Below are 56,306 nucleotides of genomic sequence, written 5' to 3' on the forward strand. Positions count from 1 at the left end.
ATGCGCGAAAGACAAAAACAGACGCCGCTACGCGGCGCCTTTCAGCCATTCGGTGATAAAATCGGCAATGCTCTCCGGCTGGTTGAGATCCAGGGATCTTGTCTTGACCGCTATCGATTTATCGCTGGCAACGGCGATAACAAATTCATCCAACATATCTTCAAGCGGCCTGCCTATCTCTTCACGATAGAGAATAATTTTACTGATGGGCTCATGTTTAAACCCCTCGACTAAAATCATATCCACCTTGCTACGATCAAAACGACTGGCCAGATACTGAAGATCCAAAGGTTGCTGTTCCGGCGTTTCAGTCATTAAGGCCCAGCGACGATCGCTGGCGACCAAGGTTTGGTCGGCACCTGCTTTGCGCAGTTCATAACTGTCTTTGCCTGGTGTATCCACATCCATATCATGATGAGTATGTTTGATTAGCCCTACGCGAATTTCCCGCTGTTTTAATAAAGGAATTAATTGCTTAAGCAGCGTAGTTTTACCCGTTCCGCTATAGGCGGCAATCGCCAGCAAGGGGGGAAGAGCATTATGCATTGGTGAGTCCTTTTTCCTGCTGCCAGCGCAGGCAGTCTTCCCGGGTATTAAGATTATGGAATGCCGTCTGATGGCCACTGAATACGATCTGCCGTGCACCTGCCGCATCCAGGAACAACATCAGCTTGCGTTCCCCGCGGGCCAGATACTCTTTCAACTGAGGCGCCAGGCTGGTATGCAACAGTGCCAGAGTGGGGTGTGCCCGCTCCCCATCGCTGGCATAGGCGGCCAGAGAACTGCCTTTCTGTTGCCAGAGTTGATTAACCAGCGTGGCGGGAAAATCGGGGACGTCGCAGGGAACAAAAACGACCCATTCGGTGGTCGCTTGTTTCAATCCGGCCAGCATACCTGCTAGCGGGCCAGAAAAGTCTGGAGTCAGATCGCTGACGATTGGCAGACCGCTTTCGCCATAGCGCGCCTGATTGCGATTGGCACTGATGGCAATCTTTCCTACCTGCGGGCGTAACCGAGAAAGTACGTACTGATACAGCGGTATACCCGCAATCTGAATCAGGCCTTTATCTTCCCCACCCATACGTGTGGCGCGCCCACCGGCTAAAATAATGCCGGTAATCTCCTCATGCATATCCATCATCCCGAATTTATGGCTAACGCCCTGATTGTAGCGCTAAAGAGGGTGCGGCATCAGGATTTACCTTTATTGACAAGCTGCTTCTTTCACTGCGTTGTTAAGCCTGTTACTTTGTGTGTTTATTGATTCTATTGGATGATATTGCGATGAAAACGCACCGCGTAAACGAGCTGATTGAGCTGCTACAGTCGGCCTGGCAGGAAGATCCGGATCTCAACCTGATCCCGTTTTTGCAAAAACTGGCACAGGAAGCCGGTTTCCAGGGCAATCTGGCCGACCTGAGCGATGATATCCTGATCTACCACCTGAAAATGCGCGGTAGCGCCGGCACCGAACAGATCCCCGGCCTGAAAAAGGATTACGAAGAAGACTTCAAAACGGCATTGCTGCGTGCCCGTGGGGTGATAAAGGATTAGCATTCGTGCGGTAAGGTGAACCAGTTACTCGTGAAACCTGCCATTAATGCTACTATTTCTCATTCCCGGCACAGTGATGTCACCAAACGAAACCGAATGTTGTTATGAACAACTCAGCTTTTAATTTTCAGACCCTGTCGCCCGACCTGATTATGGACGCGTTGGAGGGTATTGGTCTGCGTGTAGATTCCGGGCTGACAGCGCTTAACAGCTATGAAAACCGCGTCTACCAGTTTATGGACGAAGATCGTAAGCGTTACGTGGTGAAGTTTTATCGGCCCGAACGCTGGAGCGCAGAGCAAATTGGTGAAGAACACCAGTTCTCTCATGATCTTGCCTTGGCGGAGATCCCGGCAGTTGCACCACTGGTCCTGCAGGGTCAAACGTTGCATACGCACAGCGGTTTCTTTTTTACTGTCTTTCCCAGCGTTGGCGGACGGCAGTATGAGATCGATAATCTCGATCAACTGGAGTGGGTGGGGCGTTTCCTGGGGCGTATTCATCAGGTAGGCAGTGAAAGCCTGTTTGTGGAACGTCCGACGATGGGTATTGAGGAGTATCTCACTGCGCCACGTCAGGTATTGGCTAGCTGTGAACTGTTACCGAAGGCCCAGCGCGAAAATTTCCTGAATGCGACCGACAGGTTGATCGAGGCGATTAAGCAACATTGGCATCTGGACTGGCAGCCGCGGCGTTTGCACGGTGATTGCCATCCGGGCAATATCCTGTGGCGTGATGGCCCGCTGTTTGTTGATCTGGATGACGCGCGAAATGGGCCGGCGATACAGGATCTGTGGATGCTGTTGCACGGTGAACGTCGTGATCGCCTGATGCAGTTAGATATTCTGCTGGAAGCTTACTCGGAGTTTGCTGAGTTTGATCAAAGTGAATTAGCGTTGATCGAGCCTCTGCGGGCCATGCGCATGGTGTACTACCTGGCATGGGTTGCTCGGCGTTGGCAAGATCCCGCATTTCCTAAAAGTTTTCCGTGGATGGCGGAGTCTGATTTTTGGTTATCTCAGACGGCGGCATTCACCGAGCAGGTTAAGCTGTTGCAGGAACCCCCTTTGCAGCTGATGCCAATGTATTGAAGCTTTAACACAATGGAGAGTTTAGTCTTATGAAGAAAATATGGTTGGCACTCGTTGGCATGGTAATGGCGTTCAGTGCCTCTGCTGCGCAATTTAGCGATGGTGCTCAGTACGTAACCCTGGATAAGCCGGTGACCGGTGAGCCTCAGGTCCTGGAGTTCTTTTCCTTCTATTGCCCGCACTGCTATCAGTTCGAGCAGGTGTATCACGTTTCCGAAAATGTGAAAAAAGCGCTGCCTGCGGGCACTAAAATGACCAAGTACCACGTTGAATTCCTGGGGCCGTTGGGTAAACAACTGACTCAGGCCTGGGCTGTGGCAATGGCGCTGGGTGTGGAAGATAAGGTTAGCCCGCTGATGTTTGAAGCGGTGCAGAAAACCCAGACCGTGCAAACTCCGGATGATATCCGCAACGTGTTTGTAAAGGCTGGCGTAAGCGCGGCTGATTATGATGGGGCCTTGAACAGCTTCGTGGTTAAATCCCTGGTGGTTCAACAGGAGAAAGCGGCAGAAGATCTGCAACTGCGTGGCGTGCCAGCGGTATTTGTTAACGGCAAATACATGGTTAAAAATGATGGCCTGGATACCAGCTCGATGGATGCTTACGTGAAGCAGTTCGCCGAAGTGGTTAAATTCCTCAGCCAGCAGAAGTAACCGAGATTTAAAGTAAAAAAGCCGGCTTAGCCGGCTTTTTTTTACCCTACAGCTGCTTCAACTTATCCAGCAGCCGGTCTTTATCCTGCCAGAGCGTATTCAACCAAAGCTGGAAGCGACGCTTAAACTGCTTATCGTTAAAGTAATCGCCATGCATGGTTTCATCGATTGGCAGCAGCTCAACTCTTACCACAACGCGTTTCAATCGTCCGCACAGCATATCCAGAAAAGGCCGCTCAGTATTTTCAGGATAAAGCAGAGTGACGTTTAACACTTTATCGAACTGCTTACCTAATGCACTGAGTGTAAAAGCAATACCGGCGGCTTTTGGGGCCAGTAAATTGCGGTAGGGGGAGTTGGTCTTAATTTTCTTGGCTTCAGTAAAGCGCGATCCCTCCACAAAATTGACGATGGTGGTAGGTCGTTTACGGAATTTTTCGCAAGAGCGGCGCGTGGTTTCGATGTCATTACCGCGTTTTTCTGGGTGTTTAAGCAAATAGGCTCGTGAATAACGTTTCATGAATGGCATATCCAGCGCCCAGCAGGCCAGCCCGACAAAGGGCACCCAGGCTAGCTGTTGCTTAAGAAAGTATTTATTCATTGGAATATGGTTACGGAACAACACGCACAGCACCACAATATCCGACCAGCTTTCGTGATTGCTGATCAGCAGATACCAGTTTTTTCGTTCCAGACCTTCCAACCCTTCAATATCCCAACGCAGTTGCCCGTTAATACGTAGTAGCAGTGCCAACCCAACGCACCAGCACCACATCATAAAATCGGCAAAGGCTGAGATACGCCGCCAAACTGCAGGAAAGGGCACCAGTAGCTTAATGATACCGGCCAGCGTGATGGGGACTGAACAGAGTACGGTCACCAAAATGGCGAGCAGGGCAGAAAGTATAAAAATAACAGGGGATAACAATCTTGGCATGGTTATGGGCTGACGGTTGATGGCAACAGCGTTACATGCCGGTATGCATGAACAAAAAAATATTTTAACAGAAACCAGAGAGGGAAAGCGCCCGTTAACAGTAACTGTTTTATAGAGGAAGAAATAGGCATTTGCTGCGTTTTCGTGCAACTTGCTCATCTTGTGCTATGGTAATTGAGGCGCCAAATTTGATAAATAGTGCTATTAAAATTGGGTGCAATATATATCCACAAATTGTGTAAAAGCCGATAATTACCCTCAGTTAAAATTACGCAATTTAACGCAGTGATTTCAATAGGAATTTTATTTCCACTTATAACGATAATCACATCGTTATAATTTGCTGTCTTTTCTATGCACAAAGTTATCCACAGGCAGGATCTTGCGGATCGCTTCGCAGGATCACATGATTTTTATCTTCAATGCACGCTAAGGTTCGTCTCAGGCGTCTAGCTATGGCATGCTTACCGCCATGTCCGGTCACGATAAAGATAAAGTAACGCTATGGCTCAAATTGCAGAAAACCCATTAATCCTGGTTGACGGTTCCTCTTACCTCTACCGCGCTTATCACGCCTTCCCTCCGCTGACCAACTCCGCGGGTGAACCGACCGGGGCAATGTACGGCGTGCTGAATATGCTGCGCAGCTTACTGCTGCAGTACCAGCCAAGCCACGTTGCGGTGGTGTTTGATGCCAAAGGAAAAACCTTCCGTGATGAGCTGTTCGCAGAATACAAATCACACCGGCCTCCGATGCCGGACGATCTGCGCGCGCAAATCGAGCCGTTGCACAAAATGGTCAAGGCCATGGGGTTGCCGCTGTTGGTCACGCCCGGCGTTGAAGCCGACGACGTCATAGGCACCCTGGCGCTGGAGGCGGAAAAGGCCGGTCATGCGGTGCTGATCAGCACCGGCGATAAAGACATGGCGCAGCTGGTCACACCGAACGTCACCCTGATCAATACCATGAACAACACCATTCTCGGCCCGCAGGAAGTGTGCGACAAGTACGGTATTCCACCGGAGCTGATTATCGACTTCCTGGCGCTGATGGGGGATGCCTCGGATAACATCCCAGGCGTACCAGGCGTGGGTGAGAAGACCGCGCAGGGGCTGTTACAGGGACTGGGTGGGTTGGATGTGCTCTATGCCAATCTGGACAGTATCGCCACGCTCAGCTTCCGTGGGGCCAAGACCATGGCGGCCAAACTGGAACAGAACAAAGAGATGGCATACCTCTCTTACAAGCTGGCCACCATCAAAACCGACGTCGAACTGGATCTGACCTGCGCCGATCTCGAAGTGTCTGCGCCGGACGTCGACGTATTGCAGCAGTTGTTCAAACAGTACGAATTTAAACGCTGGCTGGCCGATGTCGAAGCCGGCGTTTGGCTGGAAGGCAAGAAAGGTGCCGGTGTGAAAGCAACCAGCGCGGCGAAATCTTCTGCCAGTGCAGTGGCAGAAACCGGAAAAGCCCCGGCAGAAGCGACGCTGTCGCAAGAGGGTTACGTCACCATTCTGGATGAAGACACCTTCGCTGAATGGCTGGAAAAACTGAAAAAAGCCGAAGTGTTTGCGTTTGATACCGAAACTGACGGCCTGGATACCCTGACCGCTAACCTGATCGGCCTGTCATTTGCCATTGCGCCGGGTGAAGCCGCTTATCTGCCGGTGGCACATGACTATCTTGACGCGCCAACACAGTTGGATCGCGCTCATGTGTTGGCCACGCTGAAGCCGCTGCTGGAAGATGAGAAAGCGCTGAAGGTCGGGCAAAACCTGAAGTTTGATATGAGCCTGCTGGCGCGTTACGACATTACTCTACGTGGTATCGCCTTCGATACCATGCTGGAGTCCTATGTGCTGGACAGCGTGGGCGGCCGTCACGATATGGACAGCTTGTCCGATCGTTACCTTGGCCACAAAACCGTGACCTTCGAAGAGATTGCCGGCAAGGGTAAAAAGCAGCTCACCTTCAACCAGATTGCATTGGAGCAGGCAGCACCTTACGCCGCTGAAGATGCCGACGTGACGCTGCAATTGCATTTGGCGATGTGGCCGCAATTGAAGGAAAGCGCCGAGCTGTTGACGGTATTCAATCAGATTGAAATGCCACTGTTGCCGGTGTTGTCGCATATCGAGCGAACCGGGGTGTTGATTGACCAAAGCATTTTGGCCACCCACTCTATTGAATTGACCAAACGCCTGGCTGAGTTGGAAATTCAGGCCCATGAACTGGCGGAAGAGCCTTTCAACCTGGCGTCGACCAAACAGTTGCAGGCGATCCTGTACGAAAAGCAAAAGCTGCCAATACTGAAGAAAACTCCGGGCGGTGCGCCTTCGACCAACGAAGAAGTGCTGGCTGAGTTGGCACTGGATTACCCATTACCGAAGGTAATCCTGGAATACCGTGGCTTGGCGAAGCTGAAAACCACCTATACTGACAAGCTGCCGCTGATGATTAACCCGGTGAGTGGTCGGGTGCATACCTCTTATCATCAGGCGGTGACGGCTACTGGGCGTCTCTCTTCCAGCGATCCCAACCTGCAGAATATTCCGGTGCGCAACGACGAAGGGCGGCGTATCCGTCAGGCGTTTATTGCTCCTGAAGGCTACCGCATTGTTGCTGCCGACTATTCGCAAATTGAACTGCGTATTATGGCTCACCTGTCACAGGATGAGGGGTTGCTGAAAGCCTTTGCGGCTGGTGAGGATATTCACCGCGCCACGGCGGCCGAGGTGTTTGGCCTGCCGCTCGATAAAGTGACCAACGAGCAGCGCCGCAGCGCCAAGGCGATTAACTTCGGTCTGATTTATGGCATGAGCGCATTTGGTTTGGCACGTCAGTTAGGGATCCCACGAGGTGAAGCGCAGCGTTACATGGATCTTTACTTCGAACGTTATCCGGGCGTACTGGAGTATATGGAGCGCACCCGCCAGCAGGCCGCCAGTCAGGGCTATGTCAGCACGCTGGATGGCCGCCGTCTGTATCTGCCGGATGTCAGTTCCAGTAACGGCATGCGCCGTAAGGCGGCCGAGCGAGCGGCGATTAACGCCCCAATGCAGGGGACGGCAGCCGATATCATCAAACGTGCGATGATCGAAGTGGACGCCTGGTTGCAAGCTCAGGAGAAGCCACTGGTACGTATGATTATGCAGGTACACGATGAATTGGTGTTCGAGGTTCATGAGTCGGTGCTTGAGGAGTCCAACCAGCGTATTCGTGAGCTGATGGAAAACAGCATGGCGTTGGCCGTGCCGCTGAAAGTCGACGTTGGCGTGGGTGCCAATTGGGATGAAGCTCACTGATAATGCGGTAATTCGTCAGCCTGCTCCCCTGTGGGAGTGCTAACTGGCGATAACCTAAGCAGTTTTTGTAATTAAGCTACAAGATACGGCGATTGTTTCCGCAACCTCGCCGTTATTACGCACTAAACTGTGTAAGTAAACTACAAAAAATTCTTTTGCACTGCGAAAAAATCATGTAAAGTTACTCGCGTAGGGTACAGAGGTAAGATGTTCTATCTTTCAGACCTTTTACTTCACGTAATCGGATTTGGCTGAATATTTAGCCGCCCCAGTCAGTATTGACTGGGGCGTTTTTTATTGTAAAAACAAAGCTGAGCCATAAGTTTTCCCTATTCTCTCCGAAACACTTTTTCCTCGTTCGCTCCCCTGAATTTGCTCATCCGCCGGGTTCCCATCGTTAAATGGTCATAAGAATTTATGATGGATTTCAGTCAAAACTGTAATTAGATAACGAAAAAGGCCTGACTTTGCGGATCGCAGGCGTAAAAAAGCCGATGCGTTTCCACATCGGCTACTGCGGCACCTGGGGCGTTATTATTCGCCGGCGGTGTCGTCATCTTCCGGCAGCACTTCCGGTGGGATCTCGTTAAACCAGGTATTCAGTTTCTGGCTCAGCTTGTCGACGCCGATTTTTTTCGGGGAGGAGAAGGCTTCAACCTGGATATCACCCATAAACGGCACTACCGCTTCGCGCACCATATTGAGCTGCGCCTTGCGCGCGCCAGATGCCAGCTTGTCCGCTTTGGTCAGCAGGATCATGACCGGCGTACCGACATCTACGGCCCATTGAATCATCTGTTGGTCGAGATCTTTCAACGGATGGCGGATATCCATTAGCACCACCAGGCCTTTCAGGCAGTTACGCATTTGCAGGTATTCACCCAGCGCACGCTGCCATTTGCGTTTCATCTCTTCAGGAACTTCGGCGTAGCCATAACCTGGCAGGTCGACGAGGCGAATGCCTTCTTCCACTTCAAACAGGTTAATCAGCTGGGTACGGCCCGGCGTTTTACTGGTACGCGCCAGGCCTTTCTGGTTGGTCAGGGTATTTAACGCGCTGGACTTACCGGCATTAGAGCGACCGGCGAACGCAACTTCAATACCTTCATCCCCCGGAAGATGGCGAATATCGGGCGCACTGGTGACGAAATGGGTCACATGATAATTGTAATTCTTGCTGGTCAAAATTTTTCGTCTCCGCAAGGATGGCTAACTGGTTGGCGATTATAACTGCATCAGCGGTAAAAATGGTGTGTTTCTCTGTTTTTAAGCATCGGGCCAGCAGAGCATGGCAGCCAGACCCAAGCGAGCTTGTGAGACATTCGCCATTCGAATAGGGGGCAATGTCGCTTTATTCGAAAGCTGTTTTTATTCTTTGTCTTTAAAAACAGAATGTTAATTCTCCGTTGTGTTTTTTGTTATGCCAATTGCCCGGCAACTACCTTGAGCCTGATTCCCGATAGCGTAAAGTAGATTGCAGCACAAGGCTGTGCAGGATTAAGGAACATCCGGGAAGGGTGATAAATCTCACGGAGTGCACAGGAAGTGCTGGAGTGCCAGGATGAACCCAGAAGGAATTGACCTATTTGCATCTGAATATGCGAATAGCACAAGGATGGTGAAGTCACTGCAATTTGGATGCCCGCGGGAAGCGCGCTCAGGAAGAGTGGATGCGCATGGATTGTGCCATGGACGATTTTTCTTTCAGGATGAAGGACGTAGTGCGGCAGGGAATGCGTTTATAGCAAAAGGAAAAACCAGGATGTTGAGTGTGCGCACGGAGCGCGTAGCAGGAATATCCTTCGAAAGAAGGTGCAAATAGGCGGCGGGTTTAACCTGCCGCCTTTTTTCTTTGTCCGCTTTCTGCTAGATTCCGCCGCAATCGTATAGCATCTATCTCTATACTGAATCTACATACCTAAGAGCATACGCTATGAACCAGCCATCAAAAGCACCTCGCGCCCCACGCAGCAGCGCGGCGACGCCGAAAAACAAAAAGAAAAGCCGTGCGGAGCTCGATCAGGAAGCCCGTGAACACAAGCGTGCGAAAAAACGCCGTGGTCTCGCTTCCGGTTCTCGCACCCAGGTTGAGTCCGCTAATCAAAAAAATAAAGCGGCGGCTCAGGCCAAAGACCCGCGTATTGGCAGCAAAGTGCCGGTAGCGCTGGTGGTTGAAGATAAGCCAAAAGCCAAACCGCAACCCAAGCCGAAAGCGGAAGCCAAGCCTAAGCCACGTCTGACGCCGGAAGAAGAACTGGCCAAGCTGGAAAATGATGAGCGTCTGGACGCATTGCTGGATCGCATTGATGACGGCGAGACTCTGAGCGCCGAAGATCAGACTTATGTTGATCAGACTCTGGATCGTATCGATGCCCTGATGGAGCAATTGGGCATTGAATTGGGTGATGACGACGAAGAAGAAGAAGAGAAGCGGGAAGATATCCTGAAACTGCTGAAAGGCGGTAACCCAAAAGACGTAATTTAACGCGTCATGTGGCTGATCCTGACAATAGCCCTACTCTTGATGTGTTATCTGCTGTGGTTATTCGGTAAACTATGGCGGCTGTCTAAACGCAAAACGCGTTTTCGCAGCGCTTCCGCGGCCAGACAGCATAGACAACTGCCCATTTCCCGGCCCGGTAGGAAAAAATATCGGAAGGAGTGAGCATGTCAGAGCAGGCAATTGTCTGGGATCTGGCCCTGATCCAGAAATATAACTATTCAGGGCCGCGTTACACCTCATACCCCACAGCGCTGGAGTTCAACCAGGGCTATGACGAAGCGGCGTTTCAACGCGCCGCTGCGCGTTATCCAGAGCGTCCGCTGTCACTGTATGTGCATATCCCTTTCTGCCACAAACTCTGCTATTTCTGTGGTTGCAACAAGCTGGTGACGCGTCAGACGCACAAGGCCGATGAATATCTGGCGGTGCTGGCACAGGAGATAACCCAGCGTGCTCCCCTGTTTGCCGGGCGTAAAGTCGGTCAATTGCATTGGGGTGGCGGTACACCGACCTACCTGAGCAAGTCGCAAATCAGCAAGCTGGTGGCAATGCTGCGCCAACATTTTGATTTTCTCCCCGATTTGGAAATGTCGATCGAAGTCGATCCGCGCGAGATTGAGCTGGATGTGCTCGATCATTTACGCAGCGAAGGTTTTAATCGCCTGAGCATGGGGGTACAGGATTTCAATAAAGAAGTGCAGAGGCTGGTGAACCGTGAGCAGGATGAAACCTTTATCTTCGCTCTGATCGCCCGCGCCAAGGCTTTGGGCTTTAACTCCACCAATATCGATTTGATCTACGGGCTGCCAAAGCAGACGCCGGAGAGCTTCGCTTACACCCTGCAGCGGGTGGCGGAACTCAATCCGGATCGCCTCAGCGTATTCAACTATGCCCATATGCCGAATCTGTTTGCGGCCCAACGCAAAATCAAAGATGCGGATTTGCCGAGTGCGCAGCAGAAACTGGATATCCTGCAGCAGACCATCGCCTCCCTGACCGAGTCCGGCTATCAGTTTATCGGCATGGATCACTTTGCCCGCCCGGATGATGAACTGGCCGTGGCACAGCGCGAAGGAAAACTGCACCGTAACTTCCAGGGATACACCACTCAGGGGGACAGCGATTTGCTGGGGCTGGGCGTGTCCGCCATCAGCATGCTGGGGGACAGCTATGCCCAGAACCAGAAAGAGCTGAAGACCTATTACAGTAGCGTTGAGGCGCAGGGGAATGCCTTGTGGCGCGGCCTGGCGATGACGGAAGATGACTGCCTGCGGCGTGAGGTGATCAAAACGCTGATCTGCAATTTCAAACTGGACTATCTGGCGATAGAACAACAGTTCTCTATCGACTTCGCCGACTATTTTGCCGAAGACCTGCAACTGCTGGCACCGTTTGAATGCGATGGGCTGGTGGAGCGTGACGAGCAGGGTATCCGCGTCACGCCACGGGGTCGGTTGCTGATCCGCAATATCTGCATGTGTTTTGATATCTACCTGCGGCAACAGGCGCGCACTCAGCAATTCTCTCGGGTTATTTGATTGATAAAGAAACGGCCGCATTAGCGGCCATTTTTTCAATTAGCAATTCAACTGAAGAAATTAATCAGTGCTGCGCACAGCACCGCAGCAACGGCTGCCTGCGGCGTGTGGCTGGCGGCAGAGCCAAGCTCCGCGCCTTGGGAAATGAATGCGACCAATGAGTCCAGCATCGAGAGCCTCCAGAGTGTGCGCCCCGATCATACTGCCGCCAGAGCGGCTGTAAAGCCTGAAACAGTCGATTTTTTGTGCGCTTGATTGTGTTTTCTATAATCAACAACGCAAACTATTCCATTCCCAACTCTTTCAACTTGCGAGTTAACGTATTGCGGCCCCAACCCAGCAAGCGAGCGGCTTCCTGCTTATGCCCCTGGGTATGGCGCAGCGCGGTCGTGAGCAAAGTGCGCTCCATTTCCGGTTGCGCTTCCGACAGCAGGTTTTGATGACCGGAACGCAGTGCCCGGTCGGCCCACTGCGCCAGTAGCGTAGCCCAACTGTCCGGCAAGCTGTGGCCGGCCGTTTCCGGCGCAGCGGTTTCAAACAGCTCACTCGGCAGATCCTGAATCAGTACTTCCTGCCCGGCAGCCATCACGGTTAACCAGCGGCAGGTGTTTTCCAACTGACGAACGTTACCTGGCCACGGCAGGCGGGTCAGGGCGGTTTCTGTTTCCGGATGCAGATTCTTCGCCTCAACGCCCAGCTCTTTGGCCGCAACTTGCAGGAAGTAGCGTGCCAGACGCGGTATGTCCTCACGACGTTCACGCAACGGTGGCAGATGTACGCGAATGACGTTCAGGCGATGGAACAGATCTTCACGGAATTTGCCTTCCTGTACCCGCAGCTCCAGGTTCTGGTGGGTGGCGGCGATAATGCGCACGTCCACCTTCACCGGTGCATATCCACCGACCCGGTAGAATTGACCATCTGCCAGCACACGCAGTAAACGGGTTTGCACATCCAGCGGCATATCGCCGATTTCATCCAGGAACAGTGTCCCGCCATCAGCCTGCTCAAAGCGACCCTGACGGATCTGATTGGCGCCGGTAAAAGCCCCTTTCTCGTGGCCGAACAGCTCGGATTCGATCAGGTCTTTAGGGATCGCCGCCATATTCAACGCGATAAACGGAGATTTGGCTCGTGGGCTGTGGCGATGCAGGGCATGGGCCACCAGCTCTTTACCGGTGCCGGATTCACCGTTGATCAGCACGCTGATCGATGAACGCGACAGGCGGCCGATAATGCGGAACACGTCCTGCATCGCCGGGGCTTCGCCGATAATGTCCGCCACCGGATCGTTGGCCGGCTGGCTGCGTGCCGGTTGTTGCTGTTCCTGATAATGGCTGATGGCGCGCTCTACCAGCGCCACCGCCTCATCAATATCAAAGGGTTTTGGCAGGTAATCGAACGCCCCTTGCTGGTAGGCGCTGACCGCGGCGTCCAAATCCGAATGCGCCGTCATTATGATGACCGGAAGCATGGGGTGACGCTGCTTGATCTGCTTGAGCAACGCCAGACCATCCATACCCGGCATGCGGATGTCAGACAGCAACACGTCAGGAGTTTGCGTGGCCAGGGCTTCCAGTACCGCATTGCCACTTTCGAAGCTCACGCAGCTCACACCCGCTCCAGTGAGCGCGCGTTCAAGCACCCAGCGGATGGAGCTATCGTCATCGACGATCCAGACTATCCCTCGTTGCATAGAAAACCTCACTGGCGAATAGGCAGGTAAACCGAGAATTCGGTATGTCCTGGCCAACTGTTAAATTCAATTTTTCCGCAATGCTGATCGATAAGATTACGGGCGATGGATAAACCCAGGCCGGTTCCGCCTTCGCGGCCGCTGACCATTGGGTAAAACAGCGTGTCCTGCAACTGCGCCGGTACGCCGGGGCCGTCATCCTCAATATCGATACGTGCCGCTAACCGGTAGCGGGTGCCGTGCAGGGTGATCTGGAATGCGGTGCGGGTGCGCAGCGTGATGGTACCGCCGGCTTCACCCAGCGCCTGCAGCGCATTGCGAGTGATGTTCAGCAACACCTGTTCGATTTGATCCGGGTCGTGCGCCAACTCCGGTAGGCTCGGGTCGTAGTCGCGCACCAGCGTCACGTTATCCGGCTTCTCCAGCGACACCAGTTGGCAGACTCGCTCCGCCACCTGATGAATACTCTGAGTAATGTGCTGGCCCGGCCGTTGCGGGCCCAGCAGGCGATCGACCAGATTGCGCAGGCGGTCGGCCTGTTCAATGATCACCTTGGTGTATTCGGTCAGCGACGGATCGGGCAGTGCCTTGGCCAGCAACTGTGCCGCACCGCGCAGCCCGCCAAGCGGATTTTTAATCTCATGGGCCAGGCCACGAACCAGGTCGCGGGCGGCAACCTGCTGAGCGTGCTGCAGCTGTTCCTGGCTCAGGCGGCGTTGGTTATCCATCGGCGCCAGTTCGATCAGGATATAGCCTTCAGACAGCGTCTGGGCGGTCAGGGAGAGGATATGTGCACGCCCGTCAACCACCAGGGTTACTTCGCTATCGGTAAAGCCCTGGCCGGCGCGCAGGCTCTCACGCATCAGATCGACATTCAGCGAAAAATAGCCGAGCAGATCGGGTAACGGCGTACCGAAAAGTTTACGGGAACTTTGTGCCAACAGTTGTTGTGCCGCCGGATTGGCATAATGAACCGCCAGCGAGTCATCCAACAGCAGGATGCTGTTGATGAGAGAATTGAGGATCTGCCCAGCATCGGGCAGCTTGCCAGTTGCCATATAGCAGACTCCTGCACCTTTTTAGTGCATCTATCCTACTCCATCCGCCATGCGTGCGGTACGGAATAGTTTTGCAGAAAATACGGTGGAGAAAAAAACCCATCCGAAGATGGGCAGAAAGTTTCCACGGCAACAAAAAAAGACAACTAAATCTGAGCGCCGTCCGCAGACGGCGCGGTAAAACTTAAACGCTGTAGTACAGTTCGAACTCAACCGGGTGTGGCGTCATGCGAACGCGGTCCATTTCTTCTTTACGCAGATCGATGTAAGCGTCGATCGCGTCGTCGGTGAATACGCCACCACGGGTCAGGAACTCGCGGTCTTCGCTCAGTGCAGCCAGCGCTTCATCCAGAGAGCCTGCAACTTTTGGAATTTCAGCTTCTTCTTCCGGTGGCAGGTCATACAGGTTTTTGTCCATGGCATCGCCAGGGTGGATTTTGTTAATCACACCGTCCAGGCCTGCCATCAGCAGAGCCGCGAAGCACAGGTATGGGTTCGCCGCTGGATCCGGGAAACGGGCTTCGATACGGCGCGCTTTCGGGCTGGCTACCACTGGGATACGGATGGAAGCAGAACGGTTACGGGCTGAGTAAGCCAGCATTACCGGTGCTTCGTAGCCTGGGACCAGACGCTTGTAAGAGTTGGTGGTCGGGTTGGCCAGGGCGTTGATCGCTTTGGCGTGCTTGATGATGCCGCCGATGTAGAACAGGGCAGTTTCAGACAGGCCGCCGTATTTGTCGCCGGCGAACAGGTTAGTCCCGTTCTTGGACAGTGACATGTGGCAGTGCATACCGGAGCCGTTATCACCGAACATAGGTTTCGGCATGAAGGTTGCGGTTTTGCCAAATGCGTGAGCCACGTTGTGAACCACGTATTTGTAGATTTGGATTTCGTCGGCTTTCTTGGTCATGGTGTTGAAGCGGGTTGCCACTTCGTTCTGACCCGCGGTTGCCACTTCGTGGTGGTGCGCTTCAACCACCAGGCCCATTTCTTCCATGGTCAGACACATGGTAGAACGGATGTCCTGTGACGAGTCGACCGGAGGAACCGGGAAGTAACCGCCTTTGACTGCCGGACGGTGGCCTTTGTTGCCGCCATCGTATTTGGTGCCGGAGTTCCATGCGCCTTCGATATCGTCGATAGCTACGTGGGAACCACGGATGCTGCTGCCGAAGCGAATATCATCGAACAGGAAGAATTCTGGCTCTGGCCCGAACAGCACGGTGTCCGCGATGCCGGAAGAACGCAGGAAATCTTCTGCACGCTTGGAGATTGAACGCGGGTCACGGTCATAGCCCTGCATGGTGCCTGGCTCGAGGATGTCGCAACGAATGATCAGAGTGGATTCTTCGAAGAACGGATCCAATACCGCTGTGCTGGCGTCTGGCATCAGCACCATGTCAGATTCGTTGATGCCCTTCCAACCACCGATCGAGGAGCCGTCAAACATTTTACCTTCTTCGAAGAAGTCGGCATTTACCTGATGAGAAGGGATGGTAACGTGCTGTTCCTTACCCTTGGTGTCAGTGAAACGCAGGTCTACGAATTTCACTTCATGCTCATTCAGCATCGTCAAAACGTGTTCAGCGGACATACTTAACTCTCCCGGATTTGTCATTGTCTTCGTCGTGGAACGAATCGGTGGAACTGGCTTTTTTTGTCTTGAAAAGACTAAAGCGAAAACTGTGCCAACTTTGCGAAAGCGCTTTAATCGCCTTTCTGTGCGGCTTTTGCACAGAATCAGTATGCACCATTAGTGATGCATTGCACTTAAATGGTGCAATCAATGCGAGGTGGGGCACTGTAATGGTGCAAAAGTGCACCAGATGCTGCTTTTTGCACCGTGAAAGGGATCACATACTGACCTGTACACAGTTGTTTATAAGAGACTGTTGTGATCTTGTTTAGTCCCTCGCTTAATACGTGTACAATAGCGCGCTATTTCTAATGCCTGAGGCAAAGCTGTGATCGAAAATTTGCGTAACATCGCCATTATTGCCCACGTTGACCATGGTAAGACCACCCTGGTTGATAAGCTGCTGCAACAATCCGGTACTTTCGGAGAGCGTGTAGAAGCCACCGAACGCGTAATGGACTCCAACGATTTGGAGAAAGAGCGTGGGATTACCATCCTCGCTAAAAACACCGCCATTAATTGGAAAGACTACCGCATCAACATCGTGGATACCCCAGGACACGCCGACTTCGGCGGTGAGGTTGAGCGTGTGATGTCAATGGTTGACTCGGTGCTGCTGGTTGTGGATGCAATGGATGGCCCAATGCCGCAAACCCGCTTTGTGACCAAAAAAGCTTTTGCTAATGGTCTGAAGCCGATCGTGGTAATCAACAAGGTTGACCGTCCAGGCGCACGTCCTGATTGGGTTGTTGATCAGGTCTTCGACCTGTTCGTTAACCTCGACGCGACCGACGAGCAGCTCGACTTCCCAATCATCTATGCTTCTGCACTGATGGGGATCGCGGGTACTGACCACAACGAGATGGCGGAAGACATGACCCCGCTGTATCAAGCGATCGTAGACCACGTGTCTGCACCGCAGGTTGAGCTCGAAGCACCGTTCCAGATGCAGATCTCTCAGCTGGACTACAACAACTACGTTGGCGTTATCGGCATCGGCCGTATCAAGCGTGGTAAGGTCAAGCCGAACCAGCAGATCACTATCATTGATAGCGAAGGCAAAACCCGTAACGGTAAAGTTGCCAAGGTTCTGACCCACATGGGTCTGGAGCGTATCGAAGCGCCTATCGCTGAAGCGGGTGACATCATCGCTATCACCGGTCTGGGCGAGCTGAACATCTCTGACACCATCTGTGATGTGAACGCGGTTGAAGCGCTGCCGGCACTGTCTGTTGATGAACCGACGGTAACCATGTACTTCAACGTCAACACCTCTCCGTTCTGTGGTAAAGAAGGCAAGTACGTGACTTCACGTCAGATCCTTGACCGTCTGAACAAAGAGCTGGTGCACAACGTGGCACTGCGTGTTGAAGAAACCGAAGATGCTGATGCATTCCGCGTATCTGGCCGTGGTGAACTTCACCTGTCGGTTCTGATCGAAAACATGCGTCGTGAAGGTTTCGAGCTGGCGGTTTCCCGTCCTAAAGTTATCAACCGTAAAATCGATGGCCGCATGCAAGAGCCATTCGAAAACGTGACGCTGGATATCGAAGAGCAGCACCAGGGTTCAGTCATGCAAGCCATGGGTGAGCGCAAAGGTGACGTTAAGGACATGATCCCGGACGGCAAAGGTCGTATTCGCCTGGATTACCTGATCCCTGCACGTGGCCTGATCGGCTTCCGTACCGAATTCATGACCATGACTTCCGGTACCGGTCTGCTGTACTCCACCTTCAGCCACTACGATGACGTGCGCCAGGGTGAAATCGGCCAGCGCCAGAACGGCGTGCTGATCTCTAACGGCCAGGGCAAGGCAGTAGCATTCGCCCTGTTCGGTCTGCAAGATCGCGGCAAGCTGTTCCTGGGTCACGGTGCAGAAGTGTATGAAGGCCAGATCATCGGTATTCACTCACGTTCTAACGACCTGACCGTGAACTGCCTGACCGGTAAGAAGCTGACCAACATGCGTGCTTCCGGTACTGACGAAGCGACTACCCTGGTTCCTGCTATCAAAATGTCCCTGGAGCAAGCTCTGGAGTTCATCGATGATGACGAACTGGTAGAAGTTACGCCAACGTCCGTACGTATTCGTAAACGTCACCTGACTGAAAACGATCGTAAGCGTGCAAGCCGCGGTCCTAAAGAAGCTTAATCGCTGATTTAGTCTGCAACACTTAGGGCGCGTCCAGCGCCCTGAGTTTTTTCCTCTGTCTTTTCCCATTTCTGCCGCGTGCTATACGCTTTTCCACCTGCTCTCTATTCAGCCTCTGTTTTTCCCGCTACAGTAAAATCTCACCGGCCCATCAGGAGAGGACTATGCTGTATATCTTTGATTTAGGTAATGTGATCGTCGATATCGATTTCAAACGTGTACTGGGTGTATGGAGCAATTTAAGCGGTACGCCACTGGCGGTGTTGTCCGAACGTTTCACTATGGGCGAGTTGTTCCAACAGCACGAGCGCGGTGAAATCAGCGATGAAGATTTTGCCGAGCAACTCAGTGAAGAGATGGGCATCGCTCTGAGTTTCGAACAGTTCGCTACCGGCTGGCAGGCGGTGTTTGTCGCCCTGCGCCCGGAAGTGATCGACATCATGAAGCGTCTGCGTAGCGAAGGTCACCGTGTCGTGGTGCTGTCGAACACCAATCGCCTGCACTGCAACTATTGGCCACAGCACTACCCACAAGTGGCAGAGGCCGTCGATCATCTGTACCTGTCTCAGGACATCGGTATGCGCAAACCGGACGCCAACATTTTTCAGCACGTATTAAGCGCAGAAAATACCTCTCCGGAGCAGGCCGTGTTTTTTGATGACGTGGCGGCTAATGTGGCCGCGGCTGAGGCACTGGGTATTAAAGGGGTACACGTGACCGATCGTGACGTGGTGCCGGCTTATTTTGCCCAATGACTGCGAAGGGTTAAGCTTAAGGCGTACAAACTGACATCAAGGAGTGGCTATGTCATTTTTCCGCCGCAAGAAGCTGCCCTCAGCGATCAAACCTAGCGTCACCTTCGGGCGGCTGCTGATCAAACGCGTCGACAGCGATGGCCTGACTATGCTGGCAGGCCATTTGGCTTACGTCTCCCTGCTGTCGCTGGTGCCACTGGTGACCGTAGTCTTCGCGCTGTTTGCCGCCTTCCCGATGTTCTCCGATATCAGCGGCCAGTTGAAGAGCTTTATCTTTTCCAACTTCATGCCTGCCGCCGGCAACGTGATCCAGAGTTATCTGGAGCAGTTTGTCGCCAACTCCAACAAGATGACTGCCGTCGGCACTTGCGGGCTGATTGTCACCGCGCTGCTGTTGATCTCCTCAGTCGATAGCGTGCTGAATACCATTTGGCGCAGCAAGAACAAGCGCCCGATTGTGTTTTCTTTCGCGGTGTACTGGATGGTACTGACCCTGGGGCCGCTGTTGGTCGGTGCCAGCATGGCGATCAGTTCCTATCTGCTGTCGCTTCACTGGCTGGCGCAGACCGGCGTTAATAGCCTGGTGGATCAGGTATTGCGTATTTTTCCACTGATCCTGTCGTGGATATCGTTCTGGCTGCTGTATTGCATTGTGCCGACGGTTCGGGTGCCACCCAAGGATGCATTGATTGGCGCGCTGGTGGCCGGGGTGTTGTTTGAGCTGGGCAAGAAGGGTTTTGCACTGTACGTCACCATGTTCCCGTCTTATCAATTGATTTATGGCGTGCTGGCGGTGATCCCCATTTTATTCCTCTGGGTCTACTGGAGCTGGTGTATCGTGTTACTCGGCGCGGAAATCACGGTGACCATTGGGGAATACCGCAACTACCGTCAACAGAAGGCGGAACAACAGGTTCAGCCACCAGAAGGGCAGTTATGATTGCGTTAATCCAACGGGTATTAAATGCCAGCGTCACGGTCGAAGGCCAGACGGTAGGCAACATCGGCCCAGGTTTGTTAGTGTTATTGGGTGTGGAACAAGGCGATAACGAGCAAAAGGCCGTGCGTCTGTGCGAACGTGTACTGGGGTACCGCATCTTTGGCGATGAGAACGACAAGATGAATCTCAATGTCCAACAGGCAGGGGGTAGCCTGCTGGTGGTCTCGCAGTTCACGCTGGTGGCCGATACGCAAAAAGGCATGCGTCCGAGCTTCTCACGCGGTGCGCAACCGCAGGAAGCCGATCGGTTATATCAATATTTTGTTGGCCAGTGCCGCGAGCGCGGCATAGAAACCCAAACCGGTGAGTTCGCTGCGGACATGAAAGTCGCGTTGGTGAACGATGGGCCGGTGACGTTTTGGCTTCAGGTTTAAGCATTTTCAAAGAGAAGGCGTCTATGTATCACCTACGAGTACCGGTAACAGAACAAGAACTGAAGGATTATTACCAGTTCCGCTGGGAAATGCTGCGCAAGCCGCTGCACCAGCCGGTGGGGTCGGAAAAGGATGCCTATGACGCCATGGCGCATCACCAAATGGTGGTGGACGAGGCCGGAAAAATTGTCGCGATTGGGCGGCTGTATATAAATGCCGACAACGAGGCAGCGATTCGTTTTCTGGCTGTAGACCCGACGGTGCAGGACAAAGGTCTGGGTACGCTGGTGGCCATGACCCTGGAGTCCGTGGCGCGTCAGGAAAGCGTGAAGCGTGTAGTGTGTAGTGCCCGTGAAGACGCGGTGGATTTCTTCGCCAAACTGGGCTTTGTCAATCAGGGTGAGATCACTGCGCCGCAAACCACGCCGATTCGTCACTTCCTGATGATCAAACCCGTGGCGACGCTGGACGACATTCTGCATCGCCCCGACTGGTGCGGTCAGTTGCAGCAGGCCTGGTACGATCATATTCCACTCAGTGAGAAGATGGGCGTGCGCATTAGCCAATACACTGGCCAACGCTTTGTCACCACCATGCCGGAGATAGGCAACCAGAACCCGCACCATACGCTGTTTGCCGGTAGCCTGTTCTCGCTGGCGACCTTAACCGCCTGGGGATTAATCTGGTTGTTGCTGCGCGAGCGCCATTTGGGCGGCACCATTATTTTGGCGGATGCCCATATCCGTTACAGCAAGCCGATCACCGGTCGGCCGCGAGCGGTGGCGGATCTCAGTTCGTTGAGTGGTGATTTGGCGCGGCTGGCGCGTGGTCGTCGTGCGCGCGTGCAGGCGGAGGTTCACCTGTTCGGTGACGACGACAGAGGGGCGGTATTTGAAGGCACTTATATGGTGTTGCCTGCCGAGCCGGAAGTGCCCCTGGACCAGGGCGGCTGCGAGGCGATCGAAGATTAGTACTGTGGCCCTCTGTGCTGAGAGGGCCACTTCAAATTCAAGGCAGTTGTTGTTCCAGCGTTTGCCCTGTTTTACTCGTAGCCTGCAACCGGCCCTGCAAAGAAGACTTAAACGGCCCATCGCTGCTTAGCAAGCCTTTCAACTGTAATTGCAGGTTACCGTCACCTTCCAGTGGCACCGGCTGCCAACCCCATTGTTGTAGCGTGTTCACCGGGACCGAGCGGCCGTTTAGCGACAGTGTGAAGGGTTTGCCCGGCAGTTGCTCAATGGTGGCTTTGGCCTCCAGCAGTCCCTGCGGCATAAAGGCACTGAGATCGGTGACGTTGATTTGGCCGTCATTGGCATTCAGCGCCAGCGATGGTCGACGAACGTCGATCTTGTTGAAGGTGGCTTCGCTACCGTTGAGATTCAGCGTGCCGGACCAGATGCCCCATTGGTGGTCGCGTGCCAGCAGCAGGTTACTGCCGTATCCGTCCAGCGCGGTTATCTGGAACGGGAAAGCCGGATTGATATCGATGATCAGGTTGCGGTTGGTGGTCAGCTTGTTGACGTACACCTCTGCCAACCAGTGCGGCAGTTGTTGCAACCACAGCCCGCGCCAGTCGCTTGGCAAGGTGTATTCCAACGCGGCGACTGCTACCTCATCGAGCTGCAACCGGTTGTTGGCGCGCAGCCAGTTGCCGGAAGTGCGTAACAGTCCACCTTCCCAACGGGTGGTGAATTGTTGAATGGCAATGCCGGCCGGCGAGAGCCGCATGTTCATGATCGGATCAATCAAATGGAAACTGCCGTTGATCAGATCGCTGGCGTTGAAGTTCAGCGAACCGTCCGGACTACTCCAGTCGCCCTGCTGGAAGGTGACGTTTTGCAGCGACAGGTCGAGATCGTTGAACGCCCACTCTTTACCTTCCAGCCGGGCATCGATCAGATCAAAACGTTTAAGCGTGATCGGCGGCAGGGCGGTAAAGCGCTGCCAGAATTGTTCCAGCGTCAGTGGCGTCTGCATGCGCACACCACTCAGCCGCAGGCGTTCTACCTGCCAGCTGCCGTCAGCGGCGCGGGTGGCTACGCCAGTCAAATCACCTTGCGCCAGATCGGCGCCGAAGTTGCTGAGCAGCAACTGGTTTTGTTTGAGTTCGCCCTGCACCAATACCTGAGAGGCGGGGATGCCGTTTAGCGTCATGGAACCGGCGCTGAACTGGAACTGATTGTTTTCACCTAATGGATGACCGGCTTTCGGTTGCCATGGCGTGATGCCGGCATTGACCTGTTGCGCATTAAGCTGCCAGGTTTCATCGTTGGATTGCAGCGCCATCTTGCTCAGTTGCAGTACATCGGCCTGTATCGGCAATACTGCATTTTGCTGTGGGAGCTTAAGCGTACCTTCGCGTAGCGTTACGCTATGGAAATAACGCGGCTCGGTAAGTTGGCGCAGACTGAAGCCGAGATCCACCTGTTTGGCGACCAGTGAGGGGGGCTGATTTTTTGTCGCTAGCTGAACGTCTTCCAGGCTGATTTGACCCGGCTGGTCCCAGGAGTGCGAGATTTTCGCTACCGACAGGTGATATTCACTGTTATCGCTGACCCAGCGGCTCAAGTAGCCCGCGGCCCAACGGGTTTGCCCAATGACGTACAGCAGCGCAATGGCAAGCACTACCAGCAGCAGCAACGTCAGCAACAGTTTCCCGATAAATTTCATCGTCTACATCCGCGTCGGTCAAAAAAGATACCCTGTTTATGCCGCAATTGGCCGGGCATCTCAAGTGCAATGGTCTGATAGGCAATAAAAAACGGCCGCGAGCGGCCGTTTAATGGTCAATGTGGCCGATTATGGTTTTTCGTGTTCGTGCGGGAACACCAGGTTCAGCACGATAGCGGTGATACCGCCGGCAGCAATGCCTGAGGAGAGCAGGGTTTTCAGCCAGTCCGGCGCGAACTGCAGGATCAGCGGCTGCTGGGAAACGCCCATACCCACCGCCAGTGATAGCGCCATGATCATGATTGCGCGGCGATTCAGTCGCTCGCGTGACACGATACGCACGCCAGACGCGGCGATGGTGCCGAACATCACCAGGGTTGCACCGCCCAGGACCGGCTCAGGAATATGTTGTACGAAACCGGCGACTGCCGGGAACAGCCCCAGCACGATCAGCATCAGTGCTACCACGAAACCGACATAGCGGCTGGCGACGCCGGTCAGTTGGATCACGCCATTGTTCTGACCAAAGCAGGAGTTGGGGAAGGTGTTAAATACTGCCGACAGCATCGAGTTCAACCCGTTGGCCAGCACGCCCCCCTTCAGGCGCTTCATATACAGCGGACCGCTGACCGGCTGTTCCGACACGTCCGAGGTGGCGGTGATATCGCCGATGGTTTCCAGTGAGGTGACCATAAAGATCAGCATCAGTGGCAACAGCAGATTCCAGTCAAAGCCCAGACCGTAATACAGCGGCGTTGGGATGATGATCGCTGCCGTTTCGGGTGTCGGTTGGTTTTGCGGCAACATGTCCATGGCCCAGGCAAGCAGATAACCGACCGCCATGGCAATCACCAGCGAGGCTACGCGCAGGTAGGGGTTGCGCTGACGGTTAAGCAGAATGATGACCAATAATACCGCGCCGGCCAGCAGCAGGTTTTTGGGCGCACCGAAGCTACCCCCGTTCATCGCGGCATAACCGCCGCCGATGGAAGTCAGCCCGACCTGAATCAGCGATAAACCGATAATCATCACCACGATGCCGGAAACCAGCGGGGTGATAATGCGTCGTGCCAAATGCAGTACGCGTGAAAGCAAGATCTCGGTGCAGGAGGCGACCATCAGCGTGCCAAACAGCGCCGCCATCATGGTCGGCACGTCGGCACCGCCGTTTTTCAGCGCCAGCCCACCCATAATCAGCGGTGCCACAAAGTTAAAACTGGTGCCCTGGATAGACAGCAGACCAGAACCGACCGGTCCCCAGGTTTTAATTTGCAGGATAGAAGCCAGGCCGGAGGCGAACAATGACATGCTGATAATATGCTGAGTATCTTGTGCCGGTAAACCTAACGCCTGACAGATCAACAGAGCCGGGGTGATCACCGCAACAAACATCGCCAACAGGTGCTGACTGGCAGCAAACAGCGTCTGCGGCAGTGGTGGACGGTCTTCCAGGCGATAAATCAGTTCACTGTTGCGGGCAGGGGAGGATGCTTTTTGCACAGCATCGAGCTCGGCGGATGGCATGGTCATGGTGTGGCATTTCCAGAAACGGCAAAGCAGGCATTTTAATGATTTGCTTCACAAAAGCAAACGGTTGCGCGTTAAAGTTATGTTAGTGTTATCGCCGGTTATGTCGCATTTTCATTCATTTTTTCTTGTGTTATCAGCGTTTTTTACTTCTAATCCTGCACTCATCAAGTTTTAAAAACTAAGCGGTTTTCTATAACTTATTATTTCTTAATTGGATCTTTCCCCTCACATGGAGTACCTGGATGTTTCATCTTGATACTTATGGCACGTTAGTCGCGGCAACATTGGTTTTGCTCCTTGGGGGCAAATGCGTTACCAGCATTCCTCTGTTGAGAAAATACACCATCCCCGCACCTGTCGCCGGTGGCTTACTGGTGGCGCTCCTGTTGTTAGCCCTGAAAAAGCTGGTTAACTGGGAAATCAGCTTCGATATGTCGCTGAAAGACCCGTTGATGCTGGCTTTCTTCGCCACCATCGGTCTGAATGCCAACCTGGCGCGATTGCGTGCAGGCGGCAAGGCATTAATGGTGTTCCTGTTTGTGGTGCTGGGCCTGCTGCTGGTGCAGAACGCCATCGGCATCGGCATGGCAAAAATGCTGGGTCTGGATCCGCTGATGGGTCTGATCGCCGGCTCCATCACCTTGTCCGGTGGCCATGGCACCGGGGCGGCCTGGAGCAAGCTGTTTATTGAGCGCTACGGGTTCGAAAACGCCACGGAAGTGGCGATGGCCTGTGCCACCTTCGGGCTGGTTCTGGGTGGCTTGATCGGCGGCCCGGTGGCGCGCTACCTGGTGAAGCACTCTTCCACGCCGGAAGGTACGCCGGATGACAGCGTCCAGCCAAGCGGTTTTGAAAAGCCGGAGAGCGGTCGTTTGATCACCTCGCTGGTCATGATTGAAACCATCGCCATGATCGCTATCTGTCTGAGCCTGGGTCAGCTGATTTCCGGCTTACTGAGTGGCACGGTGTTTGAACTGCCAAACTTCGTCTGCGTACTGTTTGTTGGCGTGATCCTCAGCAATACCCTGGCCTTCACCGGTTTTTATACCGTGTTTGAACGCGCGGTATCGGTACTGGGTAATGTCAGCCTGTCGCTGTTCCTGGCGATGGCGTTGATGAGCCTGCGGTTGTGGGAGCTGGCTTCACTGGCCTTGCCGATGTTGGCTATCCTTGCGGTGCAAACGCTGGTGATGGCGCTGTACGCAATTTTCGTCACCTACCGGGTGATGGGCAAAAACTACGATGCAGCGGTACTGGCCGCGGGTCACTGTGGCTTCGGTATGGGCGCGACGCCAACGGCGATCGCCAATATGCAGGCGATAACCGATCGCTTCGGCCCATCGCACCTGGCGTTTCTGGTGGTGCCTATGGTGGGGGCGTTCTTTATTGATATCGCCAACGCGATTGTGATTAAGCTGTATCTGCTGTTGCCGGTGTTCCCGGCGATTAGCTGATTAGCGGGCCGCAATAAATCATAAGGGCGCCAACTGGCGCCCTTTTCTATTTCTATAGCAGATGGTCAAGCATTGGAGTAACGCGCTTTTTCCGGTAACCAGCGTTCAATCAGGGCGTGGGCATGTTGCGGATACTGCTGATGGATATGACGAGCGACGCGTTGTACTTCCGGGATCATCGCCTGATCGCGAAGCAAATCGGCTACCTTAAACTCGGCGCTGCCGGTTTGGCGCGTGCCAAGCAGCTCCCCGGGGCCACGGATCTCAAGATCCTGCTGGGCAATGACGAAGCCGTCATTACTGTCACGCAGCACCTGCAGCCGCTTCTGTGCGGTTTTACTCAGTGGCGTTTTGTACAACAACACGCAATGCGACGCCACGGCACCACGGCCCACGCGGCCACGCAGCTGATGCAACTGTGCCAGCCCCAACCGCTCCGGGTTTTCGATGATCATCAGGCTGGCATTCGGCACGTCGACACCGACTTCGATCACCGTCGTCGCCACCAACAGCTGGAGTTCGCCTTGTTTAAAGGCCTGCATCACCGCCTGCTTCTCTTGCGCTTTCATTCGGCCATGTATCAGTGCGACTTTCAGCTCCGGCAGCGCAGTTTTCAGTTCTTCCCAGGTGGCTTCTGCGGCCTGGGCTTCGAGTAGTTCAGACTCTTCGATCAGTGTACAAACCCAATACGCTTGTCGGCCTTCTTCCAGGCAAGCGCTTTTCACCCGCTGGATGATATCGGCGCGTCGTGTATCGGGTATCGCGACGGTAGTGACCGGCGTTCTCCCCGGGGGCAGCTCGTCGATCACCGAAGTGTCGAGATCGGCATAGGCGGTCATCGCCAGAGTGCGTGGGATGGGCGTGGCGGTCATGATCAACTGATGGGCATGGAAGCCTTGCTCCTCACCCTTTTCCCACAGCGCCAGCCGCTGATGTACGCCAAAACGGTGCTGTTCGTCGATGATCACCAGTGCCAGACCGGAAAATTTCACCTGTTCCTGGAAGATGGCGTGCGTGCCGACCACCATCGACACCTGACCACTGGCAATCGCCTCTTGCTGTGCGATACGCGCCTTGCCTTTTTGCTTGCCGGCCAGCCAGCCGACTTCCAACCCCAGCGGTTCAAACCACTGGCGGAAATTGTTGGCGTGCTGTTCGGCCAGCAGCTCCGTGGGGGCCATCAATGCCACCTGTTTGCCGTGGGCGATAGCGCGTAGCGCGGCCAGTGCGGCCACCAGCGTTTTACCGGAGCCGACGTCGCCCTGTACCAGGCGCATCATCGGGAAGCCTTTTTGCATATCAGCTTCAATATCTGCTACCACGCGGTCTTGTGCGCCGGTCGGTGTAAACGGTAACTGGGAGAGAAATTGTGTTTTAAGCCGATCATCCGGCATCAGAGGCAGCGCCTGATAGCTCTGAGCGCCGGCGCGTACCGCCAGCATACTGAGGTTATGCGCTAGCAGCTCTTCCATGATCAGGCGTTTTTGCGCCGGGTGTTTGCCCTGTTCCAAATCAACCAGCTGGATATCCGGCGGCGGGCGGTGCAGGGTATGCAAAGCCTGTGGCAGGCTCATCAAACCACCGCTCAGTTCGGGCGGCAGCAGTTCGGTGATGGCGCAGGTATCCAACAGTTCCAGAGCCTGATCGGTCAGTTTGCGTAGCGTAGCCTGCCGGATGCCTTCAGTCGTTGGGTAGACCGGGGTCAGTGACTCTTGCAGCTCAACTTCACTGCTTTCCCCCTGAATACGGTATTCAGGGTGAATAATTTCTGCGCCGTGGTTGCCGCGTTTGACTTCACCATAGGCGGTTACGCGACGGCCGGTTGCCAGGCTGTTTTTCATCGCCGCATTGAAGTTGAAGAAGCGCATGGTGAGCAGGCCGGTACCGTCACTGATCTGGCAGGTCAGCATTCGTCGACGGCCAAAACTGATGTCCGTACGCAGTACTTCACCTTCCACCGTGGCAAAAATGCCCGGTTGCAGGTCGTTTATTGGGTAGAGGCGGGTGCGGTCTTCGTAGCGCAGCGGCAGGTGTAGCAGCAAATCCTGAATGGTTTCCAGGCCAATTTTGGCCAGTTTTCCCGCCTGGCTGGCACCCACGCCGGAAAGTGTGGTGAGTGGGACAGCGTCCAGCAGGCGGCCTTTCATTTGCGAACCGTCGCTTGCATGGCTGCCCACCATTCGGCATCGGCGACCACCTGGCCCTGTTCATCAATGTGCGGACGCGGCAGTCTTTTACGTTTGGCCACGTTGGCCAGCACCGGATAACCGCCTTCAAACAGCAGGCGCTGTTGTTCTTCCTGGTCGAGCATGCTGTGCTCACGGCGATACAGACCGGCATTTTGCCGCTGGCGTTGCGCTTCGTACAGGATCAATGCTGAGGCGACCGACACGTTGAGTGATTGCACCATGCCGATCATCGGAATGATGATGTCCTGATCGGCCAGTGCCAGCGCTTCTTCGGTAATACCGGTTTTTTCCTGGCCCAGCAGCACGCAGGTCGGGCGGGTGTAATCCACCTCGCGGAAGTCTACTGCGCGCGCGGAGAGGTTGGTTGCCAGGATCTGCATACCCTGATCTTTCAGATGGGTCACGGCGTCGACAATGGTGGGATGGGTTTTGACATTCACCCAACTGTTGCTGCCGGCAGCGGAGGAAACCAGGGTGCGCATGCGTGGGGTGGGCCACACGGCATGCACCTGATGCACGCCGACGGCGTCGGCGGTGCGGATAATGGCGGAGACGTTATGCGGTTTGTGAACCTGTTCCAGGCAGACGGTTAAATCCGGCTGCCGGGTGGCCAGCATTTCACAAATCCGCGCATAGCGTTCAGGGCTCATAAGCGCTAATTTCGGTTACGGTTAACTTTAATCACATCCGGCATGATACGGATTTTACGCATAATATTTGCCAGATGGATGCGATCGCGGGTTGTCAGGCGGATAAATGCACTATAAACCCGGCCGTCTTTTTCTTCGGTATTCAGGCTTTGAATATTGGACTCAGCCGCATTGATGGCTGCCGTCAGGTTGGCCAGCGCCCCCTGATGATTAAACATGTCCACTTTGATCTCGGCGATGAATTCCTGCTCGATATCTTGATCCCACTCTACTGCCATGAATTTTTCAGGTTCTTTCTGGTAGCCGCGGATATTTCGGCAGGACTCATGGTGGATCACCAGGCCTTTGCCTGGGCTGACGTGGGCGATGATCGGATCGCCTGGAATAGGTCGGCAACACTTGGCGAAGGTGATCAACACGCCGTCTGAGCCCTTGATCGCCAGGTTACGAACCCCAGAAGAAGTCCCCAGATTCGACTGGTCACCCTGCAGGTTTTTCGCTACCACTACGCTCATGGCATTGCCCAGGCCAATCTCAGCCAACAGGTCGTCCAGCGTCGCCAGTTTCATGCGATCCAACTCGTGTTGGATATTTTCTGCCGGAACCTCTGCCAGTTTGCGGCTGCCGCCCAACGCATGATTTAACAAGCGACGGCCAAGGCCGACCGAATCGTCGCGCTTGAGGTTTTTCAGCATCTGGCGGATTTTTGCGCGCGCTTTTGAGCTGACGACAAAGTTCAGCCAGGCGGCGTTAGGTCGTGCGCCCGGAGCCGTGATGATTTCGACAGTTTGCCCGCTGGTCAATGACTGTGACAGCGGATATGGCTGACGGTCAACACGTGCGCCAACACAGGCGTGGCCGATATCGGTGTGCACCGCGTAGGCGAAGTCGACCGGCGTTGCGCCCGCAGGCAATTCAACAATGCGGCCTTCCGGGGTGAAAACGTAAATCTCATCCGGGAACAGATCGGATTTTACGCTCTCGATAAATTCAAACGAACTGCCGGCGCTTTGTTGCAGCTCCAGCAAGCTCTGCATCCAGCGCTGAGCGCGGATTTGTGCGGTGGTGCCGGTTTCACCCTGTTCTTTTTCTTTATAAGCCCAGTGCGCGGCGACCCCCATTTCGGCCATCTGATCCATATCTTCGGTACGGATCTGCACCTCAACAGGTACGCCGTGTGGGCCGATCAGTGATGTGTGCAGCGATTGATAGCCGTTGGCCTTGGGAATGGCGATATAGTCTTTGACCCTGCCCGGACGCGGTTTGTACAGGCTGTGAGCCTGGCCCAGCACGCGGTAGCAGGTGTCGACTTCCTTCACGATCACCCGGAACGCGTAGATATCCATAATCGAATGGAAACGCTGTTCTTTCAGGTGCATCTTGAGGTAGATGGAATACAGATGTTTTTCCCGCCCGCTGACGCGGCAGGGAATGCCGGCCTCGGTCAGTCGCCCTTCGATCTCGGAGAGAATCTTCTGGATCATCTCTTTACGGTTACCGCGTGCGGCTTTCACCACTTCTTTGATTACGCGATAACGGTTCGGATACAACGCCTCAAAGCCCAGCTCTTCCAGCTCGGTTTTCAGGTGGTGAATACCCAGACGATGGGCCAGAGGGCTGTAGATTTCCAGGGTTTCACGCGCGATACGCCGCCGTTTGTCAGGACGCAGCGAACCGAGAGTGCGCATGTTGTGCGTACGGTCGGCCAGCTTGATCAGCACGACGCGGATATCCTGCACCATCGCCATGATCATCTTGCGGAAGTTTTCCGCCTGAGCTTCTTTTTTATCCTGGAACTTCAGCTTGTCGAGCTTGGATACGCCTTCAACCAGTTCGGCAACGCTTTTGCCGAATAGCTGTTCCATATCCTGGTAGGTGGCCGGGGTATCTTCGATGACGTCGTGCAGCAGTGCTGCCATCAGCGTCTCATGATCGAGACGCATTTCCGCCAGAATGCAGGCCACGGCAACCGGGTGAGTAATGTAGGGCTCACCACTGGAGCGTGTCTGTCCCTCGTGAGCATCACGTGCAACGAGGTATGCCTGTTTGAGGCGCTTAATCTGCTCCTCAGGCAGGTAACGTTGAATCAGCAGATTCAGGCTTTCAAACAGGTACAAAGGCAGACTCGCAGTCTAATTAACGACGACCTTCAGCAATGGCGGTAACCGCTTGAATCTCTGCGGCTTCCTGCTCTTGCTGCTCCTGACGATCACGAACATCGAGGATTTGGCTGGTGATCAGGCCTTCTTCGATTTCGCGCAGCGCGATAACGGTGTACTTGTCGTTTTCTTCCGGAACAAGTGCATCTTTACCGCCAGTCTGGATTTGACGTGCCCGACGAGCAGCGACCAACACCAGGTCAAAACGGTTACCAATTTTCTCTACAGCGTCTTGAACAGTTACGCGTGCCATATTTGTGCTACTCCACAGGTGACGAAAAGACTGGGCATAATACTGAAACTGTCTTCAGTCTGCCAATAGTTTGCTGATTAAAGCGTCATGCCGCAGTAATTGGCGGCCTAAACGCAGGCGTTCGGCGCGAATAATGGTTTTCAGATCGGATAGGGCCAGATCGAAATCATCGTTCACGATTAAATAATCATACTCCGCGTAGTGCGCCATTTCTGCCACGGCCTGCGCCATGCGTTTGGCGATCACTTCATCCGAGTCTTGCCCGCGGCCACGCAGGCGGCGGCCAAGTTCGTCCTTCGACGGCGGCAAAATAAAGATGCTGCGCGCCTGTGGCATTTTGGCGCGAATTTGCTGCGCGCCCTGCCAGTCGATATCCAGGAAAACGTCTACACCGGTCGACAACACTTGCTCAATGGCGGCGCGTGAGGTCCCGTAATAGTTGCCGAACACTTCGGCGTGCTCAAGAAACGCATCCTGCTCAATCATTTGGCAGAATTCATCTTTTGAGACGAAGAAATAATGATCGCCGTGCTGTTCACCCGGGCGGCTGTCGCGCGTGGTGTGCGAAACCGAAACCTGCGTGTCGTACAGCGGTTGGGTCTTTAACAAAGCCTGAATCAGACTTGATTTCCCTGCGCCACTGGGGGCAGAGACAATATAAAGCGTGCCTTGAGCCATGATGATGTTCGTTGATAGCGGTTGATATGCCAATAACAGCGGATGAGTATTTTCTCCGCACAGTATACACGGCTAACGAGCCGGATGCAGCGTTAGCTCGCATTTTGCCCGCTGCTTTGTGCTGAAAAAACCTCAAACTGGCGAGTTTGCGCAGCGTATCGCTAAGTTTTGGCAGTTTTCTGCAACGCGATCTGCTTTTCTCGAGGTGTTTTGCAGAACGGCAGTTTGGTCATTGCCGTGTTTCCACTTCCCGGATTTACTGCCGGTTATCAGGGAGGTGCGCAATGCAAAAGAGTGTCATGAGGATCGGGATGATCCTGCTGGGCTGTTTGGCGTTTAGTGGGTCGCTGTGGGCGGAGACTTGCCCGACATGGCGGCCGGAGAGGCTGCAACTGGAGATAACCACGTTAAAAAACCAGCTTGAGCGCTGGGATGTGGCTTATTACCAACAGGGAAACAGTTTAATTGAGGATGAAGTTTACGACAGCCTGCGGAAAAAGCTGCGGCTGTGGCTAGGTTGCGCCGGGCTGGCACCGGCAGATGAATCTGTTCCGCTTTTACCGATGGGCAAGGTGGTGCATCCGGTCGCGCATACCGGATTACGTAAATTGCCGGATACAGCCGCCGTGGCTCAATGGCTAGAGGGCCGTAGCGATCTCTGGGTTCAGCCAAAGGTGGACGGTGTGGCCATTACCCTGGTTTATCGTGATGGAGAACTGGCGGCGGCGATCAGTCGGGGAAATGGGCTAAAAGGAGAGAACTGGCTGGAGAAAGTACGTGAGATACCGGCGGTACCCACCAGTATCAAGGGGGCTCCACAGGCGCTGACTTTGCAAGGTGAGCTGTTCCTGATGGTGAACGGTCATCAACAGAAGGTCAGTGGCGGCATCAATGCCCGGGCCAGGGTTGCCGGTGCATTGATGAAAAAGCAGCGTTCGCCGCTATTGCAACAGGTTGGCCTGTTTGTCTGGGCTTGGCCAGACGGTCCGCAGGCCATGCCGCAGCGTTTGCAACAACTTGCGGCAATGGGATTCCCCTTGGCCCTGGCTTACTCGCAACCGGTGAAATCATTGGCGCAAGTGCAGCAATGGCGGGAGCACTGGTACCAGGCTGCTTTGCCCTTTGTTACCGATGGTGTGGTGATTCATCAGGCGCGTTCACCGCAGGGCAGGTATTGGCAAGCGAAGCCCGGTGATTGGGCCGTGGCCTGGAAATATCCACCGGTGCAGCAGGTTACGCAGGTCAATGGGGTCGATTTCAATGTGGGTCGTACCGGGAAAATTGCCGTGGTACTGAGGCTTGAGCCTGTCAGGCTGGACGACAAATGGGTGTCACGGGTTAATCTCGGTTCGCTGTCACGTTGGCGGCAGTGGGCAGTTGCGCCAGGAGATCAAGTGGCGATAAGCCTGATGGGGCACGGTATTCCCCATCTGAATAAGGTGGTCTGGCGGGTAAAAGAAAGGTCGGTGCCCAGTGCGCCATCTGCAGATCATTATCATCCGTTGAGTTGTTTTAGTTGGCGGCCGGATTGCCGTCAGCAATTTCTTGCCCGGCTGGTGTGGCTAAGTGGTCGACAGGGGTTAAATCTGCACGGCGTCAGTGAATCCACCTGGCAGACTTTAATCGAGCAGGGGTTGGTACGGCATCTGTTGGACTGGCTGGTGCTGACGCCGGAACAGTTGATCTCTGCCCCTGGTATTGGTGATAAGCGAGGGCAGAGTATTTACCGGCAATTTCAGTTGGCGCGGCAGCAGCCATTTTCCCGCTGGTTAATTGCTTTAGGTGCGCCATTGTCTCCACAGCAAGCGGTGACGTTGAAAAGCTGGCATCAGGCCCAGCAACGGCCAACCGAGGCGTGGCGGACAGTTGCTGGTATTGGTATAAAAAGGGCGCGGCAGATTACTGATTTTCTCCAGCATCCACCACTGTTGGCATTAGTCAATACGCTAGAGACCCAGGAAATAGCCGGCTTTGTCCCTGAGGCGGTTCCTGTTAATGGTCCGGATGCTGGTAATTAAATACCGGCAGCCCCAAACGAAAACGCAGGGCGAGCAAGCGGGCGCTGAGGCCGACGACCAGCGTGATGATCACTACCAGATTATGCGGTAGGCTAAAGTGTTGCAGGCCGATGTACAGCCAGGCGGCGCCAAAGGAAATACCGGCATAGATTTCTTTCTGAAAGACCAGTGGAATACGGTTGCAGAGCATATCGCGCAGTACACCGCCGAACACACCGGTGATTACGGCGGCAATCGCGGCAATGATGGCGCCGTGACCCATATCCAATGCGACTTGCGCGCCGATGATTGAAAACACAATCAGGCCAACGGCATCCAAAACCAGGAACAGACGGCGCAGGTGACGCATCAGGGGGGCCAGCCAGGTAGTGACAATCGCCGCAATGGCGACAATAACGATGTATTCAGGATGTTTGACCCACCCCAGTGGGAAATGCCCTAGCAGCATATCGCGCACTGAACCACCGCCGATCGCGGTGGCCGAAGCGATAATAATTACGCCAAACATATCCATCTGGCGACGGCCTGCGGCCAGTGCGCCGGTCATGGCTTCGGCGGTGATGCCAATGATATAAAGAATGCTCAGTAACATAAGGTATTCACAGGATGGGCGGGAATGAGTGTAATGGTGGAAGGGTAATCGCCGACGGGGCAGATCGCTACTGAGTTTTTCTAACCGGTTACGCTTCGGATTACTTTAATTAATCCATTAATGATTTTTTTAACTTGTTTATTGCCTTTTATAGGCTTTTATAGGCTTTTATTGCTAATCGATGCATTAGAAATTCAGTGTTAGTTTCTATGGCTGACTATATTTATTGCAGTAGGTCCGAGGCCGCTGGTCGACAACGGATAATGGCATTCACTGAGGAACATAAAGATAAATGAAAAATACTCCCCTGCTGGCGACGGCTTTAACTGCGATCTTACTGTTGAGCGGTTGCGTTGCTCCGGCTCCAAACACTGCGCAGCAAAAGTCTGCGATTTGCACCTTGGGCGATCCTATGACGCAAACCACGCTTTATTTTGGTCTGAATCGCCCGACGGGGCCGGTGATTAGCGCAGCAGAGTGGCAGCGTTTTGTTGACCAGCAAGTGACGCCGCGCTTTAAAGATGGGCTGTCGGTATTTGATGCCAAAGGGCAGTGGCTGGGTAATGACGGCAAGCTGGCACGTGAGAACAGCAAAGCGCTGATGCTGATCCATGCACCGGGCAAGGAAAGTGAAACCAATATCGAAGCGCTGCGTAGCCGCTATAAGCAACAGTTTGCCCAGGATTCTGTGATGCGGGTTGATACTCCGGTCTGTGTCGCGTTCTGATGAAGTCCCGGCCCGCAGGCCGGGATAGGCTTACAGTACCAACCCGGCGATTGCCGCCGAAAGCAGGCTAACCAGCGTTGAGCCGTAAACCAGCTTCAGGCCAAAACGAGAAACCACGTTGCCCTGTCGCTCGTTAAGCCCTTTGATTGCCCCGGCCACGATGCCGATAGAGGCAAAGTTGGCGAAGGACACCAGGAATACCGACAGAATGCCCAGGCCGCGTGGTGTTAGCTCCGCCGCAATTTTCTTCAGTTCAATCATTGCTACAAATTCATTGGCTACCAGCTTGGTCGCCATGATGCTGCCAGCCCGCAGCGCATCCGGTGCCGGGATGCCGATTAGCCAGGCCAGCGGATAGAATACATAACCCAGGATCTGCTGGAAGCTGATACCGAACACGGCGGAGAACAGGGCGTTTACCGCAGAAATCAGTGCAATAAAACCGATCAGCATGGCAGCGATAATCATCGCAATTTTGAAGCCCGCTAAAATGTACTCCCCCAGCATTTCAAAGAAGCTCTGATCTTCATGCAGCTTGCTCAGCTTAAGCTCAGGTTCATCGTCCAACTGATAGGGGTTGATGATCGACAAAATGATAAAGGTACTGAACATATTAAGGATCAACGCAGCGACTACGTATTGCGCATCGATCATCGACATATAGGCGCCAACGATGGACATGGAGACTGTCGACATGGCAGTTGCCGCCATGGTGTACATGCGGCGCGGCGAGATATCGCCAATGATGCCCTTATAGGCGATAAAGTTTTCCGATTGTCCGAGCACCAGCGTGCTGACGGCGTTGAAAGATTCCAGCTTGCCCATGCCGTTAACCTTGGACAGCAGGGTGCCGACCACACGGATAACCAGCGGCAGAATGCGGAAATGCTGCAAAATACCGATTAGCGCGGAAATAAAGATAATCGGGCACAAAACCCCAAGGAAGATAAACGCCAACCCATCTTTGCTCATGCCGCCAAACACAAAGTCGGAGCCTTGTGCGGCGTATGTCAGCAGCGTTTCAAAGAAGCCGGCGACGTGTTTGATGACGCTAAGGCCACTTTCTGAATGCAGGAAGAAATAGGCGAGTGCGCCTTCGATGACCAGAAGCTGAATAATATAGCGCAGGCGGATTTTCTTGCGGTCGTTGCTGACCAGCAGTGCCAGGGCGATGATCACCACCAGGGCAAAAATAAATTGCAGAATTTGCGGCATAAAGGGTCCGTACGGCTTGCGGGCATGAAAAAACACATTTAGCCACAGCTTGGCCCACCTTTCATTACCTTAGGTGATAATTGGAATAAAATACTATCAGTCAGCGAGATAAGTTACCCATTGCCACCCGTGCCCACTCGGTCGCAGTTTTTCATAAACCCAGGTCGATCCGCATCCGATGTGGTTTTTGCGTTATGGCGCGCAAAGGTTCGCCTCTGCCAGGGTTGTTGCATAACGGCCTGGAGCCCAATGCTCAGAATGCACAACGGGTTGTTCTAATAGATTGGTTTATTAAGGAGTAACCACGAAAATAGCCTGACATTTTTTCGTAGAAGATCAGCGATTTTTTTCTCAGGATGAGGAGACAGATGATGAACACCAGTACCTTATTGCGGGCATTAGCTAATGGCGTTAATCCCGATACCGGCGAGTTATTGAAACCTGCCTCAATGGCCAGTTCGCCGGAAGCGATACGCCTTTTGTTCGCTCTGGCCGAGGAGTTTCAGAGTGAAACTGAGCGCCAGAAAAAAACCAAGCTAACGCCTGAGGAAAGGCGACAGAAGAATATTTTCGAGGGGCGGCCGGCAAAATCTTATTTCCCCTGGGATGAAGAAGAGAAGCAGCGGTTGCAGGAAAGCCATGCAGCCGGTATGACGCTGGAGATGATGAGCAGTGAATTTGAACGTTCGACCTGGGGCATTGCCGTTCAACTGCAGAAAATGGGATTGATTACCGAAGAGCAGGCCGCTGGTTTACCCAGAGCCTAGCTCTAAAAAAGCCCGCTGACGCGGGCTTTAAACGAATGAAGGAACACATCACTCGATATTCTGGATCTGTTCGCGCATCTGCTCGATCAACACCTTCAGCTCGATGGCGGAAGTGGTGACGTCGGCATTGATGGACTTGGATGCCAGGGTGTTAGATTCGCGGTTGAACTCCTGCATCATAAAGTCGAGGCGACGGCCGACGGCTTCTTTCTTCTTCAGGATGTTGTGCGTTTCTTTTACGTGCGCTTCCAGGCGATCCAGCTCTTCGGCGACGTCAACACGCTGCGCCATCAACACCAGTTCCTGTTCCAGACGGGTATTTTCCAGCTGTACCTGAGCTTCTTCCAGCTTGCTGACCAGACGCTCACGCTGCCATTGCAGAATGTTTGGCATCTGGGCACGTACCTTGATCACTTCGGCGCTAACGCCGTCCAAACGCTGTTCAATCAGCGCTTTCAGTGCGGTACCTTCGCTTTCGCGAGCAATAATGAAGTCATCCAGTGCGCCGTCCAGCGCCTGCATTAGCTGTGCGCTGATAGCGTCCAGATCCTGCTCCTGGGCAGACATCACGCCTGGCCAACGCAGTACGTCGATAGGATCAATTTCCCCTTCGTCGCTTTGCATTTTTACCCAGTTGGCGGCTTCAACCAGCTGTTTTGCCAGTTTTTCGTTCAGGATCATTGAGCTTTGTGCGCTCGGATCCAGTTCGAAGCGCAGGTTGCACTCCACTTTGCCACGGGTCAGGCGGCCACGAATACGTTCGCGGATCACCGGTTCCAGGCTGCGGAACTGCTCCGGCAGGCGGATGTAGGTTTCTAGATAGCGTTGGTTCACGGAACGCAGCTCCCAAGCTGCGCTGCCCCATTCACCCTTGATTTCACGCCGGGCGTAGGCTGTCATGCTGCGGATCATTGATGCGTACCCGTAATAGGAAAAGATGAAGCGATTATAGCGTTGGAGATGCGGGCAGGATAGGCATTACGTCACTAAGCCCGTATAATGCGCAGCCAATCGTTGATTAGAAGCCGGAGAGAGCCCATGCGTCCTGCAGGCAGAGCACCACAACAAGTTCGCCCACTGACACTGACCCGTCACTATACCAAACATGCAGAAGGCTCAGTGCTGGTTGAGTTTGGCGATACCAAGGTTTTGTGCACCGCCACGGTAGAAGAAGGCGTTCCGCGTTTCCTGAAAGGTCAGGGCCAGGGGTGGATCACCGCTGAATACGGCATGCTGCCGCGTTCTACCCACAGCCGTAACGCCCGCGAAGCCGCAAAAGGCAAGCAGGGCGGCCGTACGCTGGAAATTCAGCGCCTGATCGCCCGTTCGCTTCGTGCAGCGGTAGATCTGAAAAAGCTCGGTGAGTTCACCATTACGCTCGACTGCGACGTCTTGCAGGCCGATGGTGGCACCCGTACCGCGTCTATTTCCGGTGCCTGTGTTGCGCTGGCCGATGCGTTAAATACGCTGGTGGCCAACGGCAAGCTGAAAGCTAATCCGATGAAAGGAATGGTAGCGGCAGTTTCCGTTGGTATCGTTAACGGCGAAGCGCTGTGCGATTTGGAGTATGTCGAAGACTCTGCGGCAGAAACCGACATGAACGTAGTGATGATGGAAGATGGCCGCATGATTGAGGTGCAGGGCACCGCCGAGGGCGAGCCGTTCAGCCACGATGAGCTATTGGCGCTGTTGGCGCTGGCCCGAGGGGGCATCGATACCATCTTCCAGGCGCAGAAAGCGGCGCTGGCAGACTAATTATTAAGGCGACTCAATAGTCGCCTTTTTTACGCCCGGCGATCGGGCGGCAGTATTAACAGATCTAACCGACCAGACGAGGAGACGCAGTAATGAAAGCCTATCAGCGCCAGTTTATCGAGTTCGCGCTTAACAAGCAGGTATTGAAATTCGGCGAGTTTACCCTGAAATCCGGCCGCACCAGCCCGTATTTCTTTAATGCCGGCCTGTTTAATACCGGGCGTGATCTCGCGCTGTTAGGGCGTTTCTATGCCGAAGCGCTGGTGGATTCCGGTATTGAGTTCGACCTGCTGTTTGGTCCGGCTTATAAAGGCATTCCGATCGCCACCACCACGGCGGTCGCATTGGCGGAACATCATGAGCGTGATGTGCCGTACTGCTTTAACCGTAAAGAAGCCAAAACCCATGGCGAAGGGGGCACGCTGGTAGGCAGCCCACTGCAGGGCCGTGTGATGCTGGTGGACGACGTCATCACTGCCGGTACGGCGATCCGTGAATCGATGGAAATCATCGGCGCTGGTGGTGCTTCGTTGGCTGGAGTATTGATTTCTCTCGATCGCCAGGAGCGCGGCCGCGCGGATATTTCTGCCATTCAGGAAGTTGAGCGTGATTATCACTGCAAGGTCATTTCCATCGTGACGCTGAAGGATTTGATTGTTTATCTGGAAGAAAAACCGGAAATGGCGGATCACCTGGCGGCAGTTCGTGCTTATCGCGAGCAGTACGGGGTTTAACGCGGGATCTACTATGCCGGGCGCATTTGACTGCGCCCGGCATAGGATTTACTGCAGTTGTGCTGCCAACAGTGGCCAGCGGCCATCGAATTCTTGCGTTGGGCGGTAGCGGAATTCAGAGCGCACATAGCGTGACAGCATGCCTTCACAGAACGCCAGTAACTGGCTTGCCAGCAACGTTTCGTCCACGATAAAGCCTTTTCCTTCCCGCAGTTTTCGTTCTTTCAACACCTGGCGTAGCTGCGCCTCGATGCGTTCAAACAGCTGGTTGATTCGCCCCTGCAGCCGATCCTGCTCAAACATTAGTGCGTGGCCGGTCATGATGCGCGTCAGGCCCGGGTTACGTTCGGCAAACCCCAGCACCAGTAACAGAATCAAACGCAGGCGGTTAAAGGTTTCTTTCTCATCCTGCAGGATCAGGTTGATGCGGGTGATCAGGCTGTCTTCAATAAACTCGATCAGACTGTCGAACATCCGTGTCTTACTTGGAAAGTGCCGGTACAGTGCAGCTTCGGAGACTCCGACGTTAGCGGCAAGTTTAGCGGTGGTAATACGCTGGCTGCCGTCGCTGGATTCCAGCATTTGGGCTAACGCCTGCAGTATTTCTTCGCGCCGGTTCCTTTTGATTTTTTCTTTTTCTGCCATGTCTGATTAGACCCTTGCTAAAACTGCTTAGACTTTCGAAAACCCGGGCACCGGCCGCTGCAGAGATTATCCCTGTGCGGCTTATGTGATAGCTTTTTTACGATGCTGGGGTCAGCGGCCTTAACGACCTGTATTCTCCGCGCGTCCTGGTCTGCGCTGAAATCGTAGCCGGCCAAACCTTGCCGTAGAGCTGTCCTTCTCTCCGGAGTGGCAAGATTTCAGGCGACGTTTCCCTGTCGGCAATCGGGTATCGCTTAGTGACGGCCGGAATGGCCAAAACCACCGGCACCACGTTCGCTGCTGTCAAATTCTTCGACCAGATTGAACTCAGCTTGCACCACTGGCACGAATACCATCTGTGCGATACGTTCGCCGGGCTCAATAGTGAAGGATTTTTGACCGCGGTTCCAGACGGAAACCATCAGTTGACCCTGATAATCGGAATCGATCAGGCCGACCAGGTTGCCCAGTACCACACCGTGTTTATGGCCCAGGCCGGAGCGTGGCAAGATCACTGCCGCAAGATCGGTATCGGCGATATGAATCGCCAGGCCGGTAGGCAGCAACTGGGTTTCACCCGGTGCCAGTTCAACGGCGCTATCCAGGCAGGCGCGCAGATCGAGCCCGGCAGAGCCCGGGGTGGCGTAGGTCGGTAATGGGAAATCCTTGCCGATACGCGGGTCCAGGATTTTAACGTCGATTTTTTTCATCATAACGGCTGACTATCTCGTCTATTAAACGTTGGCCAAGGAGTGCCTTGTCGCTCAGCGCCAGGCGCTTTTCTCCATCCTGCCAAAAAAGGTGCAAGGCATTGGTGTCACTGTTGAACCCATGCTCTGCAAGCGATACATCATTAGCGCAAATTAAATCCAGTTTCTTACGCGCCAGTTTTTGTCGCGCGTATTCTTCCACATTCTGGGTTTCGGCGGCAAACCCGACGACAAAGGGGCGCTTTTTCGTCATTGCGGCAACGCCGGCAACGATGTCGGGGTTTTTTACCATTTTGAGGATGATTTCATCACCCTGTTTTTTTATTTTTTCATCGGAAATCTGTTCCGCACGGTAATCGGCTACTGCGGCGCAAGAGATAAAAATATCTTGCGCTGCGGCGCGTTGCTGTACCGCCTGCTCCATTTCCAACGCGCTGATGACGTCTACCCGGGTGACCCAGGGAGGGGTTGGCAGATTGACCGGCCCGGCTATCAACGTGACCTGCGCACCCCTGGCGGCGGCGGCGCGGGCGATGGCAAAGCCCATTTTGCCGGAGCTGTGATTGCTGATGAAACGTACCGGATCCAAGGCTTCACGCGTCGGGCCGGCGGTGAGCATAATCTTCAAATGTTGCAGATCTTGTGGTGCAGAGAAATGGCTGTTCGCCAGTTCGACAATTTCCAGCGGATCGAGCATGCGGCCAGGGCCGATGTCACCGCAGGCCTGGCTGCCGCTGTCTGGCCCCCACAGCAGCATGCCGCGTGCCTGCAGAGTTTGCAGGTTGGCTTGGGTGGCGACGGCACGATACATCTGTTGGTTCATGGCGGGTGCAGCGGCAATGGGGGCCGCAGTGGCCAGGCAAACCGTGGTCAGCAGATCGTTGGCCATACCGGCGGCGACGCGCGCCAGCAGATCGGCGGTGGCCGGAGCCAGGATCACCAGATCTGCCCATTTACCTAGCTCGATATGACCCATTGCCGCTTCGGCGGCGGGATCCAGCAGATCGTCTGAGACCGGATGGCCGGAAACGGCCTGCAGCGTCAGCGGCGTGATAAAGGCTTTCGCCGCGTTGGTCATAATCACACGCACTTCGGCGCCTCTGTCACGCAGGCGGCGTACCAGTTCTGGGCATTTGTATGCGGCGATGCCGCCACTGATGCCAAGCACAATATGTTTGCCGGAAAGTCCCGTCATCATGATTGTCCGATTGAATCCGAAAGATGTGCCATTTTAGCATAACCGCCAGACAGGTGAGCGATTCTGCTGAGACTGCAGTGCGTTACATTGTGCTTTGCGCAGTACTTCGCAATGTTATCAATCACCTGTCGTTGGCCTCTTCGCTGCGTGGCATGCTGTGGCGTTTTCAGGGAGGCGAAGATGAGCAGTCAGGTAATCACCTTGTGGCCGGACACGCTGGCACCACGGGAAAAACTATTGCGTTACGGTGCGTCGGCACTGTCAGATGCGGAGCTGTTGGCCATTTTTCTGCGCACCGGTTTTCCTGGGGTGCATGTCATGCAACTGGCTGAACAGTTGTTGGAGCAGTTTGGCTCGCTGTATCACCTGATGTCGGCGGATCATTCGGTTTTTTGTAGCCATAAAGGGCTGGGTAATTCCAGTTATGCGCAACTGCAGGCGATTTCCGAGTTGGCGTTCCGCTTCTTTTCCAGCCATCTGGCGCAGGAAAATGCCATGCTTAATCCCAGGATGACCCAGCATTATTTGCAAAGTTTGCTGGCACATCATGAGCGGGAAGTGTTTTTGGTATTGTTTTTAGACAATCAGCACCGTGTTATTCGCCATCAGGAGATGTTTGCTGGTACCATCAGCAGCGTTGTCGTATACCCGAGAGAAATTGTGCGTGAAGCGTTGAAGGCTAATGCGGCCGCCATTATTCTGGCGCATAATCACCCTTCGGGTAAGGCGGAACCCAGTCATGCCGATCGTTTGATAACCGAGCAAGTGGTTAATGCCTGCCTGTTATTGGAAATCCGAGTGCTCGATCATTTGGTGATAGGTCGGGGTGAATGTGTCTCTTTTGCCGAGCGCGGATGGCTTTAAGCGATTTTTTCGCGATCCTTCTGGGATCTTTAGCTGTTCGGGACTTGAGCACTTACGCTTCAGAGCGTATACTACGCCACCTTTGAGAATCTTGGGTTTGGCGTAAGAGCCTATCTCAGCAGGTTTCCAACCTGATGTGTGGTTTCTAACCTGATGACGAGAGTCTCCTCAGTATGAAGTTTGCTGAGATGGGCTCTAAAAGCCTGACGAGGCGGCCATACTCTATACGAAGCTCGAGCTGATTTGATTTTTGGAGAATAGACATGTCACGAGTCTGCCAAGTTACTGGCAAGCGCCCGGTGAGCGGTAACAACCGTTCCCACGCAATGAACGCGACCAAACGCCGTTTTCTGCCGAACCTGCACTCACACCGTTTTTGGGTTGAGGCTGAGAAGCGCTTTGTAACGCTGCGTGTATCTGCTAAAGGTATGCGTGTTATTGATAAGAAGGGTATTGAGACGGTCTTGGCCGATCTGCGTACCCGTGGTGAGAAGTATTAAGGAACTGCATCATGGCTAAAGGTGTTCGCGAGAAGATCAAGCTGGTTTCTTCTGCTGGTACTGGTCACTTCTATACCACCACGAAGAACAAGCGTACTAAGCCGGAAAAATTGGAACTGAAGAAATTCGATCCAGTTGTCCGCCAGCACGTGATCTACAAAGAAGCTAAAATTAAATAATTTTAGTGGATTAATAAAAACCCGGCCTCGGCCGGGTTTTTTGCGTTATAAGAGTAGAAAACCGACAGGAGAGCGCCAGATGCCTGAATTACCAGAAGTTGAAACCAGCCGCCGCGGTATTGAACCTTACCTGGTGGGTCATAGCATTCAGTATGCCGTGGTACGCAATGCGTGCCTGCGTTGGCCGGTCTCCGAGCAAATTCTGGCGTTGAGCGACCAGCCGGTACTTAGCGTACAGCGTCGCGCCAAGTATCTGCTGATTGAACTGGCTAGCGGCTGGATTATCGTCCATCTGGGGATGTCAGGCAGCCTGCGGATGTTGGCGGAAGAAACCGAGGCTGGAAAGCACGACCACGTCGATCTGGTGATCAGCAATGGCATGACGCTACGTTATACCGATCCGCGCCGTTTTGGTGCCTGGCTATGGTGTGACGACCTGGCGACCAGCAATGTGCTGGCTCACCTTGGGCCGGAACCCTTGAGTGAAGCCTTTACCGCTGCCTACCTGTACGAAAAATCACGCAACAAGCGGACGCTACTCAAACCCTGGCTGATGGATAACAAGCTGGTAGTGGGGGTGGGTAATATCTATGCCAGTGAATCGCTATTTACCGCCAGGATCCTGCCTGACCGGCCTGCAGGCTCGCTGAGCAAGGTCGAGGCCGAAGTCTTGGTGGAAACCATTAAAGCGGTATTGCTGCGTTCTATTGAGCAGGGTGGCACCACGCTGCGTGATTTCCTGCAGTCGGATGGCAAACCGGGGTATTTTGCGCAGGAATTGCAGGTTTATGGCCGTGCGGGTGAGCCTTGCCGCGCGTGCGGTACGCCGATTGAATCCGCCAAGCACGGGCAGCGTAGCACTTTCTTCTGCCCACGCTGCCAGCGTTGATTATTGTGCGGCCAGCTTTTCGAACAATGCCTGAGTGACCACTGCCGGCAGGAAAGGGGCGATGTCACCGCCGTGACGCGCCACTTCTTTCACCAGCGAGGACGAGATAAACGACCACTCTTCGGAAGGCATCAGGAATACGCTTTCCAGCGTCGGCATCAAATGGCGATTCATATTGGCCAACTGTAGTTCATATTCAAAATCAGAAACCGCACGCAGGCCGCGAACCAGAATATTGGCATTCTGATGGGCAGCGAAATGCGCCATCAGTTCACTGAACCCCAGCACTTCCACATTATCCAGATGAGATGTCACCTGGCTGGCTAAAGCTACGCGCTCTTCCAGTGTGAACAGCGGCTTTTTACTCGGGCTGGCGGCAATCGCCAAAATGACGTGATCGAACATCAATGACGCACGGGTTACCAAATCCAGGTGGCCGTTGGTCATGGGGTCGAAAGTACCGGGATAAATGGCTTTACGGGTCATGATTCACTTCTCTGAAAAGTTGCGGCCCAATGCCCAGAGTGCGGCATATTTATTGAAAGTATATTGCGCGTTGACCACGGCTAACAGCAACCCCTGTTTACCGTCCAGGAAGCCGGCACGCAATAGCCAGGTCTTGCAGAAGGCGCCAACAGTGTGGGTTATTATCGAGAGATAGCCGCAGCGCTTGCCGGCCTGGTGGCGTTGATTGGCCCATTCTTCGGCATAACGTAGCTGTTTGCGTTGGAAGGCAAAAAAGTCGCGACAGGTCAGGTGCAGTAGATCGCCATTAAGAGGCACCACTTTCGCCCCGTTGATATTGAGCGACTCATGCACCAGATTATCGTTATAGCGATAGCGCTGGTTGGCGTACAACCGGTTGACGCGATCCGGGTACCAGCCGCTGTGACGCATAAAACGTCCGAGGAACAGGTTGCGGCGTGCGCAGCTGTAGACTTGATTATCGTCCGGCGCGGTCAACGTTTGTTCAATTGACTGGCGCAGCTCCGGTGTAACGCGTTCGTCGGCGTCGATCATCAGAATATAGTCGTGGCTGGCGTAACTCTGAGCCAGTTGACGCTGTTTGCCAAACCCCTGCCAGTCGATGTGGGTGAATACTTTGGCGCCCAAACTTTCAGCCACGGCGACGCTGTCATCCTGACTGCCTGAGTCGAGCATGACAATTTCATCTGCCCAGGCTACGGATTGCAGACAATCCGGCAGCAGCCCGGCTTCGTTCTTGGCGATAATCACCACCGACAGGCTTTTGCGCTCGCTCATTTAATGGCTCCGAGGCGGCAGGTGCGGTTCTAACAATTGCAGCAGGCGCTGCAGCGCTCCCTGATTTTGATACAGCACTTCTACCGCGTGGCGGCCGTAATAGCGGCGATAGTCTTCGTCGGTGAGTAGCGTAGCCACTTCCTTGACCAGCGAATCCTCATCGGTCACGGTGATCAGGCCTTCGGCCTGTGACAGCTTGGCGCAGATATCCTTGAAGTTGAAGATATGTGGCCCCATCAGCACCGGGATGGCGTGCGCAGCAGCTTCCAGCGGGTTATGTCCACCGCGCTCCACCAGGCTGCCGCCAACGAAGGCCAGATCGGCAATGCCGTACAGCAGCATCAGCTCGCCCATGGTATCGCCGATCACCACCTGGGTACCGCCTGACGGAATTTCACCACTGCTACGCAGGGTGTAGCTGAAGCCGGCTTTTTGCACCAGCTCTTTGGCTGTAGGGAAGCGTTCTGGGTGACGTGGCACCAGGATCAGCAGCAGGTCAGGGTGTTTTTCCAACAGTCTACGGTGTGCGGCCAGCAGAATGCTTTCTTCACCTTCGTGGGTGCTGGTGGCGATCCACACCGGGCGACGCGGCGCCCATTGGCGGCGTAACGTGATTGCGCGCGCAGCCAACTCTGGCGTAACGGAAATATCGAATTTCAGGCTGCCGGTTACAGTCAGTTGTGAGCGTTTCAGGCCAAGTTCGACAAAACGCTCGCCATCTTCCTGATTTTGCGCGGCGATCAACGTAATGCGGCGCAGCATATCGCGGACAAAACCGCCGATTTTTTTATAGCCTGCGGCAGAGCGGGCGGAAAGTCGGGCGTTGGCGATCACCAGAGGGATCTGACGCTGATGCAGGGCGTTAATCAGATTGGGCCACAGCTCGGTTTCCATGATGATAACCAGCTTGGGGTTCACCTGATCCAGGAAACGGCGCATCGAGCCGGGCAGGTCATAAGGGAGATAAACATGATGAACGTCTTTACCGAAGGCGGACTGCACGCGTTCTGAACCAGTCGGCGTCATGGTGGTCACAGTAATCGGTAAATAGGGGTAGCGGTGGCGTAACGCGCGAACCAACGGGATGGCGGCCAGCGTTTCACCCACGGAGACAGAATGCAGCATGATGCCGCCCGGTACGACTTTTCCGGCGCAGAAGCCATAGCGTTCTGCCCAGCGTTTACGGTAGGCTGGAGCTTTGCGGCTGCGCAACAGTAAGCGGAGCCAGATCAGGGGTTGGATGAGGTAGAGTAGTACCTGATATAAACGCAGCAACATTCTATCAATTTCATTTATATGGGTTATTCAGAATAGTACCATAACTGGAAGGGAAAGGCGCTAATTTGGTAACCTTGGGTGTCAGTTTCAGACAACAGGCGAGAGATTTCGCTGATAGGCTTGGAATGAAGAATATTTTAATTATTCGCCGCGATAATATTGGCGATCTTGTTTGTACCACTCCGCTGATCGAAGGGGTGAAAATTGCCTATCCGGATGCCAAACTTTATCTGTTAATCAATAAAGTCAGTCAGGATGTTGTTAAAAATAACCCGCACCTTGAAAAGGTTTTCGTCTATAAAAAGGCCAAGCACAAGGCGAAAAATGAAACCACGTTGGGGGTTTATTTCGAACGCCTGATGATTTTCCTTAAACTGCGCAAAATAAAATTTGATGCAGCGATCCTGGCCAACCCGGTTCCCTGCAAGTACAGCCTGCGATTGGCGAAAATGGCGGGGATCAGCAATATTATTGGCGCTGACTTGGGCACGGCTGATATTCATCATCCTTTTCGTAAGGAGAATTTCAGCGGCAAGCATCAGGTAGAGCACACTTACAGCTACCTTTCGGCGATTACTGACCAGAGCATTCCGATCCCGCCGGTACGGGTGTACCTGACGGCTGAAGAGCGCCAGCAGGCGGCGCAGCGTTTGCAAAAATGCTTACCACCGGTCGAGCGAGTTTTTGCGGTGCATATCAGCAGTCGCAGCCCTAAGCGGCGCTGGCCGATCGAACGCTATGCCGAAATTATCAACCGCTTACTCGCCGATCAGAATACGGCGGTACTGATTTTCTGGTCTCCTCAGGGCACGTTAACGCCGGATGATGTTGGCGATCAGAAACGCGCAGAGCAGTTGTTGGCGCTATGTCAGAGTGAGCGTGTGGCGCTGTACCCAACGGCGTCGGTGCGTGAACTGCTGGCCGGTTTTGATTTATGCGACAGGGTGCTGTGCAGCGATGGTGGGCAGATGCATCTGGCCGCCGCGTTGAATAAAGACATGGTGGTGTTCTTTGGCGATACGGATAAAGAGTCCTGGCATCCATGGACTGGTCGCTATCAGATCCTGCAAACCGAATCGGGCGACTGTATTGATGTTTCTGTGGAAGACGTCTGGCAAAAAATACAGACGTTAAATTAATTAAAGATGAGGCAGGGATCCCCTGCCTTATTTATTTTTTGAGTGCCAGATATTGCTGACAAATAGGCTCTAGTCCATAACTCAATAGTTGTTGGTAATTAATCTCTGGTGGGTTGGCATAAATATCTGTCATTTTTTCCGCCAGTGATTTTTCATTGAGTTCCGCCAGTGCGTTATCCATTCCCGCTTTTTCCAGAATTTCCGCAGGCCCGCCGGGGCAACGGGTACTGACTACTGGGGTACCACAGAGCAGCGCTTCCACCAGCACGTTACCAAAGCCTTCGCTGTCGGAGCTAAGTACCAGCAGCGATGCGTGCCGAATAAACGGGTAGGGATTGGCCTGGAAGCCGAGGAACAGCACGCGGTCTGCGATACCCAACTGGTTTGCCAGCTGTTTCACTTCCCCTACGCTGGCTTCGTTGCCGGTGCCAATCAACGCCAGCGGGGCTTTTATGCCCGATTGCGCATAGGCTTTTAGTAGGCGGTCGTGGCGCTTATGAGGATGAAACCGTCCGACGTGTACCAGATAATCTTTGCCTGCCAGCTCGCAGGGTTCCGCTGCCTGCTGCTCGATGGCGGCAATATCAAAAGGATTATTGATCACCGCCAATCTGTTTGGGCGGATCGGCAAATTCTGCTGCAAGTCGTTGCCCACGGCTTGTGAGACGGCAACGATATTTCTGCCCTGGTAAACCCCGGCGATTTTCCGTTGTTTCAGCCAACGATCCAGCCCCTTGCGATGGCCCAGATAAGAGGTCGACAGAATACCGTGAATGCAGAACCACAGGCGGTCTGACGAGAGCAATTTGCTGCGGCTGACGATGCGATCGGTTTTATGCAGATTCGAGAACACCAAATCATAGGCACCCTGTTGGCGCTCATTGTCGGCGATCGCCCGATCCAGCGCGGCGGCGCGGCGTGACAGTTCGGTCAGTTTGCGCCATGGCGAACGGCTGCTGTCCGCGACCACCTGATAGTGAATGCCTGCGGGGATCGGGTAGTTACAGACATCGCGCAATGAAATCAGACTGACGTCATGGCCCATTTGCTGCATTCCCTGGCACAGGGTCAGAACCACTTTTTCAGCGCCTCCGCCGGGCAGGCCGTCGATTATCATCAGAATACGCATAGTTAATCCAGCAGTCGGTTATAAAGGGAGATCAGCTGTTCCGACAGGCGTGCCGGGGTAGCCGACATGATACGCGCTCTTGCTGCCTCACCCATGGCGGAGCCCAGGGCCTGGTGTGGTAGCGCTGCGATCGCCGCGATCATCGCGGGGACATCAAGGGCATCGGTAACAAAGCCATTTTGGCCCTGGGTGATAAACTCCGAGCCGCCACAGGTGGTGCTGGTAATGACCGGCAGACCGCAAGACATGGCTTCCAGAATGACGTTGGGGAACGGATCGTACAACGTGGGCAACAGCAGCGCATCGGCGGCCTGATAGAACGGCAACGTTTGTTTCTGCACCCCCATAAATCTCACCCGATCGCTGCAGCCCAGTGATTGCGCCAGCGCCTGATAACGTTTTTCCGCCTTATCCTTGCCTACCACCAACAGATAGCTTTCGGTCGCCGCGACGGCACGGATGGCAGCGGCCAGCCCTTTGCGTTCAAAACCGGAGCCGACAAAAACCAGGCAGTGGGCCTGTTGCGGGATCTGATATTGCAGACGCAGCTGCTGGCGTAGTTCGGCATCGGCGGGCGGAAATTTTTGATTATCGATGGCGTTGTAGATCACCGTGATTTTATCGGCGGGGACTCCGAAGTCATCGATGATTTCCTGCTTAATCATTTCGGCATTGCAGATAACGGCCTTCAGTTCCGGCGCAGCGTACATTGCCCGTTCTGCGCACATCACGTAACGGTGATAGCGATTGGAGAACAGCCATTTACGACGCCACTCCGGCAACAAACGTGCCCGCTGCAATAACCAGCGGCGATGGACGCCATCACCGGCGCGGTAAATATCGCAGCCTGGGATGCGCTCATGGCTTTGCACCAGATCGAAGTTTTCTTTCTGCCACAGCGCTCTGGCCGCTTCGGCAAAGCCACGTTCACGGCTGATGCGGCCGAATTTTAGCGGATTACACAGGTGGATATGCCAGTTTGGATTGGCGTCACCCTGCCATTCGCGGGTGATAACGTTCAGATCGAGGTCCTGCTGTTCCAGCGCCTCAAGGGCGCGGGAAACGAAACGCTCAGCGCCACCGTCCGGGCGGTATTTTTGGCGAACGATCGCCAAACGAAATGCTTTCATGCAAGCTGGCTCCGCGCGGCTGCAATCACCGCGTCTGTAGGAATAAGGTCCAGATAACGTTCATCGGTGCCGGTATTGATGGCGTCCGGATCGGGTAAGTCGCCGTAGTCTCCGGCCCATATCACGTGGCCAATGACCTGCCAGGGGCGCCAGAACACCAGTTTGGAAGGACCAAACAGTGCGATGCAGGGGGTCTGTAGCGCCGCGGCCATATGCATAGGCACCGAATCTACGCCGATAAACAGTTTAGCGTGGTCAATCAGGGCAGCCAGTTGTCTCAGCGTCAGTTGGCCGGCCAGTGAAACCACGCCCTGCGGCGGACAAAGCGCCAAAATACGTGCCACCATTTCACGTTCTTTTGCGTCCGGCCCAGAGGTTATCACCAATTGGTGACCATCGGCCTGTAGCGCACCGATCGTGGCCGCCATTTTCTCTTCGCTCCAGCATTTGAAGAACCAGCGAGAGGTGGGTTGCACCACAATAAAATCACCGCTAATGCCTTGTTGCTGCAACAACTGCTCGCAGGTCTGCCAGTCCTGCGGTGGGTAGCTCATGGTCACCTGTTGGCTGAGGATTGGCAGGCCGAGTGGTTGCAACAGTGACAAATTCTGTTCAACCGTATGCAACCGGGCGTGATTGCTCACCGGTACCAAATGGGTATGGCAATGGCGCCATAAGAAGCCCTGACGCTTGGGAAAATCGAAACCCAGACGAATACGCGCGCCGGTCAGCCTGGTGAGCAGGGCGCTGCGCCACTGATCGGCCAGATTGACCACCAGATCGTAACCCTGGGCCTTGAGCTGCCGTATCAGGTTAAGTTCATGGTTCAGATGCGCTTTAGTGCCCTGTTTTTTCCATTGACGATCGATAGCGAAGACGTTTGTCAGAGCCGGGTGGCTGGCCAGCATCTCCTGGGTTTCTTTATACAGCAGTACGTCGATCTGCGCCTGCGGGTAATTTTGTCGCAGGGTATTGATGACCGGCGTGATCAGCAACATGTCGCCGTGATGGCGAAGTTTAACGATCAGAATACGCTGTATCGAAGTATCAGGCGTTAGGGCTGGCGCGTCGTTCATCATGAGTCGCTTTCAGGGAAACCAATCTTTGATTCTAAATGACCCGATCGCATGTGGCTACTGTTGCAGAGTTTTCTCGTTATACAGTGAAAAAATCATGGGGAAGAGAGACAAAAGGCCTTCAACGTTGTCCAAACCAGGCAGCGAAGTCGTTTGCCCTGGTGAAACGCCCTGCGTAACATAATGTATATCTATGGATATCAGGCTTTCTATTTATGACCAAACCGGCATTTCTCATCACCATTGATACCGAAGGCGACAATCTGTGGCAAAACCACGATCGTATTTCGACCGAAAACACGCGCTTTTTGCCGCGCTTTCAGACGCTGTGTGAGAAATATGGCTTTAAGCCGGTGTACCTCACCAACTACGAAATGGCGGTGGATGCTGAGTATGTCGAGTTTGCCCGCGATGTGATTGCGCGTAATACCGGGGAAGTTGGCATGCATTTGCATGCCTGGAACAGTCCACCGCTGACGCCCTTAACCGACGACGACTGGCGACATAAACCCTATCTGATCGAATACCCGGCCGATCAAATCCGCGCCAAGGTCGATCATATGACCAAGTTGCTGGAAGACAGCTTCCAGACCAAGATGCTCAGCCACCGTGCCGGGCGCTGGGCGTTTAATGAATACTATGCGGGTTTGCTGCTGGAATATGGCTACCAGGTGGATTGTTCGGTAACGCCGCGAGTGAACTGGCAATACTCACCGGGTAACCCGCAGGGTAACGGCGGCACCGACTATCGTAACTTCCCGTCGCAGGCCTATTTTATCGATCCGGAAAATATCGCCAGGGCGGGTTCCTCCTCGCTGCTGGAAGTGCCGATGAGTATCCAGTATAAGCATTCAGCGCTGATGAATACGCTAAAGCAGGGTTACGATAGCCTGCGTGGCAAACAGCGTTCACCGTCGGTCAATTGGCTGCGGCCCAGTGGCGGTAATCTGGAAAAAATGAAGTCGGTCGCTGAACGCTGCCTGGCGCAGGGGCATGACTACGTTGAATTTATGCTGCATTCGTCCGAGTTTATGCCCGGCGGCAGCCCGACCTTTAAAACGCAGCAGGATATTGAAGTGTTATATCGTGATTTGGAGCAGCTTTTTGCCTGGCTGCAGCAACGCACGGTGGGTATGACGTTGGCCGAGTATTATCAACTTAAAGTGAACTGACATGTCGAAAAAATGGAAAATTAAGGTCGCGGATTGGTTTTTGCGACGCTATACCGCAAAGTCTGACCGCTTCAAGGATAAGGCGACTTTCGACAGTCAGCTGCAGTTTGACAATATCGTTATCTATTCCACCACGGCGCTGGGTGACTTTATGTTCAACACGCCTGCGCTGCGTGCGATGCGGGAACGCTACCCTGACGCCCACATTACGTTGGTGGTGCATAAAAAGAACCAGGAACTGGTAGAGAACGGCCGTTATTACGATCGGGTGGTGTACTGGGACAGTAAAATCAAAACCATGCGTCCATTGCTAAAATCATTGCGCGAGCATCAGCCTGACTTGGCGTTGATCCTGCACTCACATCTGCCGTATGACATTATTAGCGCCGTCTTATCCGGAGCTAAATATATTATCAGGGATAACTACAGCTCCGGCATTTGCGGGCTTGAACCCTGGCTGACCAACTATATTTTCCATTACTACGGTCACTTTATTCGCCGCAAGCTGGAGCTGATTTCAATTCTGGGATGCCGTAGCGATGATCCCACCATGGAAATTCCAGCGCCTTACCAGCCAGGTGTCAAAAGCACTGAGCACTGCACGATTGGATTCCAGCTTGGGGCCTCTACCGAGTCACGCTGCTGGCCGGTTTCGCATTTTGTCCGGCTGGCTGACGAACTGGTGGCCAGGCAGGGCAACGTACGCATAGTATTGATTGGCGGACCTTTTGATGAAGGCAAAGCGCAACAATTCCTGAGTCAGGTCAGTCCTGAAACCCGGGCATGTGTGGACAATCGGATTGGAAAAACAGGGTTGCAGGCATTATTGACGCTGATCGACAGTTTCCATGTGCTGATCACCGGGGATACCGGGCCGTTGCACCTTGCGGTGGCACTGAAGGTTAAAACCATCAGTTTGTTTGTCACCGCCGATTCACGTTCTACCGGGCCGATTCAGGATCTGGAACTTCATCGGATTATTCAGGTTTCCCGCACCGGCTATACCATGCCACTGGAGGCGGAAAGCCCGATGGGGGTGATCCAGCCGCAGCGTATTTACGCCGAAGTGGTGGATCATCTGTCGTTGGATAAAGCGCGCATTTAGCGCTTTTTCAATCGCCAGCGAATTTTTGACAGCCAGCTATCTATTGGTGCGAATTGCATTTGGCGGATTTTTTTACGTGGTACATCACTATTGCGGCATACGTCAGCCAGCCGGCGAAGGATGTGGAGCACCTCCGGCTGATAGTGATAGTACCCGTACAGCACCTTCGACATGCCCCTCATTTCAGAAAAACAGTTGGCGAGCATTAAGGCCGCCAACTGCCGCAGCGCTTCATCACCGGGATGTTGGTCGATATAGCGCAGCATTTTGTTGATAGCAAACAGCATATCTTCAATGTCTTTGGCTTTGACATTGCGGGTGATCCCGTGGCCATTGTCACGGTAGAAATAAAGCACCTGATTGATATGGGCAATCTTCCTGGTTTTGAAATACAGGAAAGGGGTGAAGATCACGTCTTCATAACGTCGACCGTTTTCGAATGACTCGTTCCCCAACAACGTACGTCTGTAGACCCGGCTCCAGAGATGCCACATTGAGTTGGCAAATAATGGGGTTAAACAGGACAGTCCGCGATGGGCAAAGTCATAAGCGCTGCTGTTAGCGACTGTCTCGACAGCTTGTGTTGGCGGGATTTCGTTAAATTTCTGATAGTTAAAGTCAATCAGGTCATATTCATTGGCAATCAGCAATGGCCGCAAGATGGTCAGGTAGTTACTGCTCAGTAAATCATCACCGTCAAGGAAAGTGATATAGCTCCCTTTGGCGTGATGCAGCCCGATGTTACGGGCGTAAGCGATGCCACCATTTTTCTGCGAGATAAAAGTCACATGCGGATGCTGCCGTTCGGCCAATAGTTGGCGAACCCTTGAAGCGGATGCATCCGTTGAGCCATCATCTATGATAACTACCTCAATATCATCACCAATCTGGTTGAACAGCGAGCTCAGGCTGGCGACCACGAAATTTTCGTTATTGTAAAACGGTACGATAAAGCTGAGCAGGTGTAGTGATGAATCCATGTTTTTTCAATCCTGAGCCGGGGGCGTTTTCTTCACTGATAACACGCTGGCGATAATCGCCAGGCAGAACATGGCAGTGCCTTCGGTGCTGAAGAAGATAACGTCGCTGAGTCCATAGACAAACAGGCTGAATGTCACTCCCAGCAGCATCGCATTACGATATGGCTTAAGTGAAGAAACGAATAGGCCGATGTAGAGCGCCAGCAAAAATAACACCCCCCAAACACCTTTGAGTGAATAGGTCTCCAGCAGTTCGTTATGCAGATGCACATTAATATAAGGCATGACGCCATACAGTTCAGGCTGCTTGGCGACAATGGTTTTTATTTCCTCTCCGCGTTGCTCTGCAGACTGCCCCAGGGGTGCTAAGGTACCAGTACGTACGCCGATTATTTGCATCGAAAGGCGGGACATAATTGAGTTATCGATTTCCGGAGTATTCACCAGTTGCATATTGGTTTTAAAATCGGCAATGCGCTGTTCTATCTGCGATTTAAAGATGAAGCCGCAGACAAGGAGCAGCAGCGGCACGGAGGCAATCAACTGAAGTTTATGTTTATGGGAAATCAGATTTTTTGTTGCCAATATCGACAGGGCAACCGCAACCGGATAAACCAACATTGCTGCTCGCGTGCCGGTGATCACCAGTGTGGAGAAGGTCACCAGGAATCCGATAATGTATAGCGGGATGCGGTATTTGGTCTGTAGCATCAGTATTGCCTGCATCATCACCAGGTTGATGGCAGTAATCAGATAGGCGGCAACGGTGGCACGATCAAAATTGAGTTCTACGCGTGAAATATCCAGCCATAGCCCCTGATAAAGCGAGTAACCATTGACGGTGATCCCGGTTACTAATGCGACGACAATAAATGCGCGTTGCATGCAAAGTCGTTCATTTAAGGCAATCAACAGAATAAATGCGGTAGCAATCTGCAACTTACCGGTCGACATATAGGATCGGTAAATGTTGATGTAATCGCCCGGCTGTTTGAAATGATTCATCCAGAAAATAGTCGCCATACCCACGCAGAAAAACAGTATTGGCAGGATCAAATTACGTTTGTTTTTAAAGAAATATCGCAGATTCAGACAAACGGCAATGAAGGAAATGTAGCTGGAAATATAGAAAATATTTCTTCCGGTATCGGAGCCGAAAGGGATCGTGCAAAAGGCGATAGCGCATCCGAGATAGATGAGATAACTGAAGGCGGGATGCGGTATTGTATCTTTTAGTAGCATGGGTCTTGGTTTCCGGCTCACATTACGGTTGGACAATAAATGATTTCATCGCGTCTTCAAACTCGGTTTTGAACAGGGTATAGCTGAAATGTTCGGCCGGGTAACGTTGCGCATTTTGACTCATATTTTGATAGGTTTCCGGCACCATCAGCCTTTCTAC

General features: G+C 53.7%; 55 protein-coding genes (1 of these 55 running past the window's edge). 25 read left to right on the plus strand and 30 right to left on the minus strand.

Features of this window, described 5'->3' with window-relative positions:
• Positions 1–27: 27 nt before the first annotated feature.
• Both mobB and mobA read right to left on the minus strand, forming a co-directional pair.
• Positions 28–546 (minus strand): molybdopterin-guanine dinucleotide biosynthesis protein MobB, encoded by a 519-nt coding sequence (gene mobB / locus FCL49_RS23200; RefSeq protein ID WP_174355312.1) that lies wholly within the window; start codon positions 544–546, stop codon positions 28–30.
• A complete protein-coding gene (mobA, locus tag FCL49_RS23205) occupies positions 539–1,132 on the minus strand; it encodes a molybdenum cofactor guanylyltransferase MobA (protein WP_174355313.1) in 594 nt (197 codons plus the stop codon). The genes mobB and mobA overlap by 8 nt, the downstream gene beginning before the upstream one ends.
• Before the next feature lie 152 nt (positions 1,133–1,284).
• Here mobA and FCL49_RS23210 point away from each other — a divergent pair, with 152 nt between their 5' ends.
• The 3 genes from FCL49_RS23210 (at position 1,285) to dsbA (ending at position 3,298) form a co-directional block, all read left to right on the plus strand.
• The gene (locus FCL49_RS23210) at positions 1,285–1,554 is read left to right on the plus strand and encodes a YihD family protein (protein WP_174355314.1); all 270 of its coding nucleotides are present in this window, start codon (positions 1,285–1,287) and stop codon (positions 1,552–1,554) included.
• A 104-nt stretch (positions 1,555–1,658) separates the two neighbouring features.
• A complete protein-coding gene (locus FCL49_RS23215; protein WP_174355315.1) occupies positions 1,659–2,645 on the plus strand; it encodes a serine/threonine protein kinase in 987 nt (328 codons plus the stop codon).
• A gap of 29 nt (positions 2,646–2,674) precedes the next feature.
• Positions 2,675–3,298 (plus strand): thiol:disulfide interchange protein DsbA, encoded by a 624-nt coding sequence (gene dsbA / locus FCL49_RS23220; protein WP_135318566.1) that lies wholly within the window; start codon positions 2,675–2,677, stop codon positions 3,296–3,298.
• A 46-nt stretch (positions 3,299–3,344) separates the two neighbouring features.
• Here dsbA and FCL49_RS23225 read toward each other — a convergent pair whose 3' ends face one another.
• The gene (locus tag FCL49_RS23225; RefSeq protein WP_174355377.1) at positions 3,345–4,235 is read right to left on the minus strand and encodes an acyltransferase; all 891 of its coding nucleotides are present in this window, start codon (positions 4,233–4,235) and stop codon (positions 3,345–3,347) included.
• A gap of 504 nt (positions 4,236–4,739) precedes the next feature.
• Here FCL49_RS23225 and polA point away from each other — a divergent pair.
• Both polA and FCL49_RS24870 read left to right on the plus strand, forming a co-directional pair.
• Positions 4,740–7,544, plus strand: coding sequence for a DNA polymerase I (gene polA, locus FCL49_RS23230; RefSeq protein WP_174355316.1), 2,805 nt, complete (start codon positions 4,740–4,742; stop codon positions 7,542–7,544).
• 207 nt (positions 7,545–7,751) lie between these two features.
• The gene (locus FCL49_RS24870; protein WP_071892919.1) at positions 7,752–7,799 is read left to right on the plus strand and encodes a spot 42 RNA, inhibition of DNA synthesis; all 48 of its coding nucleotides are present in this window, start codon (positions 7,752–7,754) and stop codon (positions 7,797–7,799) included.
• Between the two features lie 279 nt (positions 7,800–8,078).
• Here FCL49_RS24870 and yihA read toward each other — a convergent pair whose 3' ends face one another.
• Positions 8,079–8,729 carry a ribosome biogenesis GTP-binding protein YihA/YsxC gene (gene yihA / locus FCL49_RS23235; protein WP_112349269.1) on the minus strand — a complete coding sequence of 217 codons (651 nt, stop codon included), beginning with the start codon at positions 8,727–8,729 and terminating at the stop codon, positions 8,079–8,081.
• Between the two features lie 748 nt (positions 8,730–9,477).
• On the opposite strand from yihA, the gene yihI reads away from it, so the two are divergent.
• Positions 9,478–10,029 (plus strand): Der GTPase-activating protein YihI, encoded by a 552-nt coding sequence (yihI, locus tag FCL49_RS23240; RefSeq protein ID WP_174355317.1) that lies wholly within the window; start codon positions 9,478–9,480, stop codon positions 10,027–10,029.
• A 182-nt stretch (positions 10,030–10,211) separates the two neighbouring features.
• Entirely contained in the window at positions 10,212–11,585 is a 1,374-nt protein-coding gene (hemN, locus tag FCL49_RS23245; protein WP_174355318.1) for an oxygen-independent coproporphyrinogen III oxidase, read from the plus strand.
• A 47-nt stretch (positions 11,586–11,632) separates the two neighbouring features.
• On the opposite strand, the gene FCL49_RS23250 is transcribed toward hemN, so the two are convergent.
• From FCL49_RS23250 to glnA, 4 genes are all read right to left on the minus strand, one after another.
• Positions 11,633–11,755, minus strand: a complete 123-nt coding sequence (locus tag FCL49_RS23250; protein WP_017894468.1) for a YshB family small membrane protein — start codon at positions 11,753–11,755, stop codon at positions 11,633–11,635.
• Between the two features lie 113 nt (positions 11,756–11,868).
• Entirely contained in the window at positions 11,869–13,281 is a 1,413-nt protein-coding gene (glnG, locus tag FCL49_RS23255; protein ID WP_135318561.1) for a nitrogen regulation protein NR(I), read from the minus strand.
• A gap of 8 nt (positions 13,282–13,289) precedes the next feature.
• The gene (gene glnL / locus FCL49_RS23260; RefSeq protein ID WP_012147550.1) at positions 13,290–14,339 is read right to left on the minus strand and encodes a nitrogen regulation protein NR(II); all 1,050 of its coding nucleotides are present in this window, start codon (positions 14,337–14,339) and stop codon (positions 13,290–13,292) included.
• Between the two features lie 184 nt (positions 14,340–14,523).
• A complete protein-coding gene (gene glnA, locus FCL49_RS23265; protein ID WP_012147549.1) occupies positions 14,524–15,933 on the minus strand; it encodes a glutamate--ammonia ligase in 1,410 nt (469 codons plus the stop codon).
• Positions 15,934–16,303: 370 nt separating this feature from the next.
• Here glnA and typA point away from each other — a divergent pair, with 370 nt between their 5' ends.
• From typA to fabY, 5 genes are all read left to right on the plus strand, one after another.
• Entirely contained in the window at positions 16,304–18,127 is a 1,824-nt protein-coding gene (gene typA / locus FCL49_RS23270) for a ribosome-dependent GTPase TypA (RefSeq protein WP_012147548.1), read from the plus strand.
• 164 nt (positions 18,128–18,291) lie between these two features.
• Positions 18,292–18,882, plus strand: coding sequence for a glucose-1-phosphatase (gene yihX / locus FCL49_RS23275; RefSeq protein WP_174355319.1), 591 nt, complete (start codon positions 18,292–18,294; stop codon positions 18,880–18,882).
• 49 nt (positions 18,883–18,931) lie between these two features.
• Positions 18,932–19,822 carry a virulence factor BrkB family protein gene (locus FCL49_RS23280; RefSeq protein WP_174355320.1) on the plus strand — a complete coding sequence of 297 codons (891 nt, stop codon included), beginning with the start codon at positions 18,932–18,934 and terminating at the stop codon, positions 19,820–19,822.
• On the plus strand, positions 19,819–20,256 hold the full coding sequence (gene dtd / locus FCL49_RS23285) for a D-aminoacyl-tRNA deacylase (protein WP_135318555.1): 438 nt from the start codon (positions 19,819–19,821) through the stop codon (positions 20,254–20,256). Before FCL49_RS23280 ends, dtd begins: the two co-directional genes overlap by 4 nt.
• A 23-nt stretch (positions 20,257–20,279) precedes the next feature.
• On the plus strand, positions 20,280–21,227 hold the full coding sequence (gene fabY / locus FCL49_RS23290) for a fatty acid biosynthesis protein FabY (protein WP_174355321.1): 948 nt from the start codon (positions 20,280–20,282) through the stop codon (positions 21,225–21,227).
• 37 nt (positions 21,228–21,264) lie between these two features.
• Here fabY and FCL49_RS23295 read toward each other — a convergent pair whose 3' ends face one another.
• Both FCL49_RS23295 and FCL49_RS23300 read right to left on the minus strand, forming a co-directional pair.
• Positions 21,265–22,926: an AsmA family protein gene (locus FCL49_RS23295; protein WP_174355322.1), complete on the minus strand. Its 1,662-nt coding sequence runs from the start codon at positions 22,924–22,926 to the stop codon at positions 21,265–21,267.
• Positions 22,927–23,055: 129 nt separating this feature from the next.
• Positions 23,056–24,456: a nucleobase:cation symporter-2 family protein gene (locus FCL49_RS23300; protein ID WP_174355323.1), complete on the minus strand. Its 1,401-nt coding sequence runs from the start codon at positions 24,454–24,456 to the stop codon at positions 23,056–23,058.
• Positions 24,457–24,698: 242 nt separating this feature from the next.
• Between FCL49_RS23300 and gltS the strand changes: the two genes are divergently transcribed.
• A complete protein-coding gene (gene gltS / locus FCL49_RS23305; protein ID WP_174355324.1) occupies positions 24,699–25,910 on the plus strand; it encodes a sodium/glutamate symporter in 1,212 nt (403 codons plus the stop codon).
• 65 nt (positions 25,911–25,975) lie between these two features.
• On the opposite strand, the gene recG is transcribed toward gltS, so the two are convergent.
• From recG to gmk, 5 genes are read right to left on the minus strand one after another with little or no spacing between them, the layout of a single operon-like run.
• The gene (gene recG, locus FCL49_RS23310) at positions 25,976–28,057 is read right to left on the minus strand and encodes an ATP-dependent DNA helicase RecG (protein WP_174355325.1); all 2,082 of its coding nucleotides are present in this window, start codon (positions 28,055–28,057) and stop codon (positions 25,976–25,978) included.
• Positions 28,054–28,749 (minus strand): tRNA (guanosine(18)-2'-O)-methyltransferase TrmH, encoded by a 696-nt coding sequence (gene trmH, locus FCL49_RS23315; RefSeq protein WP_174355326.1) that lies wholly within the window; start codon positions 28,747–28,749, stop codon positions 28,054–28,056. The genes recG and trmH overlap by 4 nt, the downstream gene beginning before the upstream one ends.
• A gap of 5 nt (positions 28,750–28,754) precedes the next feature.
• Positions 28,755–30,866 (minus strand): bifunctional GTP diphosphokinase/guanosine-3',5'-bis pyrophosphate 3'-pyrophosphohydrolase, encoded by a 2,112-nt coding sequence (spoT, locus tag FCL49_RS23320; RefSeq protein WP_153858506.1) that lies wholly within the window; start codon positions 30,864–30,866, stop codon positions 28,755–28,757.
• 19 nt (positions 30,867–30,885) lie between these two features.
• Complete coding sequence (gene rpoZ / locus FCL49_RS23325) at positions 30,886–31,161, minus strand: DNA-directed RNA polymerase subunit omega (RefSeq protein WP_004953385.1); 276 nt, start codon at positions 31,159–31,161, stop codon at positions 30,886–30,888.
• A 54-nt stretch (positions 31,162–31,215) separates the two neighbouring features.
• Positions 31,216–31,839 carry a guanylate kinase gene (gmk, locus tag FCL49_RS23330; RefSeq protein WP_012147536.1) on the minus strand — a complete coding sequence of 208 codons (624 nt, stop codon included), beginning with the start codon at positions 31,837–31,839 and terminating at the stop codon, positions 31,216–31,218.
• A 284-nt stretch (positions 31,840–32,123) separates the two neighbouring features.
• On the opposite strand from gmk, the gene ligB reads away from it, so the two are divergent.
• Positions 32,124–33,857 (plus strand): NAD-dependent DNA ligase LigB, encoded by a 1,734-nt coding sequence (ligB, locus tag FCL49_RS23335; protein WP_254611138.1) that lies wholly within the window; start codon positions 32,124–32,126, stop codon positions 33,855–33,857.
• Here the strand turns inward: ligB and FCL49_RS23340 are convergent.
• Complete coding sequence (locus FCL49_RS23340; protein ID WP_012147533.1) at positions 33,832–34,449, minus strand: trimeric intracellular cation channel family protein; 618 nt, start codon at positions 34,447–34,449, stop codon at positions 33,832–33,834. The two genes, ligB and FCL49_RS23340, sit on opposite strands and share 26 nt — an antisense overlap.
• A 292-nt stretch (positions 34,450–34,741) precedes the next feature.
• Between FCL49_RS23340 and FCL49_RS23345 the strand changes: the two genes are divergently transcribed.
• Entirely contained in the window at positions 34,742–35,176 is a 435-nt protein-coding gene (locus FCL49_RS23345; protein WP_174355327.1) for a DUF3574 domain-containing protein, read from the plus strand.
• A gap of 30 nt (positions 35,177–35,206) precedes the next feature.
• On the opposite strand, the gene FCL49_RS23350 is transcribed toward FCL49_RS23345, so the two are convergent.
• Complete coding sequence (locus FCL49_RS23350; RefSeq protein ID WP_174355328.1) at positions 35,207–36,391, minus strand: NupC/NupG family nucleoside CNT transporter; 1,185 nt, start codon at positions 36,389–36,391, stop codon at positions 35,207–35,209.
• 371 nt (positions 36,392–36,762) lie between these two features.
• Here FCL49_RS23350 and FCL49_RS23355 point away from each other — a divergent pair, with 371 nt between their 5' ends.
• Entirely contained in the window at positions 36,763–37,158 is a 396-nt protein-coding gene (locus FCL49_RS23355; protein WP_167796701.1) for a hypothetical protein, read from the plus strand.
• A gap of 48 nt (positions 37,159–37,206) precedes the next feature.
• On the opposite strand, the gene FCL49_RS23360 is transcribed toward FCL49_RS23355, so the two are convergent.
• Positions 37,207–38,070: a YicC/YloC family endoribonuclease gene (locus FCL49_RS23360; RefSeq protein WP_174355329.1), complete on the minus strand. Its 864-nt coding sequence runs from the start codon at positions 38,068–38,070 to the stop codon at positions 37,207–37,209.
• Between the two features lie 126 nt (positions 38,071–38,196).
• Between FCL49_RS23360 and rph the strand changes: the two genes are divergently transcribed.
• The gene (rph, locus tag FCL49_RS23365; RefSeq protein ID WP_135318542.1) at positions 38,197–38,913 is read left to right on the plus strand and encodes a ribonuclease PH; all 717 of its coding nucleotides are present in this window, start codon (positions 38,197–38,199) and stop codon (positions 38,911–38,913) included.
• Between the two features lie 92 nt (positions 38,914–39,005).
• Positions 39,006–39,647, plus strand: coding sequence for an orotate phosphoribosyltransferase (gene pyrE / locus FCL49_RS23370; protein ID WP_174355330.1), 642 nt, complete (start codon positions 39,006–39,008; stop codon positions 39,645–39,647).
• A gap of 48 nt (positions 39,648–39,695) precedes the next feature.
• Here pyrE and slmA read toward each other — a convergent pair whose 3' ends face one another.
• From slmA to coaBC, 3 genes are all read right to left on the minus strand, one after another.
• Positions 39,696–40,292: a nucleoid occlusion factor SlmA gene (gene slmA / locus FCL49_RS23375; protein ID WP_012147516.1), complete on the minus strand. Its 597-nt coding sequence runs from the start codon at positions 40,290–40,292 to the stop codon at positions 39,696–39,698.
• Positions 40,293–40,546: 254 nt separating this feature from the next.
• Positions 40,547–41,005 carry a dUTP diphosphatase gene (gene dut, locus FCL49_RS23380; RefSeq protein ID WP_012147515.1) on the minus strand — a complete coding sequence of 153 codons (459 nt, stop codon included), beginning with the start codon at positions 41,003–41,005 and terminating at the stop codon, positions 40,547–40,549.
• Positions 40,983–42,200, minus strand: coding sequence for a bifunctional phosphopantothenoylcysteine decarboxylase/phosphopantothenate--cysteine ligase CoaBC (gene coaBC / locus FCL49_RS23385; protein WP_174355331.1), 1,218 nt, complete (start codon positions 42,198–42,200; stop codon positions 40,983–40,985). The genes dut and coaBC overlap by 23 nt, the downstream gene beginning before the upstream one ends.
• Before the next feature lie 180 nt (positions 42,201–42,380).
• Between coaBC and radC the strand changes: the two genes are divergently transcribed.
• From radC to mutM, 4 genes are all read left to right on the plus strand, one after another.
• Complete coding sequence (gene radC, locus FCL49_RS23390; RefSeq protein WP_135318541.1) at positions 42,381–43,064, plus strand: RadC family protein; 684 nt, start codon at positions 42,381–42,383, stop codon at positions 43,062–43,064.
• Positions 43,065–43,327: 263 nt separating this feature from the next.
• Positions 43,328–43,564, plus strand: coding sequence for a 50S ribosomal protein L28 (gene rpmB / locus FCL49_RS23395; protein WP_004953342.1), 237 nt, complete (start codon positions 43,328–43,330; stop codon positions 43,562–43,564).
• Between the two features lie 11 nt (positions 43,565–43,575).
• On the plus strand, positions 43,576–43,743 hold the full coding sequence (gene rpmG / locus FCL49_RS23400; RefSeq protein WP_004392084.1) for a 50S ribosomal protein L33: 168 nt from the start codon (positions 43,576–43,578) through the stop codon (positions 43,741–43,743).
• Between the two features lie 79 nt (positions 43,744–43,822).
• Positions 43,823–44,632, plus strand: coding sequence for a bifunctional DNA-formamidopyrimidine glycosylase/DNA-(apurinic or apyrimidinic site) lyase (gene mutM, locus FCL49_RS23405; RefSeq protein ID WP_174355332.1), 810 nt, complete (start codon positions 43,823–43,825; stop codon positions 44,630–44,632).
• Here mutM and coaD read toward each other — a convergent pair whose 3' ends face one another.
• From coaD to waaA, 3 genes are read right to left on the minus strand one after another with little or no spacing between them, the layout of a single operon-like run.
• Positions 44,633–45,118 (minus strand): pantetheine-phosphate adenylyltransferase, encoded by a 486-nt coding sequence (gene coaD, locus FCL49_RS23410; protein WP_085120057.1) that lies wholly within the window; start codon positions 45,116–45,118, stop codon positions 44,633–44,635. It lies immediately after the preceding gene.
• 3 nt (positions 45,119–45,121) lie between these two features.
• Positions 45,122–45,895, minus strand: coding sequence for a glycosyltransferase family 2 protein (locus FCL49_RS23415; protein WP_174355333.1), 774 nt, complete (start codon positions 45,893–45,895; stop codon positions 45,122–45,124).
• Entirely contained in the window at positions 45,896–47,173 is a 1,278-nt protein-coding gene (waaA, locus tag FCL49_RS23420) for a lipid IV(A) 3-deoxy-D-manno-octulosonic acid transferase (RefSeq protein ID WP_174355334.1), read from the minus strand.
• Positions 47,174–47,298: 125 nt separating this feature from the next.
• Between waaA and FCL49_RS23425 the strand changes: the two genes are divergently transcribed.
• Positions 47,299–48,312, plus strand: coding sequence for a glycosyltransferase family 9 protein (locus FCL49_RS23425; protein ID WP_174355335.1), 1,014 nt, complete (start codon positions 47,299–47,301; stop codon positions 48,310–48,312).
• A 31-nt stretch (positions 48,313–48,343) separates the two neighbouring features.
• Here the strand turns inward: FCL49_RS23425 and FCL49_RS23430 are convergent, their stop codons facing one another.
• The 3 genes from FCL49_RS23430 to rfaQ are packed head-to-tail and all read right to left on the minus strand — an operon-like array spanning position 48,344 to position 51,650.
• Positions 48,344–49,441 carry a glycosyltransferase gene (locus FCL49_RS23430; RefSeq protein ID WP_174355336.1) on the minus strand — a complete coding sequence of 366 codons (1,098 nt, stop codon included), beginning with the start codon at positions 49,439–49,441 and terminating at the stop codon, positions 48,344–48,346.
• A 2-nt stretch (positions 49,442–49,443) separates the two neighbouring features.
• The gene (locus FCL49_RS23435; RefSeq protein WP_174355337.1) at positions 49,444–50,571 is read right to left on the minus strand and encodes a glycosyltransferase family 4 protein; all 1,128 of its coding nucleotides are present in this window, start codon (positions 50,569–50,571) and stop codon (positions 49,444–49,446) included.
• On the minus strand, positions 50,568–51,650 hold the full coding sequence (gene rfaQ / locus FCL49_RS23440) for a putative lipopolysaccharide heptosyltransferase III (protein WP_174355338.1): 1,083 nt from the start codon (positions 51,648–51,650) through the stop codon (positions 50,568–50,570). Before rfaQ ends, FCL49_RS23435 begins: the two co-directional genes overlap by 4 nt.
• A gap of 212 nt (positions 51,651–51,862) precedes the next feature.
• On the opposite strand from rfaQ, the gene FCL49_RS23445 reads away from it, so the two are divergent.
• Complete coding sequence (locus FCL49_RS23445) at positions 51,863–52,819, plus strand: polysaccharide deacetylase family protein (protein ID WP_174355339.1); 957 nt, start codon at positions 51,863–51,865, stop codon at positions 52,817–52,819.
• Position 52,820: 1 nt separating this feature from the next.
• The gene (locus tag FCL49_RS23450; RefSeq protein ID WP_174355340.1) at positions 52,821–53,924 is read left to right on the plus strand and encodes a glycosyltransferase family 9 protein; all 1,104 of its coding nucleotides are present in this window, start codon (positions 52,821–52,823) and stop codon (positions 53,922–53,924) included.
• Here the strand turns inward: FCL49_RS23450 and FCL49_RS23455 are convergent.
• The 3 genes in view from FCL49_RS23455 to FCL49_RS23465 are tightly spaced (at most 22 nt apart) and all read right to left on the minus strand, a layout consistent with a single transcriptional unit that may run on beyond the window.
• Complete coding sequence (locus tag FCL49_RS23455; RefSeq protein ID WP_174355341.1) at positions 53,921–54,904, minus strand: glycosyltransferase family 2 protein; 984 nt, start codon at positions 54,902–54,904, stop codon at positions 53,921–53,923. The two genes, FCL49_RS23450 and FCL49_RS23455, sit on opposite strands and share 4 nt — an antisense overlap.
• A 6-nt stretch (positions 54,905–54,910) precedes the next feature.
• A complete protein-coding gene (locus FCL49_RS23460) occupies positions 54,911–56,146 on the minus strand; it encodes an O-antigen ligase family protein (protein ID WP_174355379.1) in 1,236 nt (411 codons plus the stop codon).
• Between the two features lie 22 nt (positions 56,147–56,168).
• A protein-coding gene (locus FCL49_RS23465) for a glycosyltransferase family 4 protein (RefSeq protein ID WP_174355342.1) crosses the window boundary here: on the minus strand, positions 56,169–56,306 show its 3' portion. It continues 1,032 nt past the right edge of the window; the window shows 138 of its 1,170 coding nt (coding positions 1,033–1,170); the start codon falls outside the window, past its right edge — the gene reads right to left on this strand; the stop codon is at positions 56,169–56,171.

It is taken from the genome of Serratia proteamaculans, assembly GCF_013337185.1.
GTDB classification, from domain to species: Bacteria; Pseudomonadota; Gammaproteobacteria; order Enterobacterales; family Enterobacteriaceae; genus Serratia; species Serratia proteamaculans_D.

Excerpts from the sequence above, each read along its gene's own strand:
- FCL49_RS23360 (WP_174355329.1), bottom strand. The coding sequence starts at position 38,070 with ATGATCCGCAGCATGACAGCCTACGCCCGGCGTGAAATCAAGGGTGAA.
- fabY (WP_174355321.1), top strand. The coding sequence starts at position 20,280 with ATGTATCACCTACGAGTACCGGTAACAGAACAAGAACTGAAGGATTAT.
- trmH (WP_174355326.1), bottom strand. The coding sequence starts at position 28,749 with ATGAGCCCTGAACGCTATGCGCGGATTTGTGAAATGCTGGCCACCCGG.
- slmA (WP_012147516.1), bottom strand. The coding sequence starts at position 40,292 with ATGGCAGAAAAAGAAAAAATCAAAAGGAACCGGCGCGAAGAAATACTG.
- yihX (WP_174355319.1), top strand. The coding sequence starts at position 18,292 with ATGCTGTATATCTTTGATTTAGGTAATGTGATCGTCGATATCGATTTC.
- ligB (WP_254611138.1), top strand. The coding sequence starts at position 32,124 with ATGCAAAAGAGTGTCATGAGGATCGGGATGATCCTGCTGGGCTGTTTG.
- glnG (WP_135318561.1), bottom strand. The coding sequence starts at position 13,281 with ATGCAACGAGGGATAGTCTGGATCGTCGATGACGATAGCTCCATCCGC.
- polA (WP_174355316.1), top strand. The coding sequence starts at position 4,740 with ATGGCTCAAATTGCAGAAAACCCATTAATCCTGGTTGACGGTTCCTCT.
- rpmB (WP_004953342.1), top strand. The coding sequence starts at position 43,328 with ATGTCACGAGTCTGCCAAGTTACTGGCAAGCGCCCGGTGAGCGGTAAC.
- FCL49_RS23430 (WP_174355336.1), bottom strand. The coding sequence starts at position 49,441 with ATGCGTATTCTGATGATAATCGACGGCCTGCCCGGCGGAGGCGCTGAA.
- radC (WP_135318541.1), top strand. The coding sequence starts at position 42,381 with ATGAGCAGTCAGGTAATCACCTTGTGGCCGGACACGCTGGCACCACGG.
- coaBC (WP_174355331.1), bottom strand. The coding sequence starts at position 42,200 with ATGATGACGGGACTTTCCGGCAAACATATTGTGCTTGGCATCAGTGGC.
- FCL49_RS23450 (WP_174355340.1), top strand. The coding sequence starts at position 52,821 with ATGTCGAAAAAATGGAAAATTAAGGTCGCGGATTGGTTTTTGCGACGC.
- mutM (WP_174355332.1), top strand. The coding sequence starts at position 43,823 with ATGCCTGAATTACCAGAAGTTGAAACCAGCCGCCGCGGTATTGAACCT.
- rpmG (WP_004392084.1), top strand. The coding sequence starts at position 43,576 with ATGGCTAAAGGTGTTCGCGAGAAGATCAAGCTGGTTTCTTCTGCTGGT.
- dtd (WP_135318555.1), top strand. The coding sequence starts at position 19,819 with ATGATTGCGTTAATCCAACGGGTATTAAATGCCAGCGTCACGGTCGAA.
- FCL49_RS23455 (WP_174355341.1), bottom strand. The coding sequence starts at position 54,904 with ATGGATTCATCACTACACCTGCTCAGCTTTATCGTACCGTTTTACAAT.
- FCL49_RS23250 (WP_017894468.1), bottom strand. The coding sequence starts at position 11,755 with ATGCTGGACTCATTGGTCGCATTCATTTCCCAAGGCGCGGAGCTTGGC.
- FCL49_RS23215 (WP_174355315.1), top strand. The coding sequence starts at position 1,659 with ATGAACAACTCAGCTTTTAATTTTCAGACCCTGTCGCCCGACCTGATT.
- coaD (WP_085120057.1), bottom strand. The coding sequence starts at position 45,118 with ATGACCCGTAAAGCCATTTATCCCGGTACTTTCGACCCCATGACCAAC.
- FCL49_RS23350 (WP_174355328.1), bottom strand. The coding sequence starts at position 36,391 with ATGCCGCAAATTCTGCAATTTATTTTTGCCCTGGTGGTGATCATCGCC.
- dsbA (WP_135318566.1), top strand. The coding sequence starts at position 2,675 with ATGAAGAAAATATGGTTGGCACTCGTTGGCATGGTAATGGCGTTCAGT.
- rpoZ (WP_004953385.1), bottom strand. The coding sequence starts at position 31,161 with ATGGCACGCGTAACTGTTCAAGACGCTGTAGAGAAAATTGGTAACCGT.
- FCL49_RS23280 (WP_174355320.1), top strand. The coding sequence starts at position 18,932 with ATGTCATTTTTCCGCCGCAAGAAGCTGCCCTCAGCGATCAAACCTAGC.
- FCL49_RS23415 (WP_174355333.1), bottom strand. The coding sequence starts at position 45,895 with ATGAGCGAGCGCAAAAGCCTGTCGGTGGTGATTATCGCCAAGAACGAA.
- FCL49_RS23425 (WP_174355335.1), top strand. The coding sequence starts at position 47,299 with ATGAAGAATATTTTAATTATTCGCCGCGATAATATTGGCGATCTTGTT.
- FCL49_RS23340 (WP_012147533.1), bottom strand. The coding sequence starts at position 34,449 with ATGTTACTGAGCATTCTTTATATCATTGGCATCACCGCCGAAGCCATG.
- mobB (WP_174355312.1), bottom strand. The coding sequence starts at position 546 with ATGCATAATGCTCTTCCCCCCTTGCTGGCGATTGCCGCCTATAGCGGA.
- FCL49_RS23460 (WP_174355379.1), bottom strand. The coding sequence starts at position 56,146 with ATGCTACTAAAAGATACAATACCGCATCCCGCCTTCAGTTATCTCATC.
- FCL49_RS23225 (WP_174355377.1), bottom strand. The coding sequence starts at position 4,235 with ATGCCAAGATTGTTATCCCCTGTTATTTTTATACTTTCTGCCCTGCTC.
- waaA (WP_174355334.1), bottom strand. The coding sequence starts at position 47,173 with ATGTTGCTGCGTTTATATCAGGTACTACTCTACCTCATCCAACCCCTG.
- FCL49_RS23435 (WP_174355337.1), bottom strand. The coding sequence starts at position 50,571 with ATGAAAGCATTTCGTTTGGCGATCGTTCGCCAAAAATACCGCCCGGAC.
- glnA (WP_012147549.1), bottom strand. The coding sequence starts at position 15,933 with ATGTCCGCTGAACACGTTTTGACGATGCTGAATGAGCATGAAGTGAAA.
- FCL49_RS23300 (WP_174355323.1), bottom strand. The coding sequence starts at position 24,456 with ATGACCATGCCATCCGCCGAGCTCGATGCTGTGCAAAAAGCATCCTCC.
- FCL49_RS23445 (WP_174355339.1), top strand. The coding sequence starts at position 51,863 with ATGACCAAACCGGCATTTCTCATCACCATTGATACCGAAGGCGACAAT.
- mobA (WP_174355313.1), bottom strand. The coding sequence starts at position 1,132 with ATGCATGAGGAGATTACCGGCATTATTTTAGCCGGTGGGCGCGCCACA.
- gltS (WP_174355324.1), top strand. The coding sequence starts at position 24,699 with ATGTTTCATCTTGATACTTATGGCACGTTAGTCGCGGCAACATTGGTT.
- yihI (WP_174355317.1), top strand. The coding sequence starts at position 9,478 with ATGAACCAGCCATCAAAAGCACCTCGCGCCCCACGCAGCAGCGCGGCG.
- dut (WP_012147515.1), bottom strand. The coding sequence starts at position 41,005 with ATGATGAAAAAAATCGACGTTAAAATCCTGGACCCGCGTATCGGCAAG.
- FCL49_RS23210 (WP_174355314.1), top strand. The coding sequence starts at position 1,285 with ATGAAAACGCACCGCGTAAACGAGCTGATTGAGCTGCTACAGTCGGCC.
- pyrE (WP_174355330.1), top strand. The coding sequence starts at position 39,006 with ATGAAAGCCTATCAGCGCCAGTTTATCGAGTTCGCGCTTAACAAGCAG.
- hemN (WP_174355318.1), top strand. The coding sequence starts at position 10,212 with ATGTCAGAGCAGGCAATTGTCTGGGATCTGGCCCTGATCCAGAAATAT.
- recG (WP_174355325.1), bottom strand. The coding sequence starts at position 28,057 with ATGAAAGGCCGCCTGCTGGACGCTGTCCCACTCACCACACTTTCCGGC.
- FCL49_RS23355 (WP_167796701.1), top strand. The coding sequence starts at position 36,763 with ATGAACACCAGTACCTTATTGCGGGCATTAGCTAATGGCGTTAATCCC.
- rfaQ (WP_174355338.1), bottom strand. The coding sequence starts at position 51,650 with ATGATGAACGACGCGCCAGCCCTAACGCCTGATACTTCGATACAGCGT.
- FCL49_RS23295 (WP_174355322.1), bottom strand. The coding sequence starts at position 22,926 with ATGAAATTTATCGGGAAACTGTTGCTGACGTTGCTGCTGCTGGTAGTG.
- rph (WP_135318542.1), top strand. The coding sequence starts at position 38,197 with ATGCGTCCTGCAGGCAGAGCACCACAACAAGTTCGCCCACTGACACTG.
- FCL49_RS23345 (WP_174355327.1), top strand. The coding sequence starts at position 34,742 with ATGAAAAATACTCCCCTGCTGGCGACGGCTTTAACTGCGATCTTACTG.
- gmk (WP_012147536.1), bottom strand. The coding sequence starts at position 31,839 with ATGGCTCAAGGCACGCTTTATATTGTCTCTGCCCCCAGTGGCGCAGGG.
- glnL (WP_012147550.1), bottom strand. The coding sequence starts at position 14,339 with ATGGCAACTGGCAAGCTGCCCGATGCTGGGCAGATCCTCAATTCTCTC.